Genomic DNA, 46,912 nt, shown 5'->3' with positions numbered 1-46,912 from the left:
GCCGCGCCGCGCTGCTGCGACGCGACGCCCTGCGCGACGGCGACGGTGCTGCCTTCGAGCGGGCCCTGGCGCACCCACAGCGCCCGGTAGCGACGCACGTGCTCGTCCGATGCCAGTGCGGCGACGCGCAGCATGCGTTCGAGCGCGGGGCTGTCTTTCAGCTTGACGATGTCCTGCTCGAACGCGGCGTCGGTCGCCATGTCGGGCAGGGAGAGCAGGTGCAGCAGCGTGTCGTGCAGGTCGGCCCACGACGCGGCGGTGGCCGCCGCATGCAGCCGCGCGAGGCCGTCGCGTTGCCAGGGGCGGGCGCTGCGCTCGAGCTTGGCCGGGTGCGCGATCGCGTTGACGGCCGAGTGCAGCGCACGACGGTCCTGCTCGGCGTGCGCGGACAACGACGCGTATTCGCGCACGCTCGGCGCATCGTGCCGCAGCACCGCCGCCTGAAAGGCGGGATCGCCGGCGTGCGTATCCATCGCATCGCGGATCATCCGCGCGAGGGCGTCGATGAAGCGCTGCCGTAGCGCCGCGTCGGGCGTCCGTCCGTCGCTTCGCATCCGGCGCGCTTCCTCGATCACGATCGCGAGCGTGGCGGCCGGGTTCGCGGCGTCGGCCGGCGACAGCGTGCTGTCGAGCGGCGGCAGCCGGTAGCGGCGCGCGACGGTGCGCAGGGTTTCGTCGAGCAGGGCGGGAAGCGGTGTCAGCGACATGGTCGGTATCGGCTTGAAGGCGATGCGCGTGCCCGGGGGTTAGGGGGCGGTGGACGCGACGATGTGCAACGTTATCACGCCGGGTCGGTCGGCACGACGGCGCGGGCGTACCTGCGCGTCAGCGATCAGCGCAACCGCTCCCGCGCACCACAGGCATCACGCCGTCAACGTCACCGACAGGCTGCCGAGTTCGCCGAAGCGCACCGTCAGCGCATCGCCGAGCGGCACGTCGATCGCGCCCGCGTACGAACCGGTCGTCACGATCTGCCCGGCCCGCACGGCGTCGCCGCGTGACGCGAGGAAATTGACGAGCCACACCAGCGGCTTCAGCGGATCGCCGTCCGGATGACGGCCGTCGATCGCGCGGTTCAATGCGCCTTCGAACGACAGCGCCAGCGTCTCGAGCGGCACGTTCAGCCCGTCGGGCACGACCGGGCCGACGCACAGCCCCTGGTTGAATTGCCCGTCGGCCAGCAGCTCGAACTTCGACGCGCGCGTGGGCTCCGCATAGCGGCAACCGAGCACTTCGAGCACGATGCGCACTTCGCGGATCGCGGCGCGCACGTCCTGTTCGTCGTACGGCTGTTCGCGTGCAGGCAGGTCGCGATCGAGCACGAACGCGATTTCCGGCTCGATCCGCACGATCGGGCCGCCGACGACGCGGTACGGCGCATCGGCCTCGCGGATCGTCGACGCGAAGATCGGCGCGAGGATCACGCGGTCGGGCGGCGGCAGCGCGCATTTCCAGCCGCCGACGGGTTCGCCGAGCAGGTCGGCCACGCGTTGCTGGATCGCGAGCGCAGTTTCGACGTCCTCGGGGCGCAGCGCATCGGGCAGCAGCGGGCCGGGCGAGCCGGCATGGCGGGCGGCGACGAGATGCTGGGCGGCGCCGTCCACGCGTTCGGTAGTCGTTGTCATGTCGGTTGAGCGAGTTGAAAGTGGGCCGGCAAATAAGGGCCGGACGAAAGTCGCACATTCGATGATAGCGCTTTCGGCACGATGACCGCTCGATTGCGCTGCTTCGGCTTCGGTGTCAGCCAGGTTTGCGACCTTGCCGCAAGCGAGAGGTATCGGCGTCACGTCGCGGCGCTTTGCCGCACGGACGGTGTCGGGTCGACCTTGATCGCCATCAACATTCGAACCCGCCATCCGCCGATGATGGTGACAAGGCCGCGCGATCGGACGCGTGGCAACTCACCCCAGCGAGGTTCGCATGTACGAGAAGATCATGGTGGCCGTCGACGGCAGCGCTTCGTCGAAGCAGGCGCTTGCCGAGGCAGTGAAGGTCGCGCTGGCCGGCGACGCACACGTCAGCGTCGTGTATGTGGTGGACAAGTCGGTGCTGTTCACTTACGCGGGCCGTTTCGATCCGCACGCACTGGTCGAGGAGATCCGCGACGACGGGCGCAAGGTGCTGCGCGAAGCCGAGCAGATCATCGCGCTGGCCGGCGCGAAGGGCGAGGCCGAACTCGTCGAGACCGAAAGCATCGGCGAGGACATCGCGGAGCGCCTGCAGCGCTACGTGAAGGAAGGCGGGTTCGATCTCGCGGTGGTCGGCACGCACGGGCGGCGCGGGATCCGGCGCGTGCTGCTTGGGAGCGTCGCGGAGCGCTTCGTGCGCGGCTCGAAGTGCCCGGTGCTGCTGATTCGCGGCGACGATGACGACGTCGCGGCTACCGCCGCGGCTGCCTGACGCGGCGCGCGATGATTCGCCGCCAGTCCCGCATCGTCGTCGCGGCGATCGCCGTGTTCGTGTCGCTCGCGGGGATGATGGGCGTCGTGTCGGGGCTGCTGTTCGACAACGCGATGGCGCTGCACGGCGGCGCCATCGCGCTGGTCGTCGGCGTGGCCGGCTTCGTCGTGATGCTCAACCCGGGCGCGAAGGGCGAAGAGTGAGGCGGGCAGGCCCGCACGGCTGCTTGCGTCCGACCGGGCGGGAGACAGCCGGCACCCGCTTTCCGCAAGACCGGCAGCAGTTGCCGCCGCGCGGCTTTTCCACTTATTCGCTGGCGGTACCCGGCGCCTTCGTGTCGTCTTGCCCGATCCGTATCGCCAGCCGCTTCAACGTTTCCGCCAGCTCGTCGTTCTTCGGCTGAGTCTTCCGCGCTTGCGCGAACACCTCGCGCGCTTCATCCTGGCGGCCCAGTTTCCACAGCACTTCGCCCTTGTGCGTCAGCCCGGTCGCATGGGCTTCGCTTGCGTCCTTGTCCGTGTCGCCGCTCTTCGCGAAGATCGCAATCGAGCGGTCGAACCACGTCAGCGCCTCGTCGTTGCGGCCGAGGCGATACAGCGCCCAGCCCTTGCTGTCGAGCGCATACGCATCGTCCGGCGATTCCGCCAGATGCGCGTCGATCATCGCGAGCCCGCGCTCGACTGCGACGCCGGCGTCGGCGAGCCGGTAGCCGATGTCGTTCCGGCGATCGTCGGGAATCCTGTCGAGATCGAGCGCGGCGGCCACGCGCCCCTCGTCGCGTTCGGCGATCGCGAGCGACAGCAGCTTGGCGACGATCTGCTGCCGCAATTCGCTGCTGATCCGGTCGCGGTTGGCGACCAGGCTGCCGAGGTATTGCGTGTAGAGGTCAGGCGCGCCCGGCGCATTCGCGCTGTTCGCGATGGTCAGGCCCGGGCCCGCGCACCAGTCGGTGTCGGCCGACCCGGCGAGCGTGCCGGCGTAAAGATTGACGTTGCGCGGCGTGCGCGATTGCGCGTAGTAGGTGTAGCCGTTCGCATCCGAATAGCCGCACGCCAGGTATTCGTTCTCCACGTCCAGCACGTACGGGAAATGGCCGATCGGTGCCGAGCCGCCCGGCTCGACCAGCCGGAACGATTCGCCGAGATCGCCGTCGCCGACGATCGGGTTGAACACCCATTGCTGCTCCGGATGCAGCTTCGGCAGCCGGACCCGGACGGTGCGCCCGGCCGCGTCGGTCGTGCCGAAGATCACGCTGTCATGCTCCTCCGGCTTGACGGGCAGCCCCGCGATGACCTGACCGGGCAGGAACAGCCGGTAGCGCGCATTCGGCAGCGGCTGGTGCGTGACGGGGTCGCGCAGCACGAACTGGTGAACGTAAGCCCCTTTTCCGAGCGACGCCGTCGGTGCGATGTAGGTGCGTGCGTAGGCGGCGGGCAGGGCGGTGCAGCTCAAGGCCGCGGCAACGAGCGCGGCGAGAAGGCGGGATGTCATGAAATTCGGTTCTTGTTGGTAATGGTGTGATTGACGACGGCCGGAATTGCATTGGACGACCCACGCAGCCTTTGATATCCGGCTGCGCATATTGATACGGATGGCCGGATCGTCCAGCGCAGTTCAACGCGGAACCCGCCCGTCGCAACGTGATGCGAAGAAGCGGCGGACGGATGACGCGGGAATGCAGCGCGCAGCATAGCAGGCCACGTTGAGCGTCCTGCGTGTGAACGCGTATCTCGCCCGGAACCCCACGCACGACGTATCCGATCGCGCGCGCTTCTGTCAAACTCGCGGTCATGAAACCGCGCCTCGCCTCACCGCCTTCCTCCGATTCCACCCCTGCGCCCGCAGGCTTTCCCGACGCCGACGAACTGGCCGCGCTGCGTGCGTGGTACGCGGGCATGACCGTGCGCCAGGCCGTCGAGCGCTACCTGCCCGATCGGCTCGGCGAAGGGCGCTCGGCGCGCGGCGTGATCGGTGCCATTCGCCGCCGCCTCGTGCGCGTCGCGCGGCAGGCGGGCCGGCCCGATCTCGCGGAGCGGCTCGGTCATGCCGACGGTGAGCGTCTGCAGCAAGCGAAGGCGGCCGCCGAAGCGATCGGCCTGCTGCGTCATACGCGTGCGCCGGTCCCGCAGATCAGCGACGACGTCGGCCTGTGGCTGCCCGCGCGCGCGGTCGGCGCGCTGCGTGCGCACGGGATCGCGACGCTGGCCGATCTCACGGTGCGGATTCCGCGCCGGCGCCAGTGGTGGCGTGCGATCGCGGGCCTCGGCATGGCCGGTGCGCGGCATATCGAGGCGTTTTTCGCCGCGCATCCGGCGCTGACCGAACGGGCGCGCGCGCTGATCGCGGCGACGCCGCGCGGCAGCATCGTGCCGTGGGAGCAACTGAAGCTGCCGCACGAGGTCGACGGCTCGGCCGGCACCTTCCGCGCGCCGCGCGCGACCAGCACGCTCGATGCGGACAACGATTACGCGGCCGTGCACGCGTGGCTGTCGCTGCACGAATCGGCCGCGACGCGGCGGGCGTACCGGAAGGAGGCCGAGCGGCTGATCCTGTGGGCGATCGTCGAGCGCGGCCGCGCGCTGTCGTCGCTGACGACCGAGGATGCGGTCGCGTATCGCGCGTTCGTGCGGCGCCCGACACCGCACGAGCGCTGGGTCGGGCCCGTGCGGCCGCGCAGCGCGCCCGACTGGCGGCCGTTCTCGGGTGCGCTGTCCGCGCGCTCGGCCGCCTACACGCTGTCGGTGCTCGGCGCGCTGTTCCGCTGGTTGATCGAGCAGCGCTACCTGCTCGCGAATCCGTTCGCGGGCGTCAAGGTGCGCGACACGCGCGGCCCGAACGCACTCGACACGTCGCATGCGTTCACCGAAGGCGAGTGGCTGCTCGTGCGCACGATCGCCGACGGGCTCGAGTTCCGCAAGGGCACGCCGGCCGCGCCGCAGTCGGGCTGGACGCCGGCCGCCGCGCAACGGCTGCGCTTCATTCTCGATTTCGGCTATGCGACCGGGCTGCGCGCGAGCGAGCTGGTCGGCGCGACGCTCGGCGACATCGAGACCGATGCGCACGGCGACGCGTGGCTGAAGGTGATCGGCAAGGGCAGCAAGGCCGCGCGCGTCGCGCTGCCGCCGCTCGCGCGCACGGGGCTCGACCGCTTCCTGGTCGCCCGCCGGCTGCCGGTCACGCCGTCGCGCTGGCGGCCCGACACGCCGCTGATCCCGAGCCTCGCGGAAGACGGCGCGGCCGCGATCACGAGCGTGCGGCTGTGGAAGGTGATGCAGCGCTTCTTCGCGCAGACGGCCGATCAGGTCGAGGCCGACAACCCCGCGCTCGCGCAGAAGCTGCGGCAGGCCAGCCCGCACTGGATGCGTCATACGCATGCGACGCACGCGTTGGCGCGCGGCGCGGAGTTGACGACCGTGCGCGACAACCTGCGCCATGCGTCGATTTCCACGACGTCGATTTACCTGCATGGCGACGACGTGAAGCGGGCGCGGCAGATGTCGAGCGCGTTCGCGGCTGACAAGTAACGGCGTCTTGCGGATCGGCGCCGCGTCCGGAGACGGGGCGCGGTTGCAATCGGCGCCGCGCCGCCATGCGTTGTTCCGTGGTCGCAGGCAGTTCAATCACCGGCCGGATCGTCACGCTCCGCCGCCACGCGGGCGAGCCATTCCGCAAAACTCGATGCGATGCGTTCGCGCTGCTCGTCGTCATGCCAGACCCGGATCACTTGCCCGACCGTGCCGCCTTCCGCTGGATCGAGGTCGACGCACAGATGATTGCCGCTGCCGTCGTGCGTGAACGGAATCCACTTGAGGTTGTACCAGTCGTCGCGGATGCCGGCGGCGGGGTCGGACGTCATGTCGTCGAAGTCGCCGCCGGAAACGAGCTTGTTCCAGATCGACCATGGCGCGCCGATCTCGTGTGCGCTCAGCATGGCATCGCCTTCGGCGAAGACGGTGTCCGGATCGGCTTGTCCGTCGTGCAGCCGGAGGCTTTCCAGCAGGTCGTCCGGCAGCGTCGTGCCCAGCGCGGCATGCAATGCGGCGATCGCGTGCTCCGGGGCCGGTCCGTTGAGTCCGCCGGGCAGGCGCGCCGGATCGGCGGCGATCCAGCCTTCGATCCGTTTCCACGATTCGCGAACGGCGGGGACGGTTGCGCCGGCAATGGATGTGTAGGGTACGTTCATCGGGTTCCTTGCAGAGATGCTTCGGGGCGCACCGCGATTCGGTGGGCTGGCCCGTGCCGCTCTCCCGGCACGTCGGCGAAGCACATTTTTTGTGAAGCGCTATTGGACGATTCACCGCGCCGTCATGCAACTGTCAGGGATATCAGGAGGGGGCGGGCGATTGCGATGGGACGTGCGTGACCTGAATGCTCACGCCGCTTTCCAACGGATGATGCCCCGCAGCGCATCCGCCAATCAGGCGGAACGGTCGGCCACCCACTGCGGTCATAAACTTTTTCAAAGGAACAGCGATGGCATCGAGTCAAGGCACAGTCGATTTCATCGTCGAGCAGATGGCGGCGGCCGGCACGGTATCGGCACGCAAGATGTTCGGCGAATACGGTATTTATTGCGACGGCAAGATGGTCGCGCTCGTCTGCGACGATCGGCTGTTCGTCAAGCCGACGGCCGAAGGCCGCGCGTTTCTGGGCACGTGCGAAGAAGGTTCGCCGTATCCGGCCGCGAAGCCGCACCTCGTCATCGCCGGCGAGCGCTGGGACGATCGCGAATGGCTGTCGGCGCTGATCCGGATCACGGCCGCGCAGTTGCCGGTGCCGGTGAAGCGGAGCCGATAACGGCGCGTTCGCATGCCATGTTGCGCTGCGGCCAGGCGTATTCTGTGACACATGTGCGCGACCATCGCGCATCCGGTGGGAGCACAAGAATGAAGACATCCGGACACCCGCGCGGCACGCGGCTTGCTCGCCGCGCCCGGCACGCGCTCGTCGCGGCCCTGTGCGTGGGCTGGAGCGCGCTGTCGTTCGGCGCGGACGATGCGGCGACACTGCTCGAGCGTTACCGCAGCCTCGGCCCGCAACTGAAGGACAACGCGTTTCACCGGCCGCTGGTCCTCGAATCGGCGGAAGCATCGTCGTCGCTGAAGGGCGACATCTACGCGGTGGTCGACTATCCGTACGCGGTCGTGAGCAGCCAGCTCGACGATCCCGCCCAGGGCCCCGCGAACTGGTGCGCGGTGCTGATCCTGCACCTGAACACGAAGTATTGCCACGCGTCGACCGGCAGCAACGGCCCGGTGCTCGACGTGAACCTCGGCCGCAAAATCCAGCAGAAGCTTCCGGACACCTACCGCGTGCAGTTCCGCTATCGCGTGGCGGCCACGACGCCCGACTATTTCCAGGTCGACCTGACCGCCGACAGCGGGCCGATGGGCACGAAGGATTACCGGATCGCGCTGGAGGCCGTGCCGGTCGGCACGTCGCGCACGTTCCTGCATCTGACGTATTCGTATGGCTTCGGCACGGTGGGCCGGATGGCGATGAAGACCTACCTCGCGACCGTCGGCAGCGAGAAGGTCGGCTTCACGACCGTCAGCGGCGGATCGGCCGCGCAGCCGCAGTACGTCGGTGGCGTGCGCGGGCTGCTGGAGCGCAACACGATGCGCTACTACCTCGCGATCGACACGTATCTGGCGACGCTCGACAAACCGCTCGACCAGCGCCTCGCGCGCTGGTTCGACGCGACCGAGCAGTATCCGCAGCAACTGCACGAGGTCGAGCGCGGCGCGTATCTGCAGATGAAAGCGCAGGAGGTGCAGCGGCAGCAGGCGGTGCGGTAGGCGGTGCCTGCTGCCGCATCGCCGCCTCAGTCGAGCAACCCCGCGACCACATCGACGATCCGCTGCAGCAGCGCTTCGTCATAAGGCAGCCACGGCACCGCGCGCAGCGGCGACGGCGGCGGTTCGATCGAAGGTTCGACGGGTTCGCCGTCGCGCGTCACGCGCCCGGTCGCGCAATGCACCGACCACGCGCCGACGCGCACATGGCGTTCGTCGAGCGTCACCCGGCCTTGCGCGATCGGTTCCGCGAACACGAGCGCGAGCACCTGCTTGCGATGCCGCGCCATCGCGCCGAGCGGCAAGTCGGACAGCCGGTGCAGGCGCTGCTCGCGCTCGTGTCGCGCGGCGCGCTGGCGCACCGGGTCCGCCGGCGTGTCGGCCGCGCGCGTCGTTTCATCGTCGAGCGCGAACGCGGCGACGCTGACGAGCAGGTCGACCGCACGCGCCACCTCCGAGAACACCACGGGATCGATTTCACCGATCGGCGCGGCCACCCAGCGCCGCTCGCGCCTGCGTTCGACGTGCAGCCGGCCCGACGTGCCCTGGCCGTCCGTGCCCGGAAAGAGCCGCGCGGCGACGCTGAAGGTCGCGCGCACGTCGCCGAACTCGCGTGCGAGGCCGTCGTCGTACGCGCGGATCGACCAGCCTTCGCGGCGTGCGACGCCGAGCAGCGGGCGGCTCGCGAGGACATGACCTTCGAACATCGCGGAATGACTGTTCGCGGTGTCTTCGTCGGCCGGCACGTAGAACTCGCGGAACGCCTGCCGAACGGGCTGCCGGATCGCACGGCCGACGATCGCGCGCTGCCACGCGAGCCGCTCGTCCGCATCGGCCAAGAGCGGATGCCAGAGCCGGATCTCGCTGTCGGCGTCGAGTTCGCACGCCGCGCCGGTGGCGTCGCGCAGAACGATCTTGCCTTTCGCGACATCGGGCATGAACGAGACCGTCGCGCCGTCCCGCGCGCGTGCGTGCCAGATCGTGCGGGTCGAGAACGCGGCGCCGGCCGGCGCATCGACGAGGCGCTCGCACCATTCGGCATGGCCGAGCGTCATCGACTGCCAGAAACCCGCTTCCATGCAGGTGGCGAGCATCGTGAGCTGCTTCTTGTCGGGCTTCGCGTCGAGCGTCATGCGCAGCGCGGTGTGCGGCCGTTCGCCGAGCGCGCGTTCGGCGGGCTTCAGGTTACGCGCGAGCTTCTTCTGCACGCCCGCGTGACGCACGGTGGCCAGCGCATCGCGCAGCGCACGCACGCTCTCGGGTGTCGGGATCGTCTCGACCGCATGGCCGAGCGCGATCGCGAGCGATTGCGACGGCGCGGTTTTCGCGGCGGTCGGCGCGACGCACACGCCGGTCAGCAGCGGCCCGATCAGCGGGGGGAGCCACGGCGCGTCGCGATAGGCCGCGACGCGCGCCGCGCGCGCGACGACCTGCGCGTCGTCGGTCGTGAACGCGCGATCGGCCTGATAGGGGACTTCGCCCGCGTGAATCGCGGCGACGTGCCGCGCGGCTTCGGTCAGCGTGTCGCGCGCGAAGTCGACGTAAGCGGGTTCTTCCGCGAGCGTGACGGCCGGATCGTCGGCGTTGAACCACAGCCGCTTCGGCGCGAAATAGCCGTCGTTCGTCGCGGCCAGCGCGAGCAGCGCGGCCGGCCCGAGTTCGGGCAGCACGTCGAGCTCGCGCACGCGCGCCGGTGAATCGGCATTCGACTGCGCATACGCATCGCGCAAGGCCGTGATGTCGCGCCGGCCGGCGAACGAATGGAGCGCATATTCGCCGTACACGGAGAGTCGTTGCAGGCCGTCGTTCTGCGGTTCGCCGAGGATGCGCGCGAGTTCGGCCTGCAGTGCGGGCGCGGGCAGCGCGTCGAGACACGACAGTTCCTGTAACGCGCGCTGCCACGCGCCGGCCGGAATGTCGCGGAACAGTTCGAGCGCGGCTTCGGCGTCGACGAGCGGCGCGAGCTCGAGTGCGTCGATCTGGGTGCGTAGCCAGCGCGCGAATTCGGCGCGCGGATCGTCGTACGCGTAGTCGTGCTGCGCGACGTGTTCCTCGGTGCGGCGCAGCGCCGGCCACACCGCGCCGAGTGCATGCGCGTCGAGCGTCGACAGGTCGAGCGGTGCGCCGGTGAAGCGCGGGTGGTCGGCGCTGCCGGTCAGTCGAGCGACGAGCTGGTCGACGATGGGCGGGCGGACGGATTCGGTCATGATGTTCGGCGGCCCTCGCGTGGCGGCATCGGATCGTCTTGGGTGGTGTTTGGCGTCAGCGCGGGCGCAGCCGCTCGACCATCTCGTGGATGACGATATGGCGGATCGCGCGCAGCAGGTGCATCTCGCCGCCGAGCGTCGCTGTGTTACGTCCCGACGGCGAAATTCAGGAAGAAACCGTGCGATCGACGAGTATTTGGCGGGCGATAGGCGGAATTGTATGAAAAACCGTGTGATCGCACAGTTTTTGTTCCCGATTTGCCCGGCAACGTGTCCCGGCACCGAGTGCACTCGTCACCGCTGTCCTGCCGTTCCGTAAAGTCACGAACCTCCGTCCGGCGTCGCGGCGTGTGATTTGCCGGCATCGCGGCCCATTTCATAAGACGTACAGTTCCCCCGCAATGCGCGATGCGTGCCGAACTGTACTCTTGTTCGCGCGAACGATGTGTGTACTCGTCGCCAACTGTTCTGCTCTTAAGATTCCACCATCAAGTGCACAGTGCCGCAGATCCAGTCGCACCGGAACCCTGTCGGCGCATCTTCAAGAGAGAGCCAGTGCGATGGAAAAGGCAAAACCGGAGGGAAAGATCAGGAATCACGACGGCCCGGGCGGCGGGCGCAACACGCGCGTATCGGACGCAAACGGCAGGGCAGCCCAGCTGCGCCGCCCGGCGGGAGGCGCGCGATGAAACTCTATGAAAAACTCGCGGACGACATCGAGCGCCTGATCCGCCAGGGCGTGTACCGGCACGGCGACCGGATTCCGTCGGTGCGGCAGGCGAGCCAGCAGCACCGGATCAGCATCACGACCGTGCTGCATGCGTATCTGTTGCTGGAAAGCCGCGGGCTGCTGGAAAGCCGCCCTCAGTCGGGCTATTTCGTGAACCTGCGGCGCGACGACAGCCATGCGCCGGTGCGCGAGCTGCGCCCGTCGAAGCCGATCGCGATCTCGTCGTCGGTCGACGTGAGCCGGCTGGTTCTGTCGACGCTGCGCTCGATCGGCACCGACGATGCGGTGCCGCTCGGCTCGCCGTACCCGGACCCGAGCCTGTTTCCGTTCGAGAAACTGAACCGCTACGCGTATGCGGCCGGCCGCGACAAGTCGTTGTGGGGCGTGACGGACGGGCTGCCGCCGGGGCATCCGCGGCTGATCCGCCAGATTGCACGCCGCTACCTGGAAAACGGGATGTCGGTGGACCCGAACGAGATCATCGTGACGGTCGGCGCGACGGAGGCGATCAACCTGTGCCTGCAGGCCGTTGCGAAACCGGGCGACACGATCGCGGTGGAATCGCCGACGTTCTACGCGATGCTGCATGCGATCGAGCGGATGGGAATGAAGGCGATCGAGGTCGCGACACATCCGGAATACGGAATCGATATCGCGGCGTTGGCCGCGATCGCGAAGTCGCAGCCGATCGCAGCGTGCATGGTGATGCCGAACTTCCAGAACCCGCTCGGCTTCCAGATGCCGGACGAGCGCAAGCGCGAGCTGGTCGAGTTCGCGACGAAGACCGGGATGCCGCTGATCGAGAATGGCGTGTACAACGAACTGTATTTCGGCGATGCGCATCCGAGTTCGTTGAAGTCGTATGACCGCAGCGGGATCGTGCTGCACTGCTCGTCGTTCTCGAAGAGCCTGACGGCCGCGTACCGGATCGGCTGGGCGCTGCCGGGCCGCTATCGTGACCAGGTCGAGAAGCTGAAATTCCTGAACACGCTTGCGACGCCGTCGTTGCCGCAGCTCGCGATCGCGGAGTTTCTCGAACGCGACGGCTACGAGCATCACCTGCGGCGCCTGCGCAAGGCGTATGCGCAGCAGGCGAACCTGATGCGCGCGATGGTGTCGCGGTTCTTCCCGGAAGGCACGCGCATCTCGAGCCCGGCGGGCGGATACGTGCTGTGGGTCGAGCTGCCGGCGCAGATCGATGCGATGCGGCTTTACCAGCTCGCGCTGGAGCAGGGGATCACGATCGGGCCCGGCTACATGTTCTCGATCACGGACAGCTACCGGAACTTCATCCGGCTGAACTACAGCAGCCCGTGGTCGCCGGAGATCGAGCAAGCCGTGATCACGGTCGGGAAGCTGGCGGCGGCGTGCATGCGGTGAGCGCGCGCGGTGTCTTGTACTTCAACGACGAAGCCGGCCCGGTGCCGGCTTCGTCATGTCGACGGCATGCCGCGGTGGCCGCGCGGAAGCCATCGCCGGCGGGGCGCTCGCAATCGCGTGCCCCGGAGGCTGGCCTGACCGAGGTTACCCGCCCGTCACCGGCGGGAAAAACGCCACCTCGCTATCCTCCCGCACGACGAATCCCCCCGTCACCATCTCGAGATTCACGGCGGCCCGCACGGGCCGGTCCATCCGCAGCGCTTCCGCGCTGCGCGCGTCGCGTGCGGCCAGCGTGTCGCGCAGCGCGTCGACGGTGAGTTCGCGCGCATCGATCTCGACGGTTTCCTCGTCGAGATCGAGTTGCTCGCGAATGCTTGCAAAGTATTTGATCGTCAGTTTCATCGCGATGTCTTGAAAGGAATCACTCGGCGGAATCGGAACATGCGCAGCGCATACGCTCAACCCCAGCGCCGCATCGCCTGGTCGTCGTGCGCTTTCGCCTCGACCCAGCCGGATACGCCGTCGTGGCGGATCTCCTTCTTCCAGAACGGCGCATGGGTCTTCAGGAAGTCCATCAGGAATTCGCACGCGTCGAACGCGGCGCCGCGATGCGCGGCGGCCACCACGACCAGCACGACCGCCTGGCCGAGCGGAATGCGCCCGACGCGATGCACGATCCTGATCGTTTCGAGTTGCCAGCGCGCGCTGGCTTCCTCGACGATGCTCCATAGCGCCTGTTCGGTCATCGTCGGATAGTGCTCGACCTCGAGCGCGATCACGTCATCGACGTCGCCTTCGTTGCGCACGACGCCGAGGAAATTCACGACCGCGCCGACATTCGGATTGCGAACGATCGGCGCAAGCTCGGCGCCGGCATCGATCGATGCGTACTGGACGCGCACTTCGAAGCCCGCCGCAATCGACGGTGGCGGTTCGGGATGCGGGTCGGTCGCGTTGTCGGGCGCGGGGCTGCCCGCGTGCAACGGATCGTCCGGCAGACCGGCACGGGATTCGGTGAAGCTCGTCATGACGATTCTCCTGTAGGCGGTGCGGCCTGGGGCGCGCGGCGGCCCCTCAGCCGCCGACCAGCGACATGCGCACGGTCGGATAGGTCTTGCCCGGCGCACGGGCAGGCCGTGCGGCCCGGCGCTCGGAATAGCGGTCGTCGCGGTGCGTCCAGCGCTCGCGCACGGCGGCGGCGAGGTCGGCGCTCGACGCTGCGTCGTCGAGCCACGGCCGCAGGTCGGTGCCTTGCGTCGCGAACAGGCACGTGTAGAGCTGCCCGTCGGCCGACACGCGGGCGCGAGAGCAGGTGCCGCAGAACGGATGCGACACGCTTGCGATGAAGCCGACCTCGCCCGCGCCGTCGATGTGCGCGCAACGGATCGCGGTCGCATCGTGCGCCGGTTCGCCGACGAGCACGAGCGGATAGTGTTCGTCGATCAGCTCGCGCATCCGCGCGGCCGGCACGACCTTGTCGCCGGACCAGAAGCTCGCGCCGCCGACGTCCATGTATTCGATGAAGCGCACGGCCACGCCGGTGTGCCGGAAGTGCCGCACGAGCGGCAGGATCTGGTCGTCGTTCGCGCCGCGCTCGATCACCGCGTTGACCTTGACCGGCGCGAGCCCGGCCGCCTGCGCGGCCTCGATGCCGGCCAGCACGCGCGACACGGGCACGTCGGTGTCGCTCATCCGGCGGAACACCGCGTCGTCGAGCGCATCGAGGCTGACCGTCACGCGCGACAGGCCCGCGTCGCGCAGCGTGCGCGCCTTCGCGGCCAGCAGCGAGCCGTTGGTCGTCAGCGCGATCTCGACGGGCTTGCCGTCGACGGTCGTCAGCGCGGCGAGACGTTCGATCAACGCTTCGAGGTTGCGGCGCAGCAGCGGCTCGCCGCCCGTGATGCGGATCTTTTCGACGCCGAGCGACGTGAACGCACGGGCGATCTTTTCGAGTTGCGCGAACGACAGCCGCTCGGACGACGGCATGAACGCATAGTCGGCGCCGAAGCTTTCGCGCGGCATGCAGTAGCCGCAGCGGAAGTTGCATTGATCGATCACGGACAGGCGCAGGTCGCGCAGCGGGCGGCCGAGCGTGTCGGTCGTGCGGGGGAAAGCGCCGGGCGATGCGCCGCCGGAAAGTGCGGCAGCGGCCGGCGCGGCGGAAACGATGGCATTCACGATCGGTTCGTCGGCCTGCAAGAAGTAAGCGGTGGGGCGTCGCCGGTCGGCCGTGCGCGTGCGGATGGGCAGGCGCACGGCGCGTGACGAGCCTCATCGTGAGGATAGTCCGCGGGGTTTTCGCGGCAGGGACACAATCGCGCCCGAATTGCAGGGATACAGTTCGCCGGCCGGCCGGCGTGGCCGGCGCGGCGGTGAAGGCCGTGAATCGGGCGGGTGAGCGGCGTCACGCTCATGCGAGCCAGTGCGCGAATTCGTAATACGGTACCGCGTCGCCGCACGCGATGCGCTGCCCGGCCGGCAGCCGCGCCAGCCCGCTCGCCTGCACGAGCGATTGCAGCGTGCCGGCGCCTTGCTGGCGCAACGTGTCGAGCGCGGGCGTGCCGTCGAGGCCGACGGTGCAGTGCACGCGCACGAAGCGTTCGCGCTGCGGATCCGGTTCGAAGTCGGCGTCGATCGGCAGCGACGGCACGATCGGCATGCGTGCGCTGCGCCCCTGCAGGCGGCGGATCAGCGGCGCGACGAACAGCGCGAACGCGGTCATCGCGGCCCCCGGATTGCCGGGCAGCAATACCACCGGCCGCGTGTCGAGCCGGGCGAGCGCAACCGGCTTGCCCGGCTTCATGCGCACGCCGGCGACGATGAACGACGCGCCGAGCGTGTCCAGCGCGGGGCGCAGCAGATCCTTGTCGCCGACCGATGCGCCACCGACGCAGATCACCAGGTCGCAACCCGCGTGCAGATCGCGCAGCGCACGATCGACGGCGGCCGCGGTGTCGGCCGCATGCAGGCGCATCGCGACTTCGGCACCGGTTCCCGAAACGAGCGCGGCGAGCATCGGCGCATTGCTGTTGTAAATCTGTTGCGGCGCACGCGGCTGCCCGCACGCGACGAGCTCGTCGCCGGTCGTCAGGAGGCCGACGCGCAGCGCCGGGCGCACGTCGACGCGCGCGAACCCCTGCGCGGCGGCCACGCCGACGTGCATCGGGCCCATGCGCACGCCGGCCGGCACGAGCCGGTCGCCGGCGAGCACTTCCTCGCCCGGGCGGCGGAGGTGCGAGCCGCTGCGCTGCGGTGCGTCGAACGCGACCCAGCCGTCCCGCTCGCGTGCGTGCTCCTGCATCACGACGGTGTCTGCGCCGGGCGGAATCACGCTGCCGGTGAAGATGCGCGCGGCCGTGCGCGGGGCCAGCGGCGCCGGCGTGTCGCCCGCGTAGCAGCGTTGCGCGACGTGCAACGGCTCGCCGTGCGCGAGATCCGCGTAACGCACGGCGTAGCCGTCCATCGCACTCTGGTCGGCCGGCGGCTGGTCGAGTACGGCGACGAGCGGCGCGGCCAGCACGTGGCCGGCGGCTTCCGCGACCGGGACGGACGTGGTGGCGCCGAGCGGCGCGAACGCACTCGCGAAATGCTGCTGCGCGGTTTCGAAATCGGTCAGGGGTTTCATCAGGAGCGCGCCGGATGCGCTTGAGCGAGCGCGGGTTGAGAGGGTTGAGAGGGCCGAGCGGCGTCGGGCGACACGTACTCGACGAAGCCGTCGTTGCGGCAGAAGCCGACCAGCCTGACGCCGGCTTCGCGGGCGACGTCGATCGCGAGCGAGGTCGGCGCCGAGATCGTCGCGATCATCGGGATGCCGACCCGCGCGGCCTTGCGCACCAGTTCGTAGCTTGCGCGGCTGGACAGGAACACGAAGCCGTCGTGCAGGTTCGCGCGGCGCCGCGCGAGCCGGCCGATCAGCTTGTCGAGCGCGTTGTGGCGGCCGACGTCCTCGAACACGTCGAGCACGTCGCCGTCGCGGTTGCACCACGCGGCCGCATGGATGCCGCCCGTCTCGCGCATCAGCGTCTGGTGGGCCGGCAACGCGCGCGCGGCCCGTTCGATCGCTGCCGCGCCGATACCGGCGGCCGTGCCGGCGGCGGCGATGCGCGGCGGGTGCAGGTCGAGCTGCGCGATGCTTTCGATCCCGCAGACGCCGCAGCCGGTGCGGCCGGCCAGCGCGCGCCGGTGCGCCTTCATCGCCATGAATGCCTGTTGCGACACGGTCAGCCGCACTTCGGCGCTGCCCGCGCGGCATTCGCTTTCGATGTCGAACACGTCCGATGCGCGCTCGACGATACCTTCGCTCAGTGCGAAGCCGAGGCCGAACACGTCGAGGTCGATCGGGGTCGCCATCATGACCGTGTGCGCAATGTCGTTGAACACGAGTGCAACCGGCGTTTCCTCGACGACGCTGTCGACGGTGTCGCGCGCTTCGCCGGCACGGTGGCGCGTCACCTGACACGCGGTGCTGCCGGTCGGCTCGTCGCGGCGGATGCAGGACTCCATGCGGTTTTCTCCAGGCGGATCGGCCGGCGGGCCGGCCGGGTCGGGCGGGTACGCCGGACCAGGGGAATCGGGAGGCTGCCGGGCGGGCGCGGCCGAAGGGGCGCGCCGTCGCTTCCGGCAGGCGTTTCATGGGATGTTAAGGGGGATGACAGGCACGCCGGATATACAGCGCTGCAGCGCCGAAAGCAGTACAGCTGACCATCCCGCAGGCACGAAATGTGTTTTCCGTGCACACATCTTCGGCGGCGTAAGCAGCACAGTTTCAACGCACGTTCGAACGATTGCGAGTATCGTTGCAAACGCGATATCGTCATTCACGCTTCGATGCCATGCGAGTGACCGTTTGTGTTCGCATGTGTTGTCGCCAAGCCGTCGCGCGATTTCCTGCTTCGAGCGTACGTCCTCACAACCACGAGCAAATTACGGTCATGGAAATCTTCGATGCGTTCCATCTCGCCCGCTTGCAATTCGCGTTCACGGTGTCGTTCCACATCGTGTTTCCCGCGATCAGCATCGGTATGGCGAGCTTCCTGGCAGTGCTGGAATGGCGCTACCTCGTCACCGGCGATGCCGCCTACAAATCCATGTTCCAGTTCTGGTCGAAGATCTTCGCGATCGGCTTCGGGATGGGCGTGGTCTCCGGCGTCGTGATGGCGTACGAGTTCGGCACCAACTGGGCCGGCTTCTCGCGCGTCGCCGGCAACATCACGGGCCCGCTCCTCACGTATGAAGTGCTGACGGCGTTCTTCCTCGAAGCCGGCTTCCTCGGCGTGATGCTGTTCGGCTGGCAGCGCGTGAGCCCCCGCGCACACTTCTTCGCGACGCTGATGGTCGCGGTCGGCACGCTGATCTCGACGTTCTGGATCCTCGCGTCGAACAGCTTCATGCAGACGCCGCAGGGCTACAAGATCGAGAACGGCCTCGTCGTGCCGGTCGACTGGTTCAAGATCGTCTTCAACCCGTCGTTCCCGTACCGTCTCGTGCACATGACGATCGCGGCGTTCATCGTCGCGGGCTTCATCGTCGCCGCGTGCGGCGCGTGGCACCTGCTCAAGGGGCGCCGCGACGAGCCGGTGAAGCGCAGCTTCTCGATGGCGCTGTGGATGCTGCTGGTGCTCGCGCCGATCCAGATCGTCGTCGGCGATGCGCACGGGCTGAACACCCGCGAATACCAGCCGGCGAAGATCGCGGCGATCGAGGGGCTGTGGGAAACCGAGAAGGGCGGCACCGCGCTGAACCTCTTCGGGTTGCCCGACATGCAGGCCGAAACCACGCGCTATGCGATCCAGGTGCCGCACCTCGGCAGCCTGATCCTCACGCACAGCTGGGACGGCGAGATTCGCGGGCTGAAGGAATTCCCGCCGCAGGACCGCCCGTATTCGCCGATCGTGTTCTGGACGTTCCGGATCATGGCGGGCCTCGGGATGCTGATGCTGCTCACCGCGCTGCTCGGGCTGCTGCTGAGAAAGGGCGGGCGCCTGTATGAAACGCGCTGGTTCCAGTGGTTCGTGGTGGCGATGGGGCCGTCGGGCATCCTCGCGCTGCTGGCCGGCTGGATCACCACCGAGGTCGGGCGGCAGCCCTGGACCGTGTACGGCGTGCTGCGCACCGTCGATTCGGTCGCGCCGCTCAGCGCGCAGCAGGTCGGCGTGTCGCTGCTGATCTTCGTGGTCGTGTATTTCCTGGTGTTCGGAACGGGTATCTATTACATGATGAAACTGATGAAGCGCGGGCCGGCTGCCCAGGCCGGGTATATCGAGCTGCACCGGCATCCGGGGCTGCGCAAGAGCGCGCTGTCCACGCCGCTGAACGTCACCGAAGCGGAGTAAGCCATGCACATCGATCTTCCTGTCATTTGGGCCGCGATCATCGGCCTCGGCGTATTCATCTACGTGATGCTGGACGGCTTCGATCTCGGCATCGGCCTGCTGTTTCCGTTCTTCGACGCGAAGGCCGAGCGCCAGGTGATGCTCGACACCGTCGCACCGGTGTGGGACGGCAACGAGACGTTCCTGGTGCTCGGCGGCGCGGGGCTCTACGGCGCGTTCCCGGTCGTGTATTCGACGCTGCTGCCGGCGAACTACCTGCCGCTGGTGCTGATGCTGGTCGGGCTGATCTTCCGCGGGGCGGCGTTCGAGCTGCGCGCGAAGGCCACGCGCACGCAACACATGTGGGATCTCGCGTTCATCGGCGGCTCGGCGCTGGCCGCGTTCTGCCAGGGGATCGTGCTCGGTTCGCTGCTGCAGGGCATCAAGATCGAGAACAACCAGTTCGCGGGCGGGCCGTTCGACTGGCTGTCGCCGTTCAGCCTGCTGTGCGGGATCGGCGTGCTCGTCACGTATGCGACGCTCGGCTGCGGCTGGCTGATCCTGAAGGTCGACGGCGAACTGCAGCGCAAGATGCGGTTGCTGATGAAGCCGCTCGCGGGCGTGCTGCTCGCCGTGATGGGCGTGGTCAGCCTGTGGACCGTGATCGGGCTGCCGGCCGTCGCGCATCGCTGGTTCGGCAGCGGCAACCTCGGCTGGTTCCTGCCGGTGCCGGTGCTGGTCGTCGCCTGCGTGTGGGGCATCTTCCACACCGTGAAGCGCGAGCACGAGGCCACGCCGTTCCTGCTGACGCTCGCGCTCGTGTTCCTCGGCTACACGGGGCTCGTGATCAGCATCTGGCCGAACATCGTGCCGCCGTCGCTGTCGATCTGGGACGCGTCGTCGAGCCACTCGAGCCAGCTGTTCGCGCTCGTCGGCACCGTGATCGTGCTGCCGATCATCCTCGTGTACAACGCGATGCAGTACCGCGTGTTCCGCGGCAAGGTGCGCGAGGGCGATATCGGCTATCACTGAGCGGCCATCACTGAACGCCGCATGATGTGACGGGCAGGGCGGGCGCGGGCGTATCATCACGCGCAGCGCGTTGCCCGCCCCGGCCTTCACCCGACAGCGGCCCGCCACGCGCGGGCCGTTGCGCATCGGGCGCCGGCGCGCCGTTTGATGCATTCCCTGCAGTCGAGAAAACACCATGATCGTCCGACCACAACAAAACTGGCTCAGGATGCTGTTCGTCTGGAACGGCTCCGTGCTGCAATCGATCATTCCGCAGCTCGTGTTCATGGCGGTCGTCAGCACGCTGGCGGTCTTCACGAACGGGCGCATCTTCGGCGAGAAGATCCCCCTCAACACCGCGCCGTTCACGCTGTTCGGGCTCGCGCTCGCGATCTTTCTCGGCTTTCGCAACAGCGCGAGCTTCGAGCGTTTCAAGGAGGCGCGGCATCTGTGGGGCAACCTGCTGATCGCGGCGCGTACGCTGACGTCGCAGTTCAATCGCTACCTGCCCGACAGCGTGAGCGACGCCGAGCGCAACCGGCTCGCCGACCTGCTGATCGCGCTCACCTATGCGCTCAAGCATCAGCTTCGTCATACCGATCCGACCGCGGACCTGCAGCGCATTCTCGGTGCGGAACGCACGGCCGAGCTGGGCGGCAAATGCTTCAAGCCCGTCGCGATCCTCGACGAGCTGCGCGGCGGCATCGTCCGTGCGTTGGGCCGTGCGCCCGGCAGCGATGCGACCTGCTGGATGTTCGAGACGCAGCTCGACGAGGTCGGCAAATCGGTCGGTGGTTGCGAACGCATCCTGTCGACGCCGATTCCGTTCTCGTACAGCGTGCTGCTGCATCGCACCGTGTATGCGTATTGCGTGCTGCTGCCGTTCGGCCTCGTCGATTCGACGGAGTTCTTCACGCCGCTGATCTGCGTGTTCATCTCGTACACGCTGATCGCGCTCGAAGCGATCGCGAGCGAGGTGGCCGAGCCGTTCGGCCTCGCGCCGAACGCGCTGGCGCTCGATGCGATGACGCGCACGATCGAGCGGTCGGTGCTCGAACTGGGCGACCGCCCGCTGCCGGAGGAATTCGTGCCGGCGTCGACGTACCAGATCACGTAAGCGGTGGCACGTCGCGGCGCTGTGTCGATTTCGGGCCGGCGTCGGGCGGCAAGGTCGGGCAGGTCGTGCGTTTCCCGCACGATCCCGACCGCGATGCGGTGATCGCCGACGACTTCGACGGCTACCTGCGCACGCTGATCGATAACGATTATGTGTTTGTCATCGATTTCGGCGAAGAATAGTGGCAGGGCGGTGACTGCCGCGACAGGAGCGATTGACATGCGAATCTACGTGACGAGTATCTTCGTCGACGACCAGGACACGGCGTTGACGTTCTATACCGACAAGCTCGGGTTCAAGCTGAAGAACAACGTGCCGGTGGGCGAGACCCGCTGGCTGACGGTAGTGTCGAAGGATCAGCCGGACGGCACCGAGCTGCTGCTCGAGCCGAGCAACCATCGCGCGGTCGGGCCTTACAAGCAGGCGCTGTACGAGGACGGCATTCCGGCGGCATCGTTCCAGGTCGACGATCTCGATGCGGAGTTCGCGCGGCTCACGGATCTCGGTGTCCGCTTCACGCTGGAGCCGATGGATGCGGGGCCCGTGCGCGTCGCGATGATCGACGATACGTGCGGGAACCTGATTCAACTGATGCAGATGAAGTGACGCCATGCGCCGCGCGCGGGGCGCTCAGCGCACCGCGACCGCCGGCGCATCGTGCATCCAGCTGCGCTCCTGCGTGCGGCGGTGGATGCGCCACCCGCATTCGGTACGCACCAGCAGGTCGCGATACCAGAGCCCGACGAAGCACACGCGCTCGTCGCCGGCGTCATCGATCGTGATCATCATCGCCTGGCCGGCCGTTCGCGCGGTCGCCGCGTCGCCGTCGACGGTCAGCAGCGACGTCGAGATCGTGTGCTGCGTGCCGCGCATCGCCGACGTCACTTGTTCCAGATAGGCGGAAATCTCCGCACGGCTGCCGGCCGGGCCGCCGAAGGCCGTGTAATCGAGCGTCGCGTTGGCCGCGAAGAGACGCTCGAATTCGTGCCAGTCGTGGCGGTCGACGGCGTGGCAATAGCGGGTCAGCAGATCCTGGATCTCCATCCGGTCGATCGTTTCCTGGGGCGTCATGGTGTCGTGGGGAGGTGGATGACGGGGAAACGATAGCGGGGCGGGCGGGACGCGGCATCGGCGGAGTGGACTAAGGGCCGGCCCGCCGTCGGCGTGAACGAGATCGCCCGTGACGGTGCCGGGTGTTCACGTATCGCCCACGGACGGTAGGGGGACTTCCATGAAAGATGCCGTGCTCGGGTAGACTCGTGTGCCCATCGACGGAGGAGAGGCGATGCAATTGCTCGATCACGTGTCAATCAGCGTGCCGGATATCGACCTGGCGCGCCCGTTCTACGATGCCATCATGGCCGCGCTCGGCGCAGCCAAGGTCTATGACCGGCCGACCGCGCTCGGCTATGGCGAACGTTGCCATGCGAACGACACCGCATCGACGTTTCTGGCGGTCTATCTGGATCCCGCTGAAATCGGCGCGAGCAAGCGGCACTGGTGCTTCAAGGCCGCGAGCCGCGAGCAGGTGGATGCGTTTTTCGAGGCCGGCCTGGCGACGGGCGGGCAGTCCGACGGTGAACCCGGCTTGCGGCCGCGTTACCACGGCGACTACTACGGCGCGTTTCTCGTCGACCCGGCCGGCAATCGGGTCGAGGCGGTGTGCCATGCGTCCGTGCCGGCGAGCGCATCGTGATGAGGTTGCGGTTGCGTCAACGCTTGCTTGCGCGTGTGACTCGGCGGTGAACGCCGCGCGCCGGCCGGATTTCGTCCGGCGGCGCGCGGAGCGCACTCGCATGCTCGCCGCCTGCGTTGCTCAATCGAAGTAGTTCAACCCCATCGCGCCCTTCACCTCGGCGAGCGTCGCGCCGGCCACGTCCCGCGCGTGCATCGTGCCGCGCTTCAGGATCGCCATCACTTCGGCCTTGTCGGCCTCGAATTCGCGACGGCGCGCGCGGATCGGCTCGATCAACGCCTGCAGTCGCTCGTTCAGCACGCGCTTGACGACGCTGTCGCCGAGCCCGCCGCGACGGTAGTGCGCCTTCAGCTCGTCGACCTTCTGCACGTCAGGTTCGAACGCATCGAGGAACGTGAACACGACGTTGCCCTCGACCTGGCCGGGATCGCTCACGCGCAGGTGGTTCGGGTCCGTGTACATGTCCTTCACGGCCTGCGTGATCTCGTCCGGCGTCGAGCCGAGCGTGATCGCGTTGCCGAGCGACTTGCTCATCTTCGCCTTGCCGTCGATCCCCGGCAGCCGCGTGACCGCCGACAGCACGGCCTCGCATTCGACCAGCACCGGCTGTTCGACGGTCGCGTTGAAGCGGCGCACGAGTTCGTTGGTCTGCTCGATCATCGGCAACTGGTCGTCGCCGACCGGCACGTGTGTCGCCTTGAACGCGGTGATGTCGGCCGCCTGGCTCACCGGGTAGGTCAGGAAGCCGGCCGGGATGTCACGCTCGAAACCGCGCAGGCGGATCTCTTCCTTGATGGTCGGATTGCGTTCGAGACGCGCGACTGTAACGAGATTCAGCAGGTATTGCGACAGTTCGGCGAGTTCGGGCACCTGCGACTGCACGACGATCGTCGAGATCGCCGGATCGATGCCGACCGCGAGATAGTCGAGCGCGACTTCGATCACGTTCTCGGTGACGCGCTGGCGGCGGCCCATGTTGTCGGTCAGCGCCTGCGTGTCGGCGAGCAGCAGGAACTGCTTCGCTTCGTGCTGCATCTGCACGCGCGCGCGCAGCGAGCCGATGTAGTGGCCGAGGTGCAGCGGGCCGGTCGTGCGGTCGCCGGTGAGGATGGTCGGTCGGGCGGGGTGGGTCATGTTGGTCGTGGCTCCAGGTTATCGAAGCCGCCAGCCATGGTGTCTGCGCAGAAACGCAAATGCCGCCATCGCTGGCGGCATCACGTTTGGGACATGCAAAAGGAAACGGGCCGCCTGGGTCAGGCGCGCCACCAGCAATGCACGTTCGGCGAGGCGGGTCGGGTTTCCATTGCGTGAGTATAGCGTAGTGCGGGGACGGATGGCCGGGCGCGTCAGCGGATCACCGACTCCATCGCGAGGTACGCGGTTTCGGCCGACGGCCACAGCAGGTACAGCAGGCCGGCCATCAGCAGCAGCGCGCCGGCGCGCGCCAGCGGCGTGCGGTCTTTGTGCTGCGGGGGGCGGGGGGGCTGCTTCGAGTTCTTCATGCTTTCAGACTTGCCGGCGCGAAAGGCGCCGCTCCAACGGTTGCTGCAACGGGTCGCGCGGGGCGATGCCGGGGTGTTGCGGGGTTCAACGGGGGCTGTGGGGCACCGCGTTGCCTAGGGTGGACGGCACGGATGGCGGGTCGAGGTCCATTAAAAGGGATCGATCGGGTATCCTGTGCTCGCTTTCCATGCCGAGGCGACCGGCATCCTACCAGTTTGGCGATGTGTGCATAGTCAAGAATTGTCGGGAGGCGTGCGGCCGGCAGCGGTACCTCCGACTCGCGGCGGTTCACAACGCTTGCGGTACGACATGGACGGGATGGGCATAAAACAGGATGCCAGCCGCGCCTAAGCATTCTGGCAATTGGCCGCCGATAAGGGCAGTCCGAGTGCGATGGCGTATCTGGGTGGCAAGATGGACGCGCTCTACGACGACCCCAAGGCGGGGTTCTGGGGCAACCGCAGGATCGCACTCCAGATGCTTGAATGTGCGGTCGCGCAGGGCAACGGGCGTGCGGCGTATGTGTTGGGAACGACGATCGCGGGCGATCGAGCCGAGTTGGGCGAGAACAACGAACGTGCGCTCAAGACGTTGCATGCGGGCGTGAAATTCGGTAGCGCCGAGAGTGCGGGATGGTTGAGTGCGTCGTTTGGCAAGGGGGACGCGCTGGTTGGCCATGTCAAGGATGAAGCCCGCGCCGAGCGCTACGGTGTCCTTGCCGATCGCCTGGAACGCGACCCTGACCTGCGTCTGCCGAACCTGGACAAGGTGGTGCCTCTGCCGCCCGCCAAACTGCCCAAGTGGGACGGCAACAAGGAGACGTTGATCGACGCGGCGAAGGCGGTGACGCCGGCAGCGAGTACACGCCTACTTTCGATGTGACGGCGTGGAAGGTCCCGGGGATGCAGTTGATCAGGCAGTCATGCCACTGCGCATTTTCAAAAAGAGACGCGGCCATCTCTTGTCAGACGAGGCCGCGTTCAAGCTGATCTGGAAAAGTGTGATGACGCGGTTTGCGCTCATTTACCGGAGCGCTTTGGCATCGGAATCCGGGTTTTAACCCGCGTCACACGGAAGTCGCGCGTACTCCACGCGGCGGTCGTCACTATTCACGATGCTCGTGCTCATGTTCATGCTCGCGCCACGGATCACAATCGCGCGGATGACGATGCCTCCACTCGTCGCGTTCCCAGTAGCGATGGCCGTCCCAGTAGCGGTCACCGTGCATGCCGATCTCGACCGATACACCGGCCTCCGGGGCGCGCTCTCGCTCCTCGACCCTCGGTTGCGGTGCACCGTAGCCTTGCGCGAAGGCCGTGCTGGTCGCGGCGAGTGCCCCGCCTGCCACGAGGGTCGCCAGAATGCGACGCGTTGCAATTGTCAGGGGTTTCATCGAGCCGTCCTCCATTGATTGCCGACCACGACTCACGCGCATGATTCGTTCCCGTATGGCGCGGCAGATGCCTCGCTCGCCATGTCGACCTGCCGCCGCGTCACCTCGCAGCGAGTGCCGACCCGGCGTCGGAACGCATGATGTCTCCGTCCGGAGGTATCCCTGATCCCCCAGCTTTTTTCTCGTCAACAACCACAAAAAACATCATTTCGCCTACGCCTGGCTGTCAGCAGAATGTCTCCATTCCAACTCACGCGACAGCCCGAACGTCGCGCCGAGCCGCACTTCCGAAGGAGACAGCCGTGGCAGTCGAAACAACCTCAATCGATACGCTCGTCGTCGGCGCCGGTCAGGCCGGCGTGGCCATGAGCGAGCACCTGGGCAAGCTGGGCGTACCGCATCTCGTGCTGGAGCGCAGCCGCATCGCCGAGCGCTGGCGCACCGGGCGCTGGGATTCACTGGTCGCGAACGGCCCCGCATGGCACGACCGCTTCCCCGGCCTCGAATTCGACGGCCTCGATCCCGATGCGTTCGCAACGAAAGACCAGGTCGCCGACTACTTCGAAGCGTATGCGCGCAAGTTCAACGCGCCGATCCGCACCGGCGTCGAGGTGAAGCAGGTCGTGCGCAATGCCGGCAAGCCGGGTTTCATCGTCGAGACGTCCGACGGCACGATCGAGGCGAACCGCGTGGTCGTCGCGACCGGGCCGTTCCAGCGCCCGGTGATTCCGCCGATCGCGCCGGACGACGCGCGCCTCGTGCAGATTCATTCCGCCGACTATCGCAACCCGGCGCAGCTTCCGGAAGGGGCGGTGCTGGTGGTCGGCGCGGGGTCGTCGGGCGTGCAGATCGCCGACGAGCTGCAACGCGCGGGCCGGCAGGTCTATCTGTCGGTCGGCCCGCACGACCGGCCGCCGCGTGCGTATCGCGGCCGCGATTTCTGCTGGTGGCTCGGCGTGCTCGGCGAATGGGACAAGGAAGTCGCGACGCCCGGCCGCGAACACGTGACGATCGCGGTGAGCGGCGCGCGCGGCGGCCACACGGTGGATTTCCGCAAGCTCGCGAACCAGGGTGTGACGCTCGTCGGGCTGACGAAGTCGTTCGACGGCGGCGTGGCCGTGTTCGAACGCGATCTGGCGATCAATCTCGCACGCGGTGACGAGAACTACCTGTCGCTGCTCGACGCGGCCGACGCCTATGCGGCGCGCAACGGCCTCGACCTGCCGGAAGAGCCGGAAGCCCGCCGCATCCTGCCGAACCCCGATTGCGTCGCGCATCCGATCCTCGCGCTCGACCTTGCCGGCGCGGGCGTGACGTCGATCATCTGGGCGACCGGCTACGCGGTCGACTACGGCTGGCTGAAGGTCGACGCGTTCGCCGACAACGGCAAGCCGCAACACCAGCGCGGCGTGTCGAAGGAGCCGGGCATCTATTTCCTCGGGCTGCCGTGGCTGTCGCGGCGCGGCTCCAGCTTCATCTGGGGCGTGTGGCACGACGCGCGGCACATCGCCGACCACATCGCGATCCAGCGCACCTACCTCGAGTACCACGACGCATCGCAGCGCCGCTCGACCGCGCACGCGGAACAGGACGGCGCCGCGCCGCACGCCGACACGCAGCCGCACGCCGATACGCAACCGCTCGCCGATACGCAACCGCTCGCCGACGCGGTGAACTGACCGAACCCATGCCGCCTGCCGTACCGCGTTCGCATCCGGTGCGGCGGCGTGACCCCTGACGACTGAAGGATTCCGATGAGCCAACCCACCCATACCCGTATCCGCATGTTCAACACCAAGGATACCTATCCGAACCAGACGCTCGACAACGACCTGTGCCAGGCCGTGCGAGCCGGCAACACCGTCTACGTGCGCGGCCAGGTCGGCACCGATTTCGACGGCACGCTGATCGGTCTCGGCGATCCGCGCGCGCAGGCCGAGCAGGCGATGAAGAACGTCAAGCAACTGCTGGAGGAAGCCGGCAGCGACCTCACGCACATCGTGAAGACGACGACCTACCTGATCGACCCGCGCTATCGCGAGCCGGTGTACCAGGAAGTCGGCAAGTGGCTGAAGGGCGTGTATCCGATCTCGACGGGGCTCGTCGTGTCGGCGCTCGGCCAGCCGCAGTGGCTGATGGAAATCGACGTGATCGCCGTGATCCCGGACAACTGGCAGCCGAACCGCGCGTAGGAGGCGACATGACTTTCTCCATCGTCGGGCGTTGCCCGGAGACGGGCCAGCTCGGCATCGCGATCAGCTCGTCGAGCATCGCGGTTGGCGCGCGCTGCCCGTGGGTGCGCGCGGGCGTCGGCGCCGTCGCGACGCAGAACATCACGCTGCCGGCGCTTGGGCCGCAGATCCTCGACCTGATCGAGCACGAGCAGCTCGCGCCCGCCGCGGCGCTCGACCGCGCGCTCAGCGCGAACGGCTGGAGCCAGTACCGGCAGGTCACGGTGATCGACGGGCAGGGGCAGACGGCGTGCTTCACCGGCAAGGAAGCGCTCGGCACGCATCACGCGGTGCAGGGCGAGCAATGCGTGGCGGCGGGCAACCTGCTGGCCGCCCCGGCCGTGATCGACGCGATGGCGCGTGCCTTCGAACAGGCGCCCGGCCTGCTCGCCGATCGCCTGCTGGCCGCGATGCATGCGGCGATGGCGGCCGGCGGCGAGGCGGGGCCGGTGCATTCGGCCGCGCTGAAGGTGGCCGGCGACGTGACCTGGCCGATCGTCGACCTGCGTGTCGACTGGGCCGACACCGATCCGATCGGGCAGCTCGATGCGCTGTGGCGGGCGTATCGGCCGCAGATGCAGGACTACCAGACGCGCGCGCTGAACCCCACCGCCGCGCCGAGCTACGGAGTGCCGGGCGATGAATGACACGTCGAGCCGCGCATTGCTGGAACGGCTGATCGGTTTCGCGACGGTCAGCCGCGAGTCGAACCTCGAGATGATCGGCTTCATCCGCGACTATCTCGCGGGCTTCGGTGTCGAAAGCGAACTGTTCTACAACGCGGAACACACGAAGGCGAGCCTGTACGCGACGATCGGGCCGCGCGATCGCGGCGGCATCGCGCTGTCGGGCCATACCGACGTGGTGCCGGTCGACGGGCAGGCGTGGACGGTCGAGCCGTTCCGGCTGACCGAGCGCGACGGCCGCCTGTACGGCCGCGGCACGGCCGACATGAAGGGCTTCATCGCGTCGGTGCTCGCGGCCGTGCCGGCGTTCGTCGCGCGGCCGCTGGGCATGCCCGTGCATCTCGCGTTCTCGTACGACGAGGAAGTCGGCTGCCTCGGCGTGCGGCCGATGCTCGATGCACTGGCCGCACGCGCGCGCCGGCCGCGCCTGTGCCTGATCGGCGAGCCGACCGAGCTGAAGCCGGTGCTCGGTCACAAGGGCAAGCTCGCGATGCGCTGCCGCGTGAAAGGTGCCGCATGCCACTCGGCGTACGCGCCGTCGGGCGTCAACGCGATCGACTATGCGGCGAAGCTGATCGGCCGGCTCGGTGAGATCGGCGCGGCGCTCGCGCGGCCGGAACGGCACGACGCGCGTTTCGATCCGCCGTTCTCGACCGTGCAGACCGGGCTGATCAAGGGCGGCCGCGCGCTGAACATCGTGCCGGCCGAATGCGAGTTCGATTTCGAGGTGCGGGCGCTGCCGGATTTCGATGCGCATGACGTGCCGAGAAAGCTGCAGGACTATGCGGAATCCGAACTGTTGCCGAGAATGCGCGCGGTGCAGCCCGATACCGACATTCAACTGCAGCCGCTGGGCGCCTATCCGGGGCTGGCGACCGCGCCGGACAGCGAGGCCGCGCGCCTGCTCGCGATGCTGAGCGGCTCCGATGCGTTCGGCACGGTGGCGTTCGGCACCGAGGGCGGGCTGTTCGGGCAAGCCGGCATTCCGACCGTGGTGTGCGGGCCCGGCAGCATGGACCAGGGGCACAAGCCCGACGAGTTCGTCACGCTCGACCAGCTCCACGGCTGCGACGCGATGCTCGGGCGGCTGGCCGCCCATCTCGCCGCGGCCGCCTGACGCGACGCGCCTTACCGACACTACCGACGCGCACACACCGCCTCCCACGGCGCGTGCGCTTTCGTGTTCCTTCCGGTTCCTTCAGGTTCCTTGTCGCACCGTTTCCGCGACGATCTGCGCGAGCCGCTCGCGGCAGAAATCGACGAACGACTGCGCCTGCTTCGTGAGCTGACCGCGCTTCAGCCGCGCGCTCACGAGCCCCGACGGGCTCACCGTTTCGCTGAGGCCGATCGTCACGACGCGCTGGCCGTCGTACGTGTATTCGGAATGCGGGCGCGTGACGAGCACCGAGAAGCCGAACCCCTGGCCGACCATCCCGCGCACCATCTCGATCGACGGCGAGCCGAACACGATGTTCGGCGTGAGCCCGAGTTCGTGAAAGAGGCTGACGAAATACGTGCGGCTCGGCTGCACGTCGAGCAGGATCATCGGCTCGACACAGAGGTCGCGCAACGACACGTGCGTCTGGCCCGCGAACCGGTGGTTTTCCGGCAGCAGCACGTACGGCTGCTGCGGCGGCATCAGCGGCTCGGTCTCGATCGTGCCGTCGAGATCGTGGTCGTACATCAGCGCGAGATCGAACGTGCCGGACGTCAGGCCCTGCACGAGTTCCTGCTGGTCGCCGTCGCGCAGCCGGATGTTCACGCCCGGGTAGCGCTCGCGAAAGCCCGCGATCAGTTGCGGCAGATAGAGCGGCGCGACCGTCTCGAAGCAGCCGATGTCGATCTGCCCGGTGATCACGTCGTTGTCGGCGAGCGCGTTCTGTTCGAATTCGTGCGCGATGCGCAGCAGCTCCTGCGCCTTCCGGTAGAAGCGCGTGCCGCTCGGCGTCAGCGACACGCCCTGCGCGTGATGGCGGATGAACAGCTTCACGCCGAAGCTTTCCTCCAGACCCTTGATCGCGCTGGAGATCGACGGCTGCGCGATGAACAGCTGGCGCGACGCCTCGGCGACGCTGCCGGATTCCACCGTCGTCACGAAGTATTTCAGTTGCCGCAAAGTGTAGTGAGCCACAAGCACCTCTGATGCACGGCCCCGGCGTGCCGCCGCGGGCGCAATCTGTCCATGGTTTGCGTAGCACCTTACCTGAAAGCCCCCCGGCGCCGAAATGTCCGCTGCAGAGCTTTTTCGTATGTCCCGGAAATATTTTTAGTATTTTCCGGTCGCGCGGGTCGTGGCGCACCATCGTCTCCAACCTGGATCAAGAAGCAAACGAAGCGGCCGCGCACGCACCGGCGGGACATGGCATCCGCCCCCGCATGCGCGTCGTCCGCGTCGCTCGACCCGCCGCGCGTGCACGCGGCGCGTCGTCGCTCGCGTATCCGGACCCGATTGCCGGCGCGACCCCCAACGCGCGCCGGCTGACACGGCAAGCGCGCATCGCCGCGCAGGACAGGAGACATCACCATGACGAACGTGGACCGCAACGCGTCCCCGATGATAGAGAAGCACACGATCGGCTACGTGCCGCCCGCGGAGCGCCACGGCAAGGTGCGCGACCTGTTCACGCTCTGGTTCGGCGGCAACATCGCGCCGCTGCCGATCGTGACCGGCGCGCTCGGCGTGCAGCTCTTCCACCTGAACCTGATGTGGGGCATCGTCGCGATCGTCGTCGGCCAGGCGGTCGGCGGCGTGCTGATGGCGCTGCATTCGGCGCAGGGGCCGCAGATGGGCATCCCGCAGATGATCCAGAGCCGCGCGCAATTCGGCTCGTGGGGCGCGCTGCTCGTGACCGTGATCGCGGCCGTGATGTACGTCGGCTTCTTCGCGTCGAACATCGTGCTGGCCGGCAAGTCGGTGCACGGCATCGCGTCGTCGGTGCCGGTGCCCGTCGGCATCGTGATCGGCGCGGTGGGCTCGGGGCTGATCGGGATCGTCGGCTACCGGTTCATCCACGTCCTGAACCGGATCGGCACGTGGGTGCTCGGCATCGGCATCCTGGTCGGCTTCTGGATGATCCTCACGCACGTGACGACCGACGATTTCCTGACGCGCGGCGGCTTCAACTTCGCCGGCTGGCTCGCGACGGTGTCGCTGTCGGCGTTGTGGCAGATCGCGTTCGCGCCGTACGTGTCGGACTATTCGCGCTATCTGCCGGAAAACGTCGGCGTGGCGTCGACGTTCTGGGCGACCTATCTCGGCTGCACGATCGGCTCGACGCTCGCGTTCATCTTCGGCGCGGTCGCGGTGCTCGCGGTGCCCGCCGGCGCGGACGCGATGGATGCGGTCAAGCAGGCGACGGGCCCGCTCGGCCCGCTGATGCTCGTGCTGTTCCTGCTGAGCGTGATCAGCCACAACGCGCTGAACCTGTACGGCGCGGTGCTCGCGGTGATCACGTCGGTGCAGACGTTCGCATACAAGTGGATTCCGACCGCGAAGGCACGCGCGGTGGTGTCGGTCGTGATCTTCGTCGCCTGCTGCTACGCGGCGATCGGCGCGTCGACGAACTTCGTCGGCAACCTCGTCGATCTCGTGCTCGCGCTGCTCGTCGTGCTGGTGCCGTGGACGGCGATCAACCTGATCGACTTCTACGTGATCCACAAGGGCAAGTACGACATCAAGTCGATCTTCATGGTCGATGGCGGGATCTACGGCCGCTTCAATCCGCAGGCGCTGCTCGCGTACGCGATCGGCATCCTCGTGCAGATTCCGTTCATGAACACGCCGATGTATGCGGGCCCGATTCCCGCGCATCTCGGCGGCGCCGACCTGTCGTGGCTGGTGGGGCTGGTGCTGACGTCGCCGCTGTACTACTGGCTCGCGACGCGAGACAGCGCGTACCGGCGCCGGCAGACGGGCGCGACGATGCCGCCGACGGCGGCGCGGTAACGATGGGGAAGGAAGGGGGCCATCGCATCCGTCGAGACACGGTGGCCCGTGGAGGAGGGCGGGCCGGCTCGCGGCAGCCTGTGCGCCGCGAGCCGGCCCGTTAGTACGTCAGACCACCGCCGAGCGCGCGACGCGCACCGGGACCGACTTGTACGACGGCGTGCCGCTTTCCTTGTCGATGTAGTCGAGCGGCACGAGCACGTTCGCTTCCGGGTAGTACGCGCCGACCGACCCCGGCGCGATGTCGTACTCGATCGCGGTGATCTTCTCGAGGCGCAGCGCGCGACCCGATGCGGTGACCGTCTCGATGTCGACGAGGTCGCCGTGTTCGAGCCCGTACTTCGCGAGATCGGCGGGGTTCATGAACAGCACGTCGCGCCGGCCGAACACGCCGCGATAGCGGTCGTCGAGCCCGTAGATCGTCGTGTTGTACTGGTCGTGGCTGCGCAGCGTGATCAGCCGCAGCACCTGCTCGGCGCCGAGCACGTCGGCGTCTTCCTTCACGCCCTTGTAGACCGAGAACATCGCCTTGCCGGTCGGCGTCGGCCACACGCGCTCGGTGGGCGGCAGCGGCAGGCGGAAGCCGCCCGGCGTGCGGATGCGCTCGTTGAACGCCTCGAAGCCGGATACCGTTTTGTCGATCAGGTCGCGGATGCGGTCGTAGTCGTCGATCAGGTCGAGCCACGCGACCTTGCTGGCCGGCAGCGTCGCATGCGCGATGCCCGCGACGATCGCCGGCTCCGAGCGCAGCTGGTCGGACGCCGGCTTGAGCTTGCCGGCCGACGCGTGAACCATCGACATCGAATCCTCGACGGTGATCGACTGCCGGCCGGTGGCCTGCATGTCGAGCTCGGTGCGGCCGAGCACCGGCAGGACGAAGGTTTCCTTCGCGACCAGCAGGTGCGAGCGGTTCAGCTTGGTGCCGAGATGCACGCTCAGGTCGAGCTTGGCCATCGCCGGGAACGACTGTTCCGGATCGGGCAGCGCGACCGCGAAGTTGCCGCCGAGGCACAGCAGCGCCTTCGCGGTGCCGTCGATCATCGCCTGCATCGCCTGCACGGCGTCATGCCCGTGATGCGCGGGCGGCGTGAAGCCGCACACGTCCTCGATCTTCTTCAGGAACTCGGCCGACGGCTTCTCGGTGATGCCGACCGTGCGGTTGCCCTGCACGTTCGAGTGGCCGCGCAGCGGGCACACGCCGGCGCCGGGCTTGCCGATGTTGCCGCGCATCAGCAGCAGGTCGGCGATCAGGCGCACGGTTGCGGTGCCCTTGTTGTGCTGCGTGACGCCCATCCCGTACGTGACGATCGTCGCGTTCGACTTCGCGTACGCGAGCGCGACCTGTTCGAGCTGCGCCTGGCTGAGCCCGCTCGCGCGCTCGATGTCGTCCCACGACGTGGCCTCGAGGTCGGCCGAGAACGCGTCGAAGCCGTTGGTGTGCTGCGCGATGAAGTCGCGGTCGAGCACGTCGCCGCGCTCGGCTTCGAGCTGCAGCAGCGCCTTCATGATGCCCTTCAGCGCGGCCGCGTCGCCGCCGGCGTCGACCTGGTAGTACGTCGACGCGATGCGGGTCGAGCCGAACGACGCCATCTCGATCATGTCCTGCGGATCGGCGAAGCGTTCGAGCGCGCGCTCGCGCAGCGGGTTGAACACGATGATCGGCACGTTGCGGCGCGCGCATTCGTGCAGCGTGCCCATCATCCGCGGGTGGTTCGTGCCGGGGTTGTGGCCGATCGAGATGATCAGCTCGCAGTGGTCGAAATCCTCCAGCGATACGGTGCCCTTGCCGATGCCGATCGACTGCGGCAGGCCGACGCTGGTCGGCTCGTGGCACATGTTCGAGCAGTCGGGGAAGTTGTTGGTGCCGAGTTCGCGCGCGAACAGCTGGTACAGGTACGCGGCTTCGTTCGACGCGCGGCCGGACGTATAGAACTCGACCTGGTCGGGCGGCAGCGCGCGCAGCACTTCGCCGATGCGCGCGAACGCGTCGTCCCATTCGATCGCGCGGAACGTGTCGGTCGCGCGATCGTAGACGAGCGGATGCGTGAGCCGGCCCATGTTCTCCAGCTCGTAGTCCGACATGCGCAGCAGCGACGACACGGTGTTCGCCGCGAAGAACTCGGGCGTCACGCGCTTGGTCGTCGCTTCCCACGTGACGGCCTTCGCGCCGTTCTCGCAGAACTGGAACGTCGACTTGTGTTCCTTGTCGGGCCAGGCGCAGCCGGGGCAGTCGAAGCCGTCGGGCTGGTTGGTCCGCATCAGCACGATCGGCGCCTCGATGGTTTCCATTTGCGTGCGCACCGCATCGGCTGTCGCGCGAAGCGCGCCCCAACCACCGGCGGGCCCGTCGTACTTCCTGATGCCTGGCACTTCGCGTCGATTTGTCATGTTGAATCTCCATCAGCCTTACCCGGTGCGGGCGGCTCGGTTTGCGCCGTGTCGCGGCGTGGGGCGGCTCCGTCCGGTGGACGGAGCCGGTCATGCATGCCCCGGGCGTGCGGGGCATGCTGTTTTTCAGTGCGCGTCCTTCTTCGCGCCCGACGACTTCTTGCCGGACGCTTTCGCGGCAGGCGCGGGCGGCGGTGCGTCGGCGGGCGTGTCGCCCGTCTTCGCATCGTCGGTGGCCTTGGCCGCCTTGCCGTTCGGCTTCGCCTTGCCGTCGGCGTCCTTCTTCGCGTCCTTGGTCTCCTTCGCTTCAGGCGCGGCGAGCTTGGTGAACTTCACTTCGTCGCTGGCCTTGTCGTAGTCGACCTCGCACTTGTCGCCCGACTTCAGCCGGTCGGCGAGGATCTCCTTCGCGAGCCGGGTCTCGATGGTCTGGCGGATCTGGCGCTTCAGCTCGCGTGCGCCGAACTCCGGCTGGTAGCCGGCTTCGGTCAGGTGCTCGACGAGCGCGTCGCCCATCACGAGCGTGATGTCCTGCGCGGCGGCGGTGCGCACCACGCGGTCGAGCTGGATCTGCACGATCGCGCGGATGTTCTCCTTCGACAGCGCGTGGAAGACGATCACCTCGTCGATCCGGTTCAGGAACTCGGGGCGGAAATGGCCCTTCAGCACCTGCATCAGTTCCTCGCGGATCGCCTTGTCGGTCTTGCGCGCGGCTTCCGGCTGCGTGAGGTTGTCCATGATGATCGCGGCGCCGAGGTTGCTCGTCGCGATGATGATCGTGTTGCTGAAGTCGACCACGCGGCCCTTGCCGTCGGTCAGGCGGCCGTCGTCGAACACCTGCAGCAGCACGTTGTAGACGTCCGGATGCGCCTTCTCGATCTCGTCGAGCAGGATCACGCTGTACGGGCGGCGCCGCACGCGCTCGGTGAGCTGGCCGCCTTCGTCGTAGCCGACGTAGCCGGGCGGCGCGCCGATCAGCCGCGCGACCGCGTGCCGCTCCATGTACTCGGACATGTCGATGCGGATGATCGCCTGCTCGTCGCCGAACACGGTCTCGGCCAGCGCCTTCGCGAGCTCGGTCTTGCCGACGCCCGTCGGCCCGAGGAACAGGAACGTCGCGATCGGCCGGTGCGTCTGGCCGAGCCCCGCGCGCGACAGCCGCACGGCATCGCTGACGGCCACCACCGCGTCGCTCTGGCCGACCACGCGCTCGCGCAGTTGCTCTTCCATCTTCAACAGCTTCTGGCGTTCTTCCTGCGTGAGTTCGGACACTGGGATGCCGGTGAGCCGCGACACGACCTCGGCCACCGATTCGACGGTGACCTCGAGCGTTTCGGAGCCCGTCTTGCGCTGCCACGCCTCCATCATCTCGTCGACGGATTTCTGCTTCGCGTTGATCTGCTCCTCGAACTGCTTCGCTTCGTCGAAGCGCTTGCGCGACGTGGCGTAGTCCTGCTCGCGCTTCAGTTGCGCGATCTGCGCTTCGCCTTCCTGGATGTCGACCGGGCGCGAGGTCGCGCCGATCCGCACGCGCGCGGCGGCCTGGTCGATCAGGTCGATCGCCTTGTCGGGGAGGAAGCGCGACGTGATGTAGCGATCGGCGAATTCCGCGGCCGCGACGAACGCGTCGTCGGCGAACGTCACCTGGTGGTGCGCCTCGAGGCTGTCGCGCAGCCCGCGCAGGATCACGATCGTCTGCTCGACGCTCGGCTCCGGCACGAACACCGGCTGGAAGCGCCGTTCGAGCGCGGCATCCTTCTCGATGTACTTCTGGTATTCGTTGAGCGTCGTCGCGCCGATCAGGCTCAGCTCGCCGCGTGCGAGCGCGGGCTTCAGCACGTTCGCGATGTCGAGGCCGCCTTCGCCGCCGCCCTGGCCGGCGCCGACGATCGTGTGCAGCTCGTCGATGAACAGGATCAGTTCGTCCTGCTTCGCCGTGACTTCGTCGATCAGCTGCTTCGCGCGCTCCTCGAACTCGCCGCGATACTTCGCGCCGGCCACCATCGAGTTGATGTTGACTTCGACGAGCCGCTTGTCGCGCAGCACCTCGGGCACGTCGCCGTTGACGATCCGCTGCGCGAGCCCTTCGACGATCGCCGTCTTGCCGACGCCCGGCTCGCCGATCAGCACCGGGTTGTTCTTCTTGCGACGTGCGAGCACCTCGATCGTGCTCTCGATTTCCTGCGCACGGCCGAGCACCGGGTCGAGCTTGCCCTGGCGCGCGATCGCGGTGAGGTCGCGGCCGAACTTGTCGAGGTTCGGCGTGCCGGTCGGCGCATCGACGCGGCCGTCCTCGGCGCCTTTGCCGACCACCTTCACGACCTTCTGGCGCAGCGCCTCGGGCGTCACGCCGTATTTCTTCAGCAGCGTGCCGGCGACGCTGTCCGGCACCGACGCGAGCCCGATCAGCAGGTGCTCGGGGCCGATGTACGAGTGGCCGAGGTCGCGCGACGCCTGGAATGCGTACTGCACGGCCTTCTTCACGCGCGGCGAGATCGACAGCTTGTCGAGCGGCGCATCGGGATCGGCCGTGCCGGTATGCGCATGCGCGTCGATGTACGACTTGATGTCTTCCGGCGACAGCTTCAGTTCCTTCAGCAGCGCGGCGCACACGTCGGTGTCCGCGAGCGCGTACAGCAGGTGTTCGGAATCGAGCTCGCTGCGGCGCAGCTCGTGCGCCTTTTCAGCCGCGCGCTGCAGCAACTCCAGCGTCTGCTCGCTGAACGCGTCGGTCGGGTCGACCGATTCGCGCGGAATCTCGGCGGCGAGCGGCGATTCGTCGTCGAGCCCGCCGAACAGCGACGACGAGCCGCCACCGCCGAGCAGCGAATCGAACGGGTTCAGCATGCTCTGATGCCGCATCAACTGACGGAAGTGATAATCGCAGATCGAGATCGTCTTGCGCTCGCCGTCCTGCATCACGGTTGCGCGCGCGACGGCCGGCCGCGCGTGGCAGATATCGCAAAGTGCGGGCATGGTGGTCTGGCTCCTGTCGGTGAAAGTGGGTCGAAGGGTGAAGTCCCGATGCGGTGCGGCGCTTGGGCGCATGCCGACCGCGAACGCACGACACGCGGCACGGCGGCGCGCGGGCGGCACCGGTGCGGTCACGCAGCGCGCGTCGGCGTCGTGCACGGTCGCGGTCAGGGCGGCAAGCGTGCGTGCCGGGAGGAGCCCACGGCATCGCTTCGACTGCGTTCAAAATAGCGAATCGGCGGAGGCTATCCAAGGCACAGTTCCGCACCGGCCCGGCCGTGAATTGCACCCTCGCATGCGCGCGCGCACGGGCGGCAAGGAGTACAGACGGGCGGGCGCACGGCGCCACGGGCGTGCGCGGCGTGCGCAGCGTGTGATGACAGGAAGCGGAAGCGGGCGGCGCGCGAACGGATCGCGGTGCGACATCGGCGCGCAGGGCGCCGGTTATCGGGGGATCAAAGGCAGCACGGATGGGGCGGCGCGACGCAAGCGCGGCAGGGGGCGCGGCACGGGGCGCGTGCCGCGAGCGGCCAAGCGCCACCACGCACGCACCGCAGACGATGCGTGTGGGGCGGCCGCAGGCGAGGGCGGGTTGCACGGTCCGGGCCGGACACGGCGCAACCGTGGCGTGCCGCGGTCAGTCCGAGAGGGTCATCGCCAGCCGCTGCCGGGCGATCTGCTTCACGTCCTTCGACAGTGCCGCATTCGGCAGGCCATTGGCCCAGACGGAGAACGAATCCTCGATCAGGTTGCGCGTGTCGGGCGGCAACTCCGCCAGGACCAGCGACAAGACGGTGAACAGCACGGCGGTGTCGCCGGCCTGGCTGCTCGCGTTCGCGTCGACCGCCTGCTTCAGGTGGTCGACCGACGCCTGCAGCGCCTGCAATGCCTCATTCGACTCGCTCATCACATACTCCATGCAAGATGGGTTTGATCGGCGACGAACATGCGGCCGGCGGGGCGGCCGCTCGCGCGCGACACCCGGCGGGCATCGCGCGCAGGCAACCGCGGTCAGGCCGCCGTGCCGGCCTGCGGCGCCACGGCCACCGATGCTTCGCTCGTGAGCATCAGGAACGTGAACGTTTCGCGCAGGTACAGGCGGACGACCTTGTCGGTATGGCTCGTGTAGCCGATCGATACGTCTTCCCCGAGGTGCAGCTCGTAATCGCCGCCGCGCGTGGACAGCACGCAGCCGCCGCTGATCGCCGGCGCCCAGATGATCTCGCCGCTGACGATCCGCTTGATATGGCCGAGGACCGGATAGCCCTGGTCGCGCGCTTCGCTGAGCGCCGTGTACGCATCCGAGCCGAGCACGACCGAGTACGGGCCGTCGACGCCGGCAAGCCGCAGCGCTTCGAGCGCGTCGCTGATCGCGTCGGGATACGCGCTCACATCCGCCGGCAGCGTGAGCTTGCGGTTCGACGTGCCTTCGCGGATGCCGAGAATGCCGGCGGCCCGGTAGCCGTCGAAAATCGCGTCGTCCTCGGCGAACGCGAGCCGCTGCGCGGCGTCCTTCGCCGGTTGCCAGTCGGCGTCGCGCGCGCCGCGCTCGACGCTGTCGATCGCATCGCGGCTCAACTCGAACGGCACCGTCAGCTCGACGATCGTGCGGACTTCGCGCAGCCGCGCATTCACCAGCTCGCGCGGGGCGGCGACGTCGACGAGGTGCCCGGTGCCGACGGCCGACAGCTCGGGGCCCTCGGGGCCGTCGACATCGACGACGCGGCGGCCGGCCACCGATCGTTTGAACGTGCGTGCCACTTCCTCCTCGATTTGCTCCCAGGCGGAGGACGAGATCGGGGCGAGTTCGCGGTGCAGGTTATTCATGGGTTTGGGTTGCCTCACGTCAGCGAAAACACTTCATGGTGGCCGATCGGCTGACGGACTGCGTCTGAGCCCGGCAGGCCGATCGAGGACGAAATGCATATTAGCAGGCTCTATTGACACCGCTGCAGCACAAATCGAAACGACACGCTGCGGTGGCGCAACTGTTCTGCAATTCACGTGCGGGGAGAGGGTGTGCGCTTGTGCTGCACGCCGCGACGGATGGCGATGCCCGGGGGCGCACCGGCGCCCGCGTCGCTCGGGCCGGGCTCGATGGCGTGCCGAACCATAGGCGGCCGACGGCCGATCGCGTGTCGCGCATTCTTACGAACATTCATCCGGCAGGGGTTCCGGACGCCGGAGCTCGGCCGCGTTCAGTCGCCGGGGCCGAGCCCGGCTGAATCATAGGCGCAGTCTATTGAAGCTTCGCAACGAGTGAAGGGCGTGCATGGCGCCACCATGCGTCTCGCCCGGCGCGGGGTAGGTGCGCCGGACTGCCCTTGGTGACGATGTGCGTTACGACGGCACGCCTTTCAGCGAGCCGATCTTCAGCGAGCCGTCGCGATGCGGCGCGGAAGATGCCGGTTCCGGCTCCGCGGCATCGGCGGCCGGCGCCGCGTGATCGGCGAGCGCTTCGAGCAGGTCGGCGGACGGCACGAAGAACAGCGAGCCGGTGACCGCGCGGCTGTAGTCGAGCAGGCGGTCGTAGTTGCCGGGCGGGCGGCCGACGAACATGTTCTCGAGCATCTGCTCGATCGGCGCCGGCGAACGCGCGTAGCCGATGAAGTAGGTGCCGAATTCGCCCGCGCCCGGGCGCCCGAACGGCATGTTGTCGCGCAGGATCTTCACTTCCTGGCCGCCCTCGTCGAGCGTGGTCAGCGAGCTGTGCGAGCACGACGGCTTCACGTCCGGCGCGAGCTCGATGTCGGCGAGCTTGGTGCGGCCGATGATGCGCTCCTGCGTCTCGACCGCGAGCGCGTTCCAGCCGGCCATGTCGTGCAGGTACTTCTGCACGATCACGTAGCTGCCGCCGGCGAATTCCGCGTCCTCGTCGCCGATCACCGTGAAGTCGACCGCCGCGCGGCCTTCCGGGTTCTCGGTGCCGTCGACGAAGCCGATCATCGCGCGCTGGTCGAAATTGCGGAAGCCGTGCACCTCGTCGACGACCGTGACGGCATCGCCGAGCGCGCCGAGCAGCTGCGTCGCGAGTTCGAAGCACAGGTCCATCGCTTCCGCGCGAATGTGCAGCAGGATGTCGCCCGGCGTCGCGACCGCGACGCGCTGCCCCGCGCCGAATTCGCGGAACGGATGTAGCGCGGCGGGGCGCGGGTTGCCGAACAGCGCATCCCACGCGTCGGCGCCGAAGCCGCACACGCAGGTGAGGTTGCCGCCCGGCACGCGCTTGCCGACCGAGCGCACGAGCGCGGCGATGTCGCCGCACCATGAGCGGATCGTATCGGCGTGATCGGCGCCGGGATTGATCGTCGCCACGAGGAAGATCGCGCTGCGCGTGATCGTGCTGTGAACGTTTTGGGGGAGCGGGGGAGGTGTCTGCATCGTGGGCTGCCGGTCAGTCATGTCGGGACGGAAGTGCCGTGGCGCGCGAGGGCGAACGGTTGAACTGTGTCATGCGACTGTTCTCTTTGTGTCACGCGGATGAAGGACGCTGTGCGGGCATCCCGCAACGGGCCGCAGCGGTGGCGGCCGCACCGGGCGCGCGACCTGCCCGCCCCGCGTGACGTCGTCGAGCAAGCAATCTAGCAGCTTCGGCCGGTCTTTGGAACACGAATCGCCAAACTGTCATGCGAATCCGTCAAACAGGGCCGGATTTTGGCCGGCGCCCGCTCAGCTGTACTCCTGGCGCATGCAGCGCTGTGCTCTTGAGCGTGCGTGCCGCGTGCAGTAGATTAGGTCCCGCTGCGCCGCCACGAGGAGCGTCATCATGAACCTGCTGGAAGCGATGCGTGTGTATGTCGCGGTGGTCGAGCATGGCGGCCTGTCCGGTGCGGCGTCCGAGCTGCAACTCGACGAAGCGCAGGTGAGCGAACGGATCGACGGCCTCGAACGGTATCTCGGCTGCCGCCTGCTGCTGTGCCGCGACCACGACGATGTCGCCTGCACCGATGCGGGTGACGCGTTCCACGTGTGCTGCCGCCGGACGCTGTCCGCGGTCGAGCAGGCGACCGGCGCGGCCGGCCCGCATGCGACGGACAAGCCGGATCGGCCCGACGCGCACGATACCGTGCATGCCAGCGCGCGCGACGCGACGTTCCCGCCGCCGCCCGGCGCCGCTCATGCCTCAACCCAGCGACTGTCACCTTGAATACGACCTCCATTCCCTGCTCGCCCGCCGAGCGCATCCGCCGCCGCTTCGGCCATTTCCTTCACGCGGCCGAACTGGCCGGACTGATCGTGATCGGGCTCGCGACCGCGTTCGCGATGGCGCAGGAAGCGTGGAAGGTCGTACTCGCGGGCGAGGTGTCGCTGACCGACCTGCTGCTGATGTTCCTGTATCTCGAAGTGCTCGCGATGGACGTGCGCTACCTGCGGCTTGGCCGCTTGCCCGTGCGGTTTCCGCTGTTCATTGCGATGACGTCGCTCGCGCGCGACCTGATACTGCGCGGCGCAACCGACAGCCCCGAGCGGATGCTGATGACGACGGTCGGGATCGTGCTGCTCGCCGTCGGCGTGCTGATCCTGAGTTTCGGCCAGCACCGCTTCCCGGCCGACGTCGCCGATGTCGAGGACGATGCGCATGCGCGCCGGTAACGCGCGGCCGGCCGCATGCATTTTCGCTGTCCCTGCAAGGAGGGAGCCGGATGAGCACACATTCCGTTGAATCGAAGCGGGCGATCGAGCTGCAGCACGCGGCGTCGGACGCCTACCGGCTGGCGCGCGACACGCGCGATGCCGATCCGGCGCTCGCCCGCGCGCCCACCGTCACCGGGTTGCAGCGAGAGGCTGCGTACGCCTATGCCGACGCGGCGCGTGCACGCGAGGCGGTCATCGGCATCTGAATCGAACCCCGGCGTGCCGCATTGGTTGCGGCGCTGCCACTGACCCTCCCACCGAGCGAGGTATCGCATGACCAAGCAACTGATCGTCGCCGTGTTCGGCAGCGTCGACACGGCCCGCCAGGCCGCGAACGATTTCGAGGCGCTGTCGGAGAAGGACGAAGGATTCCACATCGAGAACGGCGTCGTCGTCGAGAAGGACGCGACCGGCAAGCTCGCGGTCCTCCACGCCGAATCGCGGCCGTTCAAGGGCGGCGTGATCGGCGCGATCGCGGGCGGCTTGCTCGGCCTGCTCGCCGGGCCGCTCGGCGTGGTCACCGGCATGGCGGCCGGCGCGGGCGCCGGCATTCTCGCGGAAGCGGCCGGCAATGCGCTGCTCGACGGCACGTTCGTCGAGACGGTGGCGGCGCGGCTCGTGCCCGGCAGCGTCGCGATCATCCTGGAAGCGAAGGAAGACACGCCGTTCTCGGTCGACAACGTCGTGACCGGATTCGGCGGCAAGGTGTTTCGCCAGTCGCTCGACTGAGCGTGTCGTGGTCGAACCGGAAAGGGAGAACCGCATGCGCATCGAACAATCGTACCGGCGCTTCGACATCACGGCGACGCTGTCGCCGCTGCCCGGCCACGGCAACCGCGCGATCGCGAGCGTCGAGGTGACGACCGACGATCCGGCCCGCCTCGCCGATCTCGGCACCGGGCAATTCCTGCAGATCCGCAAGTGGGTCGAGTCGAACGACATCGCGTTGCTGACGGTGGTGTTCGACGAGTGCAAGGTCGCGATCGATCACTACGCGGACAACGTCGACGACGCTTGAGCGCACGGGGGGCCGGCGCATCAGCCGGCTTCACGTGACTTGCCGCCCGACGGCCGCCGGTAAACCGCGACGACGCACGCCGGCACCACGTCCGGCGAATGCTTGCCACGCGATCGCGCGGGGCCGTTTGCGGTCGCGTTCGAATCTGTTCACCACGCCGGCCGGATTTCACGTTTCCTCGCCAAACTGTCACTTACATTCGTCGAAATGACGCAGTAGGATGCCGAACCTTGTCTAGATGAGATTCGCATTGCTATCCGCCTTCAATTTCGATAACGGACGAGGTTCGCACCGGGACGCCCGCGCCCGGGCACGGCTATCCGGCTTCGTGCACCCGGGCGGCCATGCCGCCCGTGCATCGCACGCCGGTTCACCGCTGGCGGGGCGAGGCGGATGAAGCTCTACGAGAAATTTGCAAACGACATAGAGAGACTCATCCGGCAGGGCGTATATCGACACGGCGATCGTGTTCCTTCGGTGCGGCAGGCGAGCCAGCAGCACCGGATCAGCATCACGACCGTGCTGCATGCGTATCTGTTGCTGGAAAGCCGCGGGCTGCTGGAGAGCCGGCCGCAGTCGGGCTATTTCGTGAACCTGCGGCGCGACGACAGCCATGCGCCGGTGCGCGAGCTGCGGCCGTCGAAGCCGATCGCGATCTCGTCGTCGGTGGACGTGAGCCGGCTCGTGCTGTCGACGCTGCGCTCGATCGGCACCGACGACGCGGTGCCGCTCGGCTCGCCGTATCCGGACCCGAGCCTGTTTCCGTTCGAGAAGCTGAACCGCTATGCGTATGCGGCCGGCCGCGACAAATCGCTGTGGGGCGTGACGGACGGTTTGCCGCCCGGCCATCCGCGGCTGATCCGGCAGATCGCGCGCCGCTACCTGGAAAACGGGATGTCGGTGGACCCGAACGAGATCATCGTGACGGTCGGTGCGACGGAGGCGATCAACCTGTGCCTGCAGGCCGTTGCGAAACCGGGCGACACGATCGCGGTGGAATCGCCGACGTTCTACGCGATGCTGCATGCGATCGAGCGGATGGGGATGAAGGCGATCGAGGTCGCGACGCATCCGGAATATGGGATCGACATCGCGGCGCTGGCCGCGATCGCGAAGTCGCAGCCGATCGCCGCGTGCATGGTGATGCCGAACTTCCAGAACCCGCTCGGCTTCCAGATGCCGGACGAACGCAAGCGCGAGCTGGTCGAATTCGCCGCGAAAGCCGACCTGCCGATCATCGAGAACGGCGTGTACAACGAACTGTACTTCGGCAACATGCATCCGAGCACGCTGAAGTCGTTCGACCGGCACGACATCGTGCTGCATTGCTCGTCGTTCTCGAAGAGCCTGACGGCCGCGTACCGGATCGGCTGGGCGCTGCCGGGCCGCTATCGCGAGCAGGTCGAGAAGCTGAAATTCCTGAACACGCTCGCGACGCCGTCGCTGCCGCAGCTCGCGATTGCCGAGTTTCTCGAACGCGACGGCTACGAGCATCACCTGCGGCGGATTCGCAAGGCCTACGCGCAGCAGGCGAACCTGATGCGCACGATGGTGTCGCGGTTCTTTCCGGAAGGCACGCGCATCTCGAGCCCGGCGGGCGGGTACGTGCTGTGGATCGAACTGCCTGCGCAGATCGACGCGATGCGGCTGTACCAGCTTGCGCTGGAGCAGGGGATCACGATCGGGCCCGGCTACATGTTCTCGATCACGGACAGCTACCGGAACTTCATCCGGCTGAACTACAGCAGCCCGTGGTCGCCGGAGATCGAACAGGCGGTGATCGCGGTCGGCAAGCTCGCCGCCTACTGCCTCGACTGAGTGAGCCGCCGCGCGTCGCGCGTCGTGCGGCACGCGCGCGGCGTCACGTCAGCCGGTACGACTGCGCGCCCGTTCCCGCGAGCGTGCCGCCGTCGACGATCAGGTATTCGTTGCGGATCGGCTTGCCGTCGAACCAGCACTGCAGGATCTCCAGCGTGCCGGCCGCGTAGCGGGCCTGCGCGGACAGCGACGTGCCCGAGATGTGCGGAGTCATCCCGTTGAACGGCATCGTGCGCCACGGGTGATCGGCCGGCGCCGGCTGCGGAAACCACACGTCGCCGCCGTAGCCCGCGAGATGCCCGGACGTGACGGCATTGACGACCGCGTCGCGGTCGACCAGCTTGGCGCGTGCGGTGTTGATCAGGTACGCGCCGCGTTTCATGCGCGCGATCATCGCCGCGTCGAACAGGTGCTCGGTCGACGGGTACAGCGGAATCTGCAGGTTGACGATGTCGACGGCGCTCGCGAGCGACGCGGCATCGGCGTGATACGTGAGCCCGAGTGCCTGCTCGATCGATGCATCGAGCCGGTGGCGTTGCGTGTAGTGCAGCTGCAACCCGAACGGCTGCAGCCGGCGCAGCACGGCGAGCCCGATGCGCCCCGCGCCGACCGTGCCGAAATGCATGCCTTCGACGTCGTAGCTGCGCGACACGCAATCGGCGATGTTCCAGCCGCCTTGCTGCGCGATCGCATGCGACGGCAAGTAGTTGCGCACCAGCGCGAGCGTCGTCATCACCACGTGCTCGGCCACGCTGATGCTGTTCGAGCCGGTGACTTCGGCGACGGTGATGTGCGCGCGCGCGGCGGCGTCGAGATCGACGTGATCGGAGCCGATGCCGGCCGTCAGCGCGAGCTTCAGCTTCGGCGCGCGGGCGATCCGTTCGGCCGTCAGGTACGCGGGCCAGAACGGCTGCGAGATCACGACATCCGCTTCGGGCAGCCGGCGCTCGAATTCGGAGTCGGGGCCGTCCTTGTCGCTCGTGACGATCAGCGTGTGGCCGTGCGCTTCCATGTAGGCGCGCAAGCCGAGCGCGCCGGACACCGAGCCGACGAGCTCGCCGGGATGAAAGCCGGGCGGGCCGGCCGGCGTCGGCGCGGTCTGCCCGTCCGCGTAGTGCGTGATGACCGGAATCGCATCGCGCACGTAGCGCGGCGGATAGCCGTCCACGGGATCGGGGTAGAGCACGCACAGGACGGTGGCCATCGGGTAGTACTCCTGGTGACGGGGAGAAGGCGGCACGCGGCGTGCGCGGGATGCGCGGCGTGCGTCGCGGGCCGCTGCCGTGTTGCGCCGCAACGTTGATGACGTTCTACGCCCGTCATGGATCTCGTACAAGCTACAGTGCGTGTTTGCGTGCGCTGCGGGGACGTCTGTACCTGTTCTTTTCAGGAGGGATGTCGATAATGGGATCGTTACCTGACTTTTCGGGAGCCACGTCATGACTGAAAGCGACGATTCGTCGTCACGCCCCGATCTCACGCAAGGCATCGCGCTCGACGAGCTCGCCGACGGCGCAATGATCGAGGGCCATGTCGGCGATGCAGCGGTGCTGCTCGTGCGCCGCGCCGATGAACTGTTTGCCGTGGGCGCGCAGTGCCCGCACTACGGCGCGCCGTTGGCCGACGGCCTGCTGGAAGGCGACACGATCCACTGCCCGTGGCATCACGCGGCGA

44 protein-coding genes and 1 pseudogene are annotated in these 46,912 nt (G+C 67.9%); 24 read left to right on the top strand and 21 right to left on the bottom strand.

Annotated features, from left to right (window positions below; translation table 11 throughout):
- Together G3N98_RS17850 and G3N98_RS17845 are read right to left on the bottom strand one after the other, a co-directional pair.
- A pseudogene (locus G3N98_RS17850) lies at window positions 1-707 on the bottom strand (3-deoxy-D-arabino-heptulosonate 7-phosphate synthase); the annotation flags it as partial.
- Between the two features lie 156 nt (window positions 708-863).
- Window positions 864-1,625, bottom strand: coding sequence for a fumarylacetoacetate hydrolase family protein (locus G3N98_RS17845; protein ID WP_206148798.1), 762 nt, complete (start codon window positions 1,623-1,625; stop codon window positions 864-866).
- 295 nt (window positions 1,626-1,920) lie between these two features.
- Between G3N98_RS17845 and G3N98_RS17840 the strand changes: the two genes are divergently transcribed.
- Together G3N98_RS17840 and G3N98_RS17835 are read left to right on the top strand one after the other, a co-directional pair.
- A complete protein-coding gene (locus G3N98_RS17840; protein ID WP_089429556.1) occupies window positions 1,921-2,400 on the top strand; it encodes a universal stress protein in 480 nt (159 codons plus the stop codon).
- Window positions 2,401-2,411: 11 nt separating this feature from the next.
- Complete coding sequence (locus tag G3N98_RS17835) at window positions 2,412-2,603, top strand: DUF2964 family protein (RefSeq protein WP_089476025.1); 192 nt, start codon at window positions 2,412-2,414, stop codon at window positions 2,601-2,603.
- A gap of 103 nt (window positions 2,604-2,706) precedes the next feature.
- Here G3N98_RS17835 and G3N98_RS17830 read toward each other — a convergent pair whose 3' ends face one another.
- Window positions 2,707-3,891 (bottom strand): tetratricopeptide repeat protein, encoded by a 1,185-nt coding sequence (locus tag G3N98_RS17830; RefSeq protein WP_206148797.1) that lies wholly within the window; start codon window positions 3,889-3,891, stop codon window positions 2,707-2,709.
- Window positions 3,892-4,190: 299 nt separating this feature from the next.
- On the opposite strand from G3N98_RS17830, the gene G3N98_RS17825 reads away from it, so the two are divergent.
- The gene (locus tag G3N98_RS17825) at window positions 4,191-5,924 is read left to right on the top strand and encodes a site-specific integrase (RefSeq protein ID WP_206148796.1); all 1,734 of its coding nucleotides are present in this window, start codon (window positions 4,191-4,193) and stop codon (window positions 5,922-5,924) included.
- Window positions 5,925-6,016: 92 nt separating this feature from the next.
- On the opposite strand, the gene G3N98_RS17820 is transcribed toward G3N98_RS17825, so the two are convergent.
- Entirely contained in the window at window positions 6,017-6,583 is a 567-nt protein-coding gene (locus tag G3N98_RS17820; protein ID WP_206148795.1) for an SMI1/KNR4 family protein, read from the bottom strand.
- 290 nt (window positions 6,584-6,873) lie between these two features.
- On the opposite strand from G3N98_RS17820, the gene G3N98_RS17815 reads away from it, so the two are divergent.
- Window positions 6,874-7,197, top strand: coding sequence for a TfoX/Sxy family protein (locus tag G3N98_RS17815; protein ID WP_089498578.1), 324 nt, complete (start codon window positions 6,874-6,876; stop codon window positions 7,195-7,197).
- An 89-nt stretch (window positions 7,198-7,286) separates the two neighbouring features.
- The gene (locus G3N98_RS17810) at window positions 7,287-8,198 is read left to right on the top strand and encodes a hypothetical protein (RefSeq protein WP_206148794.1); all 912 of its coding nucleotides are present in this window, start codon (window positions 7,287-7,289) and stop codon (window positions 8,196-8,198) included.
- A 26-nt stretch (window positions 8,199-8,224) separates the two neighbouring features.
- Here the strand turns inward: G3N98_RS17810 and G3N98_RS17805 are convergent, their stop codons facing one another.
- Window positions 8,225-10,402 (bottom strand): DUF4132 domain-containing protein, encoded by a 2,178-nt coding sequence (locus tag G3N98_RS17805; RefSeq protein WP_206148793.1) that lies wholly within the window; start codon window positions 10,400-10,402, stop codon window positions 8,225-8,227.
- A 685-nt stretch (window positions 10,403-11,087) separates the two neighbouring features.
- On the opposite strand from G3N98_RS17805, the gene G3N98_RS17800 reads away from it, so the two are divergent.
- Complete coding sequence (locus G3N98_RS17800; protein WP_089429568.1) at window positions 11,088-12,512, top strand: PLP-dependent aminotransferase family protein; 1,425 nt, start codon at window positions 11,088-11,090, stop codon at window positions 12,510-12,512.
- 144 nt (window positions 12,513-12,656) lie between these two features.
- Here G3N98_RS17800 and moaD read toward each other — a convergent pair whose 3' ends face one another.
- From moaD to fdhD, 5 genes are all read right to left on the bottom strand, one after another.
- Entirely contained in the window at window positions 12,657-12,914 is a 258-nt protein-coding gene (gene moaD, locus G3N98_RS17795) for a molybdopterin converting factor subunit 1 (protein WP_089476036.1), read from the bottom strand.
- 56 nt (window positions 12,915-12,970) lie between these two features.
- Window positions 12,971-13,540 (bottom strand): molybdenum cofactor biosynthesis protein MoaE, encoded by a 570-nt coding sequence (locus G3N98_RS17790; RefSeq protein WP_069249442.1) that lies wholly within the window; start codon window positions 13,538-13,540, stop codon window positions 12,971-12,973.
- A 46-nt stretch (window positions 13,541-13,586) separates the two neighbouring features.
- On the bottom strand, window positions 13,587-14,711 hold the full coding sequence (gene moaA, locus G3N98_RS17785) for a GTP 3',8-cyclase MoaA (RefSeq protein WP_089433620.1): 1,125 nt from the start codon (window positions 14,709-14,711) through the stop codon (window positions 13,587-13,589).
- Window positions 14,712-14,922: 211 nt separating this feature from the next.
- Window positions 14,923-16,137, bottom strand: a complete 1,215-nt coding sequence (glp, locus tag G3N98_RS17780; protein ID WP_206148792.1) for a gephyrin-like molybdotransferase Glp — start codon at window positions 16,135-16,137, stop codon at window positions 14,923-14,925.
- Window positions 16,137-17,015 (bottom strand): formate dehydrogenase accessory sulfurtransferase FdhD, encoded by an 879-nt coding sequence (gene fdhD, locus G3N98_RS17775; protein WP_206148791.1) that lies wholly within the window; start codon window positions 17,013-17,015, stop codon window positions 16,137-16,139. Before fdhD ends, glp begins: the two co-directional genes overlap by 1 nt.
- 428 nt (window positions 17,016-17,443) lie before the next feature.
- On the opposite strand from fdhD, the gene G3N98_RS17770 reads away from it, so the two are divergent.
- From G3N98_RS17770 to G3N98_RS17755, 4 genes are all read left to right on the top strand, one after another.
- Window positions 17,444-18,844 carry a cytochrome ubiquinol oxidase subunit I gene (locus tag G3N98_RS17770; RefSeq protein WP_089476041.1) on the top strand — a complete coding sequence of 467 codons (1,401 nt, stop codon included), beginning with the start codon at window positions 17,444-17,446 and terminating at the stop codon, window positions 18,842-18,844.
- A gap of 3 nt (window positions 18,845-18,847) precedes the next feature.
- Window positions 18,848-19,855 (top strand): cytochrome d ubiquinol oxidase subunit II, encoded by a 1,008-nt coding sequence (cydB, locus tag G3N98_RS17765; protein ID WP_089433623.1) that lies wholly within the window; start codon window positions 18,848-18,850, stop codon window positions 19,853-19,855.
- 175 nt (window positions 19,856-20,030) lie between these two features.
- Window positions 20,031-20,951 (top strand): bestrophin family ion channel, encoded by a 921-nt coding sequence (locus G3N98_RS17760; protein WP_089476043.1) that lies wholly within the window; start codon window positions 20,031-20,033, stop codon window positions 20,949-20,951.
- Between the two features lie 219 nt (window positions 20,952-21,170).
- Window positions 21,171-21,557, top strand: a complete 387-nt coding sequence (locus G3N98_RS17755) for a VOC family protein (RefSeq protein ID WP_206148790.1) — start codon at window positions 21,171-21,173, stop codon at window positions 21,555-21,557.
- Between the two features lie 24 nt (window positions 21,558-21,581).
- Here G3N98_RS17755 and G3N98_RS17750 read toward each other — a convergent pair whose 3' ends face one another.
- Window positions 21,582-22,022: a nuclear transport factor 2 family protein gene (locus G3N98_RS17750; RefSeq protein WP_206148789.1), complete on the bottom strand. Its 441-nt coding sequence runs from the start codon at window positions 22,020-22,022 to the stop codon at window positions 21,582-21,584.
- A gap of 214 nt (window positions 22,023-22,236) precedes the next feature.
- Here G3N98_RS17750 and G3N98_RS17745 point away from each other — a divergent pair, with 214 nt between their 5' ends.
- Window positions 22,237-22,647 carry a VOC family protein gene (locus tag G3N98_RS17745; protein ID WP_206148788.1) on the top strand — a complete coding sequence of 137 codons (411 nt, stop codon included), beginning with the start codon at window positions 22,237-22,239 and terminating at the stop codon, window positions 22,645-22,647.
- Window positions 22,648-22,767: 120 nt separating this feature from the next.
- Here the strand turns inward: G3N98_RS17745 and trpS are convergent, their stop codons facing one another.
- Window positions 22,768-23,781, bottom strand: coding sequence for a tryptophan--tRNA ligase (trpS, locus tag G3N98_RS17740; protein ID WP_206148787.1), 1,014 nt, complete (start codon window positions 23,779-23,781; stop codon window positions 22,768-22,770).
- Window positions 23,782-23,993: 212 nt separating this feature from the next.
- On the bottom strand, window positions 23,994-24,149 hold the full coding sequence (locus G3N98_RS17735) for a hypothetical protein (RefSeq protein WP_174970848.1): 156 nt from the start codon (window positions 24,147-24,149) through the stop codon (window positions 23,994-23,996).
- A 394-nt stretch (window positions 24,150-24,543) separates the two neighbouring features.
- Between G3N98_RS17735 and G3N98_RS17730 the strand changes: the two genes are divergently transcribed.
- On the top strand, window positions 24,544-25,032 hold the full coding sequence (locus tag G3N98_RS17730) for a DUF6396 domain-containing protein (protein WP_241025955.1): 489 nt from the start codon (window positions 24,544-24,546) through the stop codon (window positions 25,030-25,032).
- A 223-nt stretch (window positions 25,033-25,255) separates the two neighbouring features.
- Here G3N98_RS17730 and G3N98_RS17725 read toward each other — a convergent pair whose 3' ends face one another.
- The gene (locus tag G3N98_RS17725) at window positions 25,256-25,543 is read right to left on the bottom strand and encodes a hypothetical protein (protein ID WP_206148786.1); all 288 of its coding nucleotides are present in this window, start codon (window positions 25,541-25,543) and stop codon (window positions 25,256-25,258) included.
- Between the two features lie 302 nt (window positions 25,544-25,845).
- Here G3N98_RS17725 and G3N98_RS17720 point away from each other — a divergent pair, with 302 nt between their 5' ends.
- The 4 genes from G3N98_RS17720 to argE all read left to right on the top strand — a co-directional run bounded on the left by G3N98_RS17720 (window position 25,846) and on the right by argE (window position 29,577).
- The gene (locus G3N98_RS17720) at window positions 25,846-27,222 is read left to right on the top strand and encodes an NAD(P)/FAD-dependent oxidoreductase (protein WP_346779092.1); all 1,377 of its coding nucleotides are present in this window, start codon (window positions 25,846-25,848) and stop codon (window positions 27,220-27,222) included.
- Between the two features lie 75 nt (window positions 27,223-27,297).
- Complete coding sequence (locus tag G3N98_RS17715; RefSeq protein ID WP_089476048.1) at window positions 27,298-27,735, top strand: RidA family protein; 438 nt, start codon at window positions 27,298-27,300, stop codon at window positions 27,733-27,735.
- Window positions 27,736-27,743: 8 nt separating this feature from the next.
- The gene (locus G3N98_RS17710) at window positions 27,744-28,421 is read left to right on the top strand and encodes a DUF1028 domain-containing protein (protein WP_206148785.1); all 678 of its coding nucleotides are present in this window, start codon (window positions 27,744-27,746) and stop codon (window positions 28,419-28,421) included.
- Window positions 28,414-29,577, top strand: coding sequence for an acetylornithine deacetylase (gene argE / locus G3N98_RS17705; protein ID WP_206148784.1), 1,164 nt, complete (start codon window positions 28,414-28,416; stop codon window positions 29,575-29,577). The genes G3N98_RS17710 and argE overlap by 8 nt, the downstream gene beginning before the upstream one ends.
- Before the next feature lie 81 nt (window positions 29,578-29,658).
- On the opposite strand, the gene G3N98_RS17700 is transcribed toward argE, so the two are convergent.
- A complete protein-coding gene (locus G3N98_RS17700; protein WP_206148783.1) occupies window positions 29,659-30,591 on the bottom strand; it encodes a LysR substrate-binding domain-containing protein in 933 nt (310 codons plus the stop codon).
- 393 nt (window positions 30,592-30,984) lie between these two features.
- On the opposite strand from G3N98_RS17700, the gene G3N98_RS17695 reads away from it, so the two are divergent.
- Window positions 30,985-32,406, top strand: a complete 1,422-nt coding sequence (locus G3N98_RS17695) for a cytosine permease (RefSeq protein WP_206148782.1) — start codon at window positions 30,985-30,987, stop codon at window positions 32,404-32,406.
- Window positions 32,407-32,514: 108 nt separating this feature from the next.
- Here G3N98_RS17695 and G3N98_RS17690 read toward each other — a convergent pair whose 3' ends face one another.
- The 5 genes from G3N98_RS17690 to G3N98_RS17670 all read right to left on the bottom strand — a co-directional run bounded on the left by G3N98_RS17690 (window position 32,515) and on the right by G3N98_RS17670 (window position 41,169).
- Window positions 32,515-34,794, bottom strand: a complete 2,280-nt coding sequence (locus tag G3N98_RS17690) for an FdhF/YdeP family oxidoreductase (protein ID WP_175237856.1) — start codon at window positions 34,792-34,794, stop codon at window positions 32,515-32,517.
- A 126-nt stretch (window positions 34,795-34,920) separates the two neighbouring features.
- Complete coding sequence (locus tag G3N98_RS17685) at window positions 34,921-37,770, bottom strand: AAA family ATPase (protein ID WP_089476052.1); 2,850 nt, start codon at window positions 37,768-37,770, stop codon at window positions 34,921-34,923.
- 634 nt (window positions 37,771-38,404) lie between these two features.
- On the bottom strand, window positions 38,405-38,674 hold the full coding sequence (locus tag G3N98_RS17680; RefSeq protein WP_089429593.1) for a hypothetical protein: 270 nt from the start codon (window positions 38,672-38,674) through the stop codon (window positions 38,405-38,407).
- Window positions 38,675-38,778: 104 nt separating this feature from the next.
- Window positions 38,779-39,594 (bottom strand): family 1 encapsulin nanocompartment shell protein, encoded by an 816-nt coding sequence (locus G3N98_RS17675; protein WP_175237858.1) that lies wholly within the window; start codon window positions 39,592-39,594, stop codon window positions 38,779-38,781.
- Window positions 39,595-40,107: 513 nt separating this feature from the next.
- Window positions 40,108-41,169 (bottom strand): Dyp-type peroxidase, encoded by a 1,062-nt coding sequence (locus G3N98_RS17670; protein ID WP_206148781.1) that lies wholly within the window; start codon window positions 41,167-41,169, stop codon window positions 40,108-40,110.
- A gap of 364 nt (window positions 41,170-41,533) precedes the next feature.
- Here G3N98_RS17670 and G3N98_RS17665 point away from each other — a divergent pair, with 364 nt between their 5' ends.
- The 6 genes from G3N98_RS17665 (at window position 41,534) to G3N98_RS17640 (ending at window position 45,238) form a co-directional block, all read left to right on the top strand.
- Window positions 41,534-41,914 (top strand): LysR family transcriptional regulator, encoded by a 381-nt coding sequence (locus tag G3N98_RS17665; RefSeq protein WP_089476055.1) that lies wholly within the window; start codon window positions 41,534-41,536, stop codon window positions 41,912-41,914.
- Window positions 41,911-42,360, top strand: coding sequence for a phosphate-starvation-inducible PsiE family protein (locus G3N98_RS17660; RefSeq protein WP_089429597.1), 450 nt, complete (start codon window positions 41,911-41,913; stop codon window positions 42,358-42,360). The genes G3N98_RS17665 and G3N98_RS17660 overlap by 4 nt, the downstream gene beginning before the upstream one ends.
- 50 nt (window positions 42,361-42,410) lie before the next feature.
- Complete coding sequence (locus tag G3N98_RS17655; protein ID WP_206148780.1) at window positions 42,411-42,608, top strand: hypothetical protein; 198 nt, start codon at window positions 42,411-42,413, stop codon at window positions 42,606-42,608.
- Window positions 42,609-42,675: 67 nt separating this feature from the next.
- Window positions 42,676-43,131, top strand: a complete 456-nt coding sequence (locus G3N98_RS17650) for a DUF1269 domain-containing protein (protein WP_089429599.1) — start codon at window positions 42,676-42,678, stop codon at window positions 43,129-43,131.
- A gap of 34 nt (window positions 43,132-43,165) precedes the next feature.
- The gene (locus G3N98_RS17645; protein WP_089476057.1) at window positions 43,166-43,420 is read left to right on the top strand and encodes a hypothetical protein; all 255 of its coding nucleotides are present in this window, start codon (window positions 43,166-43,168) and stop codon (window positions 43,418-43,420) included.
- A 393-nt stretch (window positions 43,421-43,813) separates the two neighbouring features.
- Complete coding sequence (locus tag G3N98_RS17640; protein ID WP_069249479.1) at window positions 43,814-45,238, top strand: PLP-dependent aminotransferase family protein; 1,425 nt, start codon at window positions 43,814-43,816, stop codon at window positions 45,236-45,238.
- A 43-nt stretch (window positions 45,239-45,281) separates the two neighbouring features.
- On the opposite strand, the gene G3N98_RS17635 is transcribed toward G3N98_RS17640, so the two are convergent.
- The gene (locus G3N98_RS17635; RefSeq protein WP_206148779.1) at window positions 45,282-46,442 is read right to left on the bottom strand and encodes an NAD-dependent formate dehydrogenase; all 1,161 of its coding nucleotides are present in this window, start codon (window positions 46,440-46,442) and stop codon (window positions 45,282-45,284) included.
- 235 nt (window positions 46,443-46,677) lie between these two features.
- Between G3N98_RS17635 and G3N98_RS17630 the strand changes: the two genes are divergently transcribed.
- Window positions 46,678-46,912 (top strand): Rieske 2Fe-2S domain-containing protein (locus G3N98_RS17630; RefSeq protein WP_206148778.1); only part of this gene is annotated, 235 nt, incomplete at its 3' end.

The organism is Burkholderia sp. Tr-20390 (assembly GCF_017104595.1).
Lineage (GTDB): Bacteria > Pseudomonadota > Gammaproteobacteria > Burkholderiales > Burkholderiaceae > Burkholderia.
The sequence above is the reverse complement of the archived record's forward strand: the minus strand, read 5'-3'. Positions and strand labels throughout refer to the sequence as shown.

Bases quoted from the DNA above. Each gene is read 5' to 3' on its own strand.
- G3N98_RS17845 (WP_206148798.1), bottom strand. From the start codon at position 1,625: ATGACAACGACTACCGAACGCGTGGACGGCGCCGCCCAGCATCTCGTC.
- G3N98_RS17840 (WP_089429556.1), top strand. From the start codon at position 1,921: ATGTACGAGAAGATCATGGTGGCCGTCGACGGCAGCGCTTCGTCGAAG.
- G3N98_RS17835 (WP_089476025.1), top strand. From the start codon at position 2,412: ATGATTCGCCGCCAGTCCCGCATCGTCGTCGCGGCGATCGCCGTGTTC.
- G3N98_RS17830 (WP_206148797.1), bottom strand. From the start codon at position 3,891: ATGACATCCCGCCTTCTCGCCGCGCTCGTTGCCGCGGCCTTGAGCTGC.
- G3N98_RS17825 (WP_206148796.1), top strand. From the start codon at position 4,191: ATGAAACCGCGCCTCGCCTCACCGCCTTCCTCCGATTCCACCCCTGCG.
- G3N98_RS17820 (WP_206148795.1), bottom strand. From the start codon at position 6,583: ATGAACGTACCCTACACATCCATTGCCGGCGCAACCGTCCCCGCCGTT.
- G3N98_RS17815 (WP_089498578.1), top strand. From the start codon at position 6,874: ATGGCATCGAGTCAAGGCACAGTCGATTTCATCGTCGAGCAGATGGCG.
- G3N98_RS17810 (WP_206148794.1), top strand. From the start codon at position 7,287: ATGAAGACATCCGGACACCCGCGCGGCACGCGGCTTGCTCGCCGCGCC.
- G3N98_RS17805 (WP_206148793.1), bottom strand. From the start codon at position 10,402: ATGACCGAATCCGTCCGCCCGCCCATCGTCGACCAGCTCGTCGCTCGA.
- G3N98_RS17800 (WP_089429568.1), top strand. From the start codon at position 11,088: ATGAAACTCTATGAAAAACTCGCGGACGACATCGAGCGCCTGATCCGC.
- moaD (WP_089476036.1), bottom strand. From the start codon at position 12,914: ATGAAACTGACGATCAAATACTTTGCAAGCATTCGCGAGCAACTCGAT.
- G3N98_RS17790 (WP_069249442.1), bottom strand. From the start codon at position 13,540: ATGACGAGCTTCACCGAATCCCGTGCCGGTCTGCCGGACGATCCGTTG.
- glp (WP_206148792.1), bottom strand. From the start codon at position 16,137: ATGAAACCCCTGACCGATTTCGAAACCGCGCAGCAGCATTTCGCGAGT.
- fdhD (WP_206148791.1), bottom strand. From the start codon at position 17,015: ATGGAGTCCTGCATCCGCCGCGACGAGCCGACCGGCAGCACCGCGTGT.
- G3N98_RS17770 (WP_089476041.1), top strand. From the start codon at position 17,444: ATGGAAATCTTCGATGCGTTCCATCTCGCCCGCTTGCAATTCGCGTTC.
- cydB (WP_089433623.1), top strand. From the start codon at position 18,848: ATGCACATCGATCTTCCTGTCATTTGGGCCGCGATCATCGGCCTCGGC.
- G3N98_RS17760 (WP_089476043.1), top strand. From the start codon at position 20,031: ATGATCGTCCGACCACAACAAAACTGGCTCAGGATGCTGTTCGTCTGG.
- G3N98_RS17755 (WP_206148790.1), top strand. From the start codon at position 21,171: ATGCGAATCTACGTGACGAGTATCTTCGTCGACGACCAGGACACGGCG.
- G3N98_RS17750 (WP_206148789.1), bottom strand. From the start codon at position 22,022: ATGACGCCCCAGGAAACGATCGACCGGATGGAGATCCAGGATCTGCTG.
- G3N98_RS17745 (WP_206148788.1), top strand. From the start codon at position 22,237: ATGCAATTGCTCGATCACGTGTCAATCAGCGTGCCGGATATCGACCTG.
- trpS (WP_206148787.1), bottom strand. From the start codon at position 23,781: ATGACCCACCCCGCCCGACCGACCATCCTCACCGGCGACCGCACGACC.
- G3N98_RS17735 (WP_174970848.1), bottom strand. From the start codon at position 24,149: ATGAAGAACTCGAAGCAGCCCCCCCGCCCCCCGCAGCACAAAGACCGC.
- G3N98_RS17730 (WP_241025955.1), top strand. From the start codon at position 24,544: ATGGCGTATCTGGGTGGCAAGATGGACGCGCTCTACGACGACCCCAAG.
- G3N98_RS17725 (WP_206148786.1), bottom strand. From the start codon at position 25,543: ATGAAACCCCTGACAATTGCAACGCGTCGCATTCTGGCGACCCTCGTG.
- G3N98_RS17715 (WP_089476048.1), top strand. From the start codon at position 27,298: ATGAGCCAACCCACCCATACCCGTATCCGCATGTTCAACACCAAGGAT.
- G3N98_RS17710 (WP_206148785.1), top strand. From the start codon at position 27,744: ATGACTTTCTCCATCGTCGGGCGTTGCCCGGAGACGGGCCAGCTCGGC.
- argE (WP_206148784.1), top strand. From the start codon at position 28,414: ATGAATGACACGTCGAGCCGCGCATTGCTGGAACGGCTGATCGGTTTC.
- G3N98_RS17695 (WP_206148782.1), top strand. From the start codon at position 30,985: ATGACGAACGTGGACCGCAACGCGTCCCCGATGATAGAGAAGCACACG.
- G3N98_RS17690 (WP_175237856.1), bottom strand. From the start codon at position 34,794: ATGACAAATCGACGCGAAGTGCCAGGCATCAGGAAGTACGACGGGCCC.
- G3N98_RS17685 (WP_089476052.1), bottom strand. From the start codon at position 37,770: ATGCCCGCACTTTGCGATATCTGCCACGCGCGGCCGGCCGTCGCGCGC.
- G3N98_RS17680 (WP_089429593.1), bottom strand. From the start codon at position 38,674: ATGAGCGAGTCGAATGAGGCATTGCAGGCGCTGCAGGCGTCGGTCGAC.
- G3N98_RS17675 (WP_175237858.1), bottom strand. From the start codon at position 39,594: ATGAATAACCTGCACCGCGAACTCGCCCCGATCTCGTCCTCCGCCTGG.
- G3N98_RS17670 (WP_206148781.1), bottom strand. From the start codon at position 41,169: ATGACTGACCGGCAGCCCACGATGCAGACACCTCCCCCGCTCCCCCAA.
- G3N98_RS17665 (WP_089476055.1), top strand. From the start codon at position 41,534: ATGAACCTGCTGGAAGCGATGCGTGTGTATGTCGCGGTGGTCGAGCAT.
- G3N98_RS17655 (WP_206148780.1), top strand. From the start codon at position 42,411: ATGAGCACACATTCCGTTGAATCGAAGCGGGCGATCGAGCTGCAGCAC.
- G3N98_RS17650 (WP_089429599.1), top strand. From the start codon at position 42,676: ATGACCAAGCAACTGATCGTCGCCGTGTTCGGCAGCGTCGACACGGCC.
- G3N98_RS17645 (WP_089476057.1), top strand. From the start codon at position 43,166: ATGCGCATCGAACAATCGTACCGGCGCTTCGACATCACGGCGACGCTG.
- G3N98_RS17640 (WP_069249479.1), top strand. From the start codon at position 43,814: ATGAAGCTCTACGAGAAATTTGCAAACGACATAGAGAGACTCATCCGG.
- G3N98_RS17635 (WP_206148779.1), bottom strand. From the start codon at position 46,442: ATGGCCACCGTCCTGTGCGTGCTCTACCCCGATCCCGTGGACGGCTAT.